The sequence below is a fragment of the Frigoribacterium sp. Leaf44 genome, assembly GCF_001421865.1.
Taxonomy (GTDB): Bacteria; Actinomycetota; Actinomycetes; order Actinomycetales; family Microbacteriaceae; genus Frigoribacterium.
On sequence record NZ_LMLG01000004.1, the window covers coordinates 34,405 to 91,355 of the forward strand.

A 56,951-nucleotide genomic window follows, 5' to 3' on the forward strand; every position below is an offset into this window, starting at 1 on the left:
GCCGGTCGGCCCCGTCGTGGCCCGGTTCTAGGATGGTCACCATGCGCATCCACGTGGCGACCGATCACGCCGGCCTCGACTTCAGCACGACCGTCATCCAGCACCTCACCGACGCGGGCCACGACGTGACCGACCACGGTCCGACGAGCTACGAGCCGCTCGACGACTACCCCTCGTTCTGCATCGCGGCGGCGCGGGCGACCGTGCGTGACCAGCGTGCCGGTCACGAGGCGCTCGGAGTCGTCTTCGGCGGCTCGGGCAACGGCGAGCAGATCGCCGCGAACAAGGTCGAGGGCGTCCGGGCGGCCCTGGTCTGGAACGACTCGACCGCGAAGCTCGCCCGCCAGCACAACGACGCCAACGTCATCGCGATCGGTGCACGTCAGCACACCGAGGCCGAGGCGCTCGCGTTCATCGACGCCTTCGTCGCCGAGCCGTTCAGCCACGACGAACGCCACGTGCGCCGCATCGCGCAGGTCGGCGAGTACGAGACCACGGGCGCGATCGCCGGTCACCCGGTCGACTGACGACGTAACGTCGAGAGCGGCGGGACCCCGACCGGGGCCTCGCCGCTCCGTCGTCTCCGCCGTCGAGCGCGAGACCGACACACCGACCACCAGAGAGGTGCCGCCGTGCCCGAGGGCCATTCCGTCCACCGCATCGCCAACCAGTTCGAGCAGAGTTTCGTCGGCCACCGCGTCGAGGTGAGCTCGCCCCAGGGCCGGTTCGCCGACGGTGCGACCCGGCTCGACGGCGCCACGATGGTCGACGCGAAGGCCGTCGGCAAGCAGATGTTCCTCGAGTTCGACAACGGGCTCTGGCTGCACGTGCACCTGGGGCTCTACGGCGCCTGGGACTTCGCCGGCGACATCGCCACGGGCCACTCGATGGCCGAGTCGCGGACGCGCCGGGCGGCGACCCGCAAGGCCGAGAACGCTCCCGACGACGACGGCGAGGACTCGATGGCCAGCATCGGTGCCCCTCGCAGGACGCGCGTGCGCATGGCCGAACAGGAGAAGACCGAGGACGACATCGAGTCGTTCCCGCCCGAGCCCGTCGGGCAGGTGCGCGTGCGTCTGCTGACCGACACCGCCGTCGGCGACCTCCGTGGCCCGACGAAGTGCGAGGTCCTCGACGCGGCCGGGGTCGACCTGGCGATCTCGAAGCTCGGCCCCGACCCCTTGGTCGACTCGCCCAAGAAGGGCAGCGACCGCTTCGTCACGACCGTCCGCAAGAAGCGCACCCCGATCGGCCTGCTGCTGATGGACCAGAGCGTGGTCAGCGGCATCGGCAACATCTACCGCGCCGAGTTGCTGTTCCGGGCCCGGCTCGACCCGCACACGCCCGGCAACCAGGTGCCCGAAGAGGTGCTGCGTGCCCTCTACAAGGACTGGACGAAGCTGCTCAAGAGCGGCGTCGAGCTCGGCCAGATGATGACCATGGACGGCCTCACCAAGGCCCAGCACGCCAAGGCACTGCGCAGTCGAGCCGACCGACACTGGGTCTACCACCGTGAGGGCCTGCCCTGCCGGGTCTGCGGCACGAACATCGTGATGGAGATGGCCGCGGGCCGCAAGCTCTACTGGTGCCCGACCGACCAGGTGTGACCGGGCCGCCGTGTCACGTCCCCGTCACGGCTTCCGGTCGCGGCTGAAACCTGTGCCAGGGTGACACCATGCGGCACACCCCCACGTTCGTCCTGTCCGACGTCGACGAGGTCAAGCGGTTGATCCGCGAGAACCCGTGGGCCACGATCGTGTCCCACACGGCCGCGGGACTCGTGGCGTCGCACTACCCGGTCGTGCTCGAGCAGGACGACGACGACCCCGACGCCATCGTGGTCGTCAGCCACGTCGGCCGCCCCGACGAGCGCTCGCACGAGCTCGGTGAGCACGAGGTCATGGTGATCGTCCAGGGCCCGCACGGCTACGTCTCGCCCGGCTGGTACCCGGCCGAGCAGATCATCCCCACCTGGAACCACGTGACGGCGCATCTCTGGGGCACGCCAGAGATCCTCTCCGACGACGAGAACTTCCGCGTGCTGGGCGAGCTCGTCGACCACTTCGAGCGCGTCATGCCCGAGCCGTCGACGCTCACCCTCGACGAGGCAGGCTCGCGACGGGTCGCGAAGGGCACCGTCGGCATCCGCCTGCGCGTGACCCGGTTCGACGCCCGCGCCAAACTCAGCCAGAACAAGGCGCCCGAGGTCGTCGACCGCATCGTCGACGAGCTCGAGCACGGCGACCACTACGCGCAGCCGGCGCTCGCCGCCGAGATGCGCCGGGTGCGCGACCGATGACGGTCGGCGGCGGCACCCCGGCCGAGGAGGCGCAGCGCACGCTGCTGAGGGACGTCCGTCTGGTCGGTGGCGGGCCCGCCCCCGTGGACGTCCTGCTCGACGGCGGCCGCGTCGTCGCGCTCGCGTCCGGTCTCGCCCCCGACGGTGCCGAGGTCGTCGACCTCGACGGCCGCTGGCTCGCCCCGGGCCTCTGGGACTCCCACGTCCACATGGACCAGTGGGCGCTGGTGCGCCGTCGCCTCGACCTGTCGCGGGCGAGGTCCGCCGCCGAGGCGGCCTCGATCGTGGGGGAGCGCCTGCGCGACGAGCCGGTCGAGGCGGGAGGCACCCTCGTCGGCTACGGCTTCCAGGACGCGCTCTGGCCCGACGCCCCGAGTCGGGCGCTGCTCGACTCGGTGGCGGGCGACGTGCCGGTCGTCCTGGTCAGCAACGACCTGCACTCCGTCTGGCTCGACTCGGCAGCCCTGGCCCGTCACGGTCACGCCGACCATCCGACCGGTCTGCTGCGTGAGCAGCCGGCCTTCGACGTCAGCGCCGCCGTGAGCGTCGTGCCGGACGAGCAGCTCGACCGGTGGGTGGCCGAGGCCGTCGACGCGGCCGCCGCGCGCGGGGTCGTCGGCGTCGTCGACCTCGAGATGACGCTGTCGCTCGACCGCTGGAGCCGCCGCGTGGCCGGCGGGACCCGCGGGCTGCGCATCCGTCCCGGGGTCTACCCGCGCGACCTCGACGCCGTCGTCGCCCGCGGGCTGCGCACCGGCGACGAGATCCCGGGCACCGACGGGCTCGTCACGATGGGGCCGTTCAAGATCATCACCGACGGCTCCCTCGGCACCCGAACCGCGTGGTGCCACGACCCGTACCCCGGGCTCGAGGACGACCCCGCGGCCCGGGGGCTGCGCATCTACGAGACCGACGAGCTCGTCGGGTGGCTGCGCCGCGCCTCCTCGGCGGGGTTCGTGCCGGCCGTGCACGCGATCGGCGACGCCGCGAACGCCCAGGCGCTCGACGCCCTCGAGGAGGTCGGCTGTGGCGGCAGCGTCGAGCACGCGCAGTTGCTCGACGCGCGCGACGTCGAGCGGTTCGCGCGCCTCGGCATCGTGGCCAGCGTCCAGCCGGAGCACGCCATGGACGACCGCGACGTGGCCGACCGCTTCTGGGCCGGTCGCACCGGTCGCGCCTTCGCCTTCGAGAGCCTCGTCGCCGCCGGCGTCCGCCTGCAGCTCGGCTCGGACGCCCCCGTGGCGCCGCTCGACCCCTGGGTCGCGATGGCCGCGGCGATCTCACGCTCGCGTGACGGACGCGAGCCGTGGCACCCAGAACAGCGACTGGTCGCCTCGGCGGCGCTCGCCGCGTCGACCGGCGGCCGGGCACGGGTCGAGGTGGGGTCGGTGGCCGACCTCGTCGTCACCGAGGTCGACCCGCTCACCGCGACGGACGACCAGCTGCGCCGGATGCCCGTCGTCGGCACGGTCCTGGCGGGTCGGTGGACGCACCGCACGCTCTGACGGGGCGGTGTCGACCCGACACGGCGAAGGCCGCCACCCCGGGCGGGGTGGCGGCCTTCGTCCGTCTGGCGAGGGGGTCAGCCGGCGACGTGCGCGGCGAGGAACCAGCGGTCCTTCTCGAGGCCCCGCGAGATCTCGATCGCGACGTCCTGGCTCGAGGCGTCGAGCTCACCGAGCTCGTCGATGGCCTCGCGGACGGCGACGAGCGAGGCGTCGATCTGGGCGACCAGCTCGGCGATGGTGACGTCGATCTGGTTGAAGCCGGGGGAGGTCGGGGGGATGACGGTCTTGGCGGCGACGGTCTCGATGCGTCCGTCGACCGGCAGGCCGAGGGCGACGACGCGCTCGGCGGCGAGGTCGGCCCATTCGCGGGCGTGGTCGACGACCACGTCGATGAGTTCGTGGACGGCGACGAACGCGATGCCGCGCACGTGCCAGTGGGCCTGCTTGCCGTTGACCGACAGGGCCGTCATGTCCGTGACGATCTGGCTGAGGAACTGGGCGACGCCGGCGGCGACGTCGGGGTCGACGGAACCCTGGGGGACGGTGCGGGTGATGTCGGTCATGACGTGGTCCTTTCCTAGACGATGGAGGCAACGCTAGACGTCTGGGAGAATTCCGCAAGCAAGCTGAGGCTCGGCTCACCTAGGCCAGCCTCACCTCACCCCGCTCGTGAGGGGGGATAACCCCACCGGCGTTCCGTGCGCTGGCACCATGGGGTGGACGCCCCGCGCAGACCAGGCTCGAAGGCATGATCCAGGAGACCACCATCACCGCCGCGAACCCTTACCTCTCGCCCCCGTCCCGCCCCGGCGGCTACCGACGACGCTGGCGCGAGTTGCCTCGCGAACTCGGCTACGTCGCGCTCTCGGCCGTCCTCGTCGTCATCGTGACGGTGGCCGCCTCGTTGTTCCTGCACACGGTCAGCGGGTCGAGCGACTCGTTGTTCACCCTCGTCTTCCTCGCGATCGTCGTCTTCGGCGCGCTGTGGATCGCCCGGTGGTTCGGCACCTTCGAGGTGCTCCGCCTGGGCTGGGCCAGCGACCGTCCGATCCGACCCGTCGACTGGACTCCCAACACCGCATGGGGTCGGTCCACGAACCGCTTCGTGCGGGCGGTCTCGGTCTTCGCCAACCCGCACTACTGGCTGTACCTGCTCTACGGCGTCGTGGTCTTCCCGATCGTCGCGGGCTTCACGACCTTCGTCCTCGTGAGCCTGCTGGCCGGCCCGGTGCTCGCGGTCCTCGGGGTCGTGCTCGTCTTCCAGGCGTTGCCGCCGTTCGACACCTTCAACTGGGCGTCCGCGATCGGCAACGGCGGAGGCGCGGTGCTCGTCGTCCTCGCGCTCGCCCTCTTCGCCGTGGTCGTCCTGGTCTACCCCTACGTCGTGCACGGGTTCGTCGTCATGCACCAGGCGATCGCCGGCGTGATGCTCGGCGGGTTCCGCAGCGAGCAGCTCGAGGTCGAGCTCGCCGACCGGGAGATCTCGCGCACGGCCGCCCTGTCCGCCGAGGGCACGGCCCTCCGCCGGCTCGAGCGCGACATCCACGACGGGCCCCAGCAGCGCCTCGTGCGCCTGCAGATGGACCTCGCGGCGGCCTCCCGCGCCGTCGACACCGATCCCGAGAAGAGCAAGTCCCTCATCGAGGAGGCGCGGGTGCAGTCCCGCGAGGCCCTCGAGGAGCTGCGCGCCCTGTCCCGCGGTTTCGCGCCTCCGTTGCTCCTGGACCGCGGCCTGGTCGCGGCACTCGAGTCGCTCGTCGACCGCTCGGTGGTTCCGACCACGATGCTCAACCGGGTGCCCGCGCACGTCGCGATCCCGAGCGACATCGAGCGCAACGCGTACTTCATCGCGTCCGAACTGGTGACGAACACGGGCAAGCACGCCGAGGCGGCCAGCGCCGACCTCGTGCTGCGCACGCGCCAGGCTCCCGACGGCATCGGCACGCTGCTCGAGCTCGTCGTGACCGACGACGGACGCGGCGGTGCCGGCCTGCGCGACGGCCACGGTCTCGCCGGGGTGCAGGAGCGCCTCGTGGGCCTCGGCGGCTTCCTCGACATCAGCAGCCCGCAGGGCGGGCCGACCATCGTCACGGTGAGCATCCCGATGACGATCGAGGTGCCGAGCAACCCGACGATGCCACTGCCGACCGAGCCGCTGCCGCCGTTCTCGTCGACGGCCGTGACCGAGCCGCTGCCCGACGCGGCGCTGCCCGACGGGCCGCTCGACCCGCCGGCCGGGCCGCCCGCGCGACCGTAGTCCGTGGGCCGCGCCCGTAGTCTGGACGCGTGAGTCTCGAGAGCCCCTCCCGTCAGCCCCTCCGCGTCGTCGTCGCCGACGACTCGGTGCTGCTGCGGGAGGGGCTCGTCCGACTCCTCGACGAGATCGGGGTCGAGGTCGTCGGGGCGTACGGCGACGCCGACTCCTTGCTGGCCGACCTGGACGAGGTCCGTCCCGACATCGCCGTGCTCGACGTCCGCATGCCGCCGACCCACACCGACGAGGGCGTCCGGGCCGCGATCGAGGCGCGACGCCGTCGGCCCGACCTCGGCATCCTGCTGCTGTCGCAGTACGTCGAGGTGGCCTACGCCCGCGACCTGCTCGAAGCGGGCTCGGGCGGGGTCGGCTACCTGCTCAAGGACCGCATCGCCTCGTTCGACGAGTTCCGTGACGCGCTCGGGCGGGTGTCCGACGGCGGCACGGTCCTCGACCCGCAGGTGGTCTCGCAGCTGCTGGGTCGTCGCAGCGACCCGCTCGCCGCGCTCACGCCGCGTGAGCGAGAGGTGCTGACGCTGATGGCCGAGGGGCGCACGAACGCCGCCATCGCGGCCGAGCTGGTCATCGGCACGGGTGCGGTGGAGAAGAACGTCACCTCGATCTTCCAGAAGCTCCTGCTCGAGGACAGCGGCACCGACCACCGTCGGGTGCTGGCGGTGCTCGCCTTCCTGCAGCGCTGAGTCGGCTCGTCCCCGGTTCGGTGGAGTTCCGGCGACCGGCTGACAGAGCGCCGGACGGGTGTCGTCAGCTGGTCGTGCCCGGCGCGTCGTCGGCCGGGTCGGCGGGGGAGTCCGCCTGAGGGGCGACGGCCCGCGGGCCCGCCACGTCGAGGACGGCGTCGCGCAGCGCGTGGCCGAGGGCCTCGTAACCGGCTGTCGTGGGGTGGATGCCGTCGACGGTCGTGCCGGCGGCGAAGACGTCGCCCGCCCGGGCGAACCCCCAGGGGTCGGTGAAGGTCCAGCCCTTGTCGGCGACGTAGCGCTCGAGTTGCCCCTCGTACCGCGCCGCGGCCCGCGGTGCACGGTCGTAGGGCGGGATCGCGGCCACGACGACGTGCTCCGGCCGGATCGTGTCGACGATGGCGTCGTAGGACGCGGCGGACTCGGCGAAGCTCAGCCCGAGGCGCACGTCGTTCGTGCCGGACATCAGCACGAGGACGTCGACGTCGGCGACCGGGCGCACCGCCGCGGCCTGCTCCTGCACCGTCGAGCCGCCCTTGGCGTAGCCACCCACGTAGTCGATGCCGTCGCCCTGGGCGTAGGTCATCCAGGTGTCGGCGGTGAGCCCGGCGCTCAGCAGACGACCGCCCCCGGCGGTCAACGAGTCGCCGACGATCGCGACCCGCACGCCCCCCGAGCTCGGAGCGACGGCCACGCCGGGCCCGGCCGCGGCCTGCGCGATCGCGCCGGACCCGGAGGCGCGGGTCGCCTCGGTCGGAGGGGCGGCGCATCCGGCCGCGAGGGTGGCCACGACCGCACCGACCAGCGCGACCCGTGCGAACGTCGCGCGTCTCATGTGGCCATCTTGGGTCACGTCGCGCCGAGAAAAATCATCCGCCAGCACGACTTCCCCCCGAGCCGCCCGAGAGACCCCTGAAGAGCGCCGACACCGACGTGCATGGCCCGGAGAACATTTCATTGAAGGCGCCCCCGGCGCCGGACGCCTGCGTGCAAGGCTCGAAGAAGATTTCAGTCAAGGCGCCTACCGGCGCCGACGCCTGCGTGCAACGTGCGGAGAAGAATTCATTCAAGGCGCCCCCCGGCGCCGACGCCTGCGTGCAACGTGCGGAGAAGATTTCATTCAAGGCGCCCCCCGGCGCCGACGCCGGAGGCGTCGAACAAACACAGAGGGGATGACGGGAATCGAACCCGCGTGATCAGTTTGGAAGACTGAGGCTCTACCATTGAGCTACATCCCCGTGAGCGGCCGAGCCGCACGGGTGAGACCAGCATAAGGCATCCGACGAGGTCGCTCAGTCACGGGCCCTCGGCGTCGGCTAGACTCGACGCGGCCTTCACGTACCCGACCTCAACGGGGCTCACGCGTGCCGGCCGGTTCCAGGCTGATACACGGGGCGTAGCGTAGTGGCTAGCGCGTCCGTTTTGGGGGCGGAAGATCGCAGGTTCGAGTCCTGTCGCCCCGACGATCGTCTACCTGCTGTCTCGGATGTGAGTTCAGCGCCACCAACACAGGAGAAGCCCCACATTGGTCCAGACCACGGTTGAGAAGCTCAGCCCCACGCGCGTCAAGCTCAACATCGTCGTCACCCCCGACGAACTCAAGCCCAGCGTCACGCACGCTTACGGTCACATCGCCGAGTCGGTCAACATCCCCGGGTTCCGCAAGGGCAAGGTGCCGCCGCCCATCATCGACCAGCGCGTCGGTCGTGAAGAGGTGCTCAACCACGCCGTCAGCGAGAGCCTCGACAAGTTCTATCGCGAGGCCGTGACCGAGACCGAGATCCGCGTCCTCGGCCGTCCCGAGGCCGACGTCGTCGAGTGGCCGAACGTCAAGGACTTCTCCGGCGACCTGAAGATCGCCGTCGAGGTCGACGTGCGCCCCGACTTCGACCTGCCCGAGTACGACGGCCTCGAGCTGACGGTCGACACGGTCGACATCACCGACGACGAGATCGCCGAAGAACTGACGAACCTGCGTACCCGTTTTGGCACGCTGGTCACCGTCGACCGTCCCGCCACCACGGGTGACTTCGCGCAGATCGACCTCACGGCGACCATCGGCGACGACGTCGTCGACACCGCCAAGGGGATTTCGTACGAGCTCGGCTCGGGCGAGCTGATCGAGGGCATCGACGAGGCCCTCGAGTCGCTCACCGCCGGTGAGAGCACCACCTTCGAGTCGAAGCTGCTCGGCGGCGATCGCGAAGGCGAGACCGCCCTCATCGCCGTCGACGTCACGGCCGTCAAAGAGCGCGAGCTGCCCGAGGCCGACGACGACTTCGCTCAGATCGCCAGCCAGTTCGACACGATCGACGAGCTCAAGGGTGACCTGAAAGAGCAGCTGGCCAAGTCGAAGACCTTCGGTCAGGGTGCCCAGGCACGCGACCAGGTCGTCGAGAAGTTGCTCGAGGCCGTCGAGATCCCCGTCCCCGAGAAGCTCGTCGAGGACGAGGTGCACCGTCACCTCGAGCAGGAGAACCGCCTCGAGGACGACGAGCACCGCGCCGAGGTGAAGGAGAGCAGCGAGAAGGCCTTCCGCAACCAGATCCTCCTCGACGCCATCGCCGAGAAAGAGGCCGTCAAGGTCGAGCAGGACGAACTGACGCAGTACCTCATCCAGGGTGCGGCCCAGTACGGCATGGAGCCCGGCGAGTTCATCAAGGTCCTCGACCAGAACGGCCAGATCCCCGCCATGGTCGGCGAGGTCGCTCGCAGCAAGGCCCTCGCGGTCGTGCTCAGCAAGGCCAAGGTCGTCGACGGCAAGGGCGACTCGGTCGACCTGTCCGCCTTCACCGCGACCGCGGGTGTCGGCGGCGACGACGACCACGCGGGTCACGACCACGCGTAAGCAACAGCGGCGGGTCGGCTGACCCGTCACGTCGAGAGGGCCGGGTGCGAGTGCACCCGGCCCTCCGTCGTTCCCGGCGCCGCGCCTCCCGGGCTCTCGGGCGTGCCCCGCGTGGCCGTGGAGGCGCGGTATCTGCCGTGGGCGAACAGCCCGGAACCCGTGCGTTGGCTCCGATAGATTCGACGACAAGCGACAACGAATGGGAGCTCCACCATGGCCGACGTGACACTGCCCAACAGTGTTTTTGACCGACTGCTCAAAGACCGGATCATCTGGCTCGGCTCTGAGGTCCGCGACGAGAACGCCAACGAGATCGCCGCGAAACTGCTGCTGCTCGCTGCGGAAGACAGCGAGAAAGACATCTACCTCTACATCAACTCGCCCGGCGGGTCGATCACGGCGGGCATGGCGATCTACGACGCCATGGAGTTCGTGCCGAACGACATCGTCACCGTCGGCATCGGCATGGCCGCGTCGATGGGCCAGCTGCTCTTGACGGCCGGCACCAAGGGCAAGCGCTACATCACACCGAACGCTCGCGTCCTGCTGCACCAGCCGCACGGTGGGTTCGGCGGCACCTCGTCCGACATCCAGACGCAGGCGCAGCTCATCCTCTCGATGAAGCGTCGACTGGCCGAGATCACGGCCGCGCAGACGGGCAAGACCGTCGAGCAGATCAACGAGGACGGCGACCGCGACCGCTGGTTCACCGCCGAGGAGGCCCTCGAGTACGGCTTCGTCGACCACATCCGCGGCTCGGCCACCGACGTCGTCGGCGGCGCCGGCACCGACCAGGCCTAGGCCCTTCGCCCCTTCGTCAGAACGAGAAAGAGAAGAACTCATGGAACTCCCGATGATGGGTGGCGCGGGTCGAGTGCAGACCCCCAGCTCCCGGTACATCCTGCCCAGCTTCGAAGAGCGCACGGCGTACGGCTACAAGCGCCAGGACCCCTACGCGAAGCTGTTCGAAGACCGCATCGTCTTCCTCGGCGTGCAGGTCGACGATGCCTCGGCGGACGACATCATGGCCCAGCTGCTCGTGCTCGAGAGCATGGACCCCGATCGCGACATCACGCTGTACATCAACTCGCCCGGTGGCTCGTTCACGGCCATGACGGCCATCTACGACACGATGCAGTACATCCGTCCCGAGATCCAGACGGTCTGCCTCGGCCAGGCCGCCTCGGCCGCGGCCGTCCTGCTCGCCGCGGGTCAGCCCGGCAAGCGCCTCGCCCTGCCCAACGCCCGCGTGCTGATCCACCAGCCCGCGACCGGTGGCAGCAGCGGCGGCCAGGCCTCCGACATCGAGATCCAGGCCGCCGAGGTGCTCCGCATGCGCACCTGGCTCGAAGAGACCCTGTCGAAGCACTCGAACAAGACGCCCGAGCAGGTGAACCGCGACATCGAGCGCGACAACATCCTGGGTGCCCAAGAGGCGCTCGAGTACGGACTCGTCGACCAGGTCCTGGGTTCGCGCAAGAACCAGCCGGCGGCGCTGACGCGCTGACCTCGGCATGACGACGAAGGCCCCGGGCTCCCGCCCGGGGCCTTCGTCGTGGTGATCGCCGGGTCGTCGGCACGGCGTCCTCCGGCCATCCCCGTCGGATGTGCTCGAACCACCCGGGTCGGTCCGTGAGTGTCGGCGGATCGGGTTAGGCTCGGTGCACACGACGACCGGTCCCGGTCGATGACCTCAGCCAATCAGGGAGGCCGAGCATGGCGCGCATAGGTGAGAGTGCCGATCTGCTCAAATGCTCGTTCTGCGGCAAGAGCCAGAAGCAGGTCCAGCAATTGATCGCCGGTCCCGGCGTGTACATCTGCGACGAGTGCGTCGAGCTCTGCAACGAGATCATCGAAGAGCGCCTCGCCGAGGCCGGTGACGAACCCGCGAGCGAGTTCGACCTGCCCAAGCCCCGCGAGATCTACTCGTCCCTCGAAGAGTACGTGATCGGGCAGGACGCGGCGAAGCGTGCCCTCTCGGTGGCCGTCTACAACCACTACAAGCGCATCCGCGCCGCCTCGACCCTCACCGCCGCCGAGTCGCTCGCCGACGAGGTCGAGATCTCGAAGTCGAACATCCTGCTGATCGGCCCGACCGGCTGCGGCAAGACCTACCTGGCGCAGACCCTGGCCAAGCGGCTGAACGTGCCGTTCGCCGTCGCCGACGCCACGGCCCTCACCGAGGCCGGCTACGTCGGCGAGGACGTCGAGAACATCCTCCTCAAGCTGATCCAGGCCGCCGACTACGACGTCAAGCGGGCCGAGACCGGCATCATCTACATCGACGAGATCGACAAGATCGCCCGCAAGGCCGAGAACCCGTCCATCACGCGCGACGTCTCGGGCGAGGGCGTGCAACAGGCGCTGCTCAAGATCCTCGAGGGCACCGTGGCCTCGGTGCCGCCGCAGGGTGGCCGCAAGCACCCCCACCAAGAGTTCATCCAGGTCGACACCACCAACGTGCTCTTCATCGTCGCCGGGGCGTTCGCCGGGCTCGAGGACATCATCTCGAACCGCGCCGGCAAGCGCGGCATCGGTTTCGGTGCCCCGCTGCACAGCAAAGAAGACGAAGCAGCCCTCTTCAGCGAGGTCCTGCCCGAAGACCTCCACAAGTTCGGTCTGATCCCCGAGTTCATCGGTCGTCTGCCCGTGGTGACCACGGTCACGCAGCTCGACCAGCCCGCGTTGATGCAGATCCTCACCGAGCCGAAGAACGCGCTCGTGCGGCAGTACCAGCGCATGTTCGAGATCGACGGGGTCGAGCTCGAGTTCGACCGCGGCGCCCTCGAAGCGATCGCCGACCTGGCCGTCCTGCGTCAGACCGGCGCCCGCGGGCTCCGCGCCATCCTCGAAGAGGTCCTCGGTCCGATCATGTTCGACGTCCCGTCGGACGACACCGTCGGGCGAGTCGTCATCACACGGGCCTCGGTGCTCGAGAACGCCGCGCCCACGATCGTGCCGCGCCTCGTCGAACAGCGCACCGAGAAGTCCGCCTAGCAGCGACGTCAGAACGCCCCGGCCGGTTCGGCCGGGGCGTTCTCGTGTCAGGCGAGGCCGCGGCGCGCGAGCAGGGGCTCGACCCGGGCGTCCCGACCACGGAAGTCGCGGTAGGCCTCGAGTGGGTCCTTCGAGCCGCCGACGCCCAGCAGGCGTGAGCGGAACCGGTCACCGTTCTCGCGGGTGAGCCCGCCGTTCTGCTCGAACCACTCGACCGTGTCGGCGTCGAGCACCTCGCTCCAGATGTACGAGTAGTAGCCGGTGTCGTATCCGCCCGAGAAGGTGTGGGCGAAGTACGTGCTCGAGTAGCGGGTGGGGACCGACGCGAGGTCGAGGCCCACCGCGGCCAGCGCCTCCTGCTCGAACGCCTCGACGTCCGTGATCGCCGCGGCCTCGGCCGACGACACGGCGTGCCACGCCTGGTCGAGCAGCGCCGCGGCGAGGTACTCGCTCGTCTCGAAGCCCTGGTCGAACCCCTGCGAGGCGATGAGCGCATCGACCAGCGGCTGGGGGAGGCGTTCGCCGGTCTCGTGGTGCACGGCGTAGTTCGCGAGCACCTCGGGCCAGAGCATCCACATCTCGTTCACCTGGCTGGGGAACTCGACGAAGTCGCGGAAGACGTTCGTGCCCGAGAAGCTCGGGTAGGTCACCCGGGCGACGAGACCGTGCAGGGCGTGACCGAACTCGTGGAAGAACGTCGTCACCTCGTCGAGCGTCAGCAGGGTCGGCCGGCCGGCCGGTGGCTTGGGCACGTTGAGGTTGTTGACGACCACCGTCGGCAGTCCGGTCAGGGCGGACTGCGAGACGAGCGGGTTCATCCAGGCACCGCCGCGTTTGCTGTCACGCGTGTACAGGTCGAGCACGTAGAGGCCGACCTCGCGGCCGTCGGCGTCGGTCACCTCGAAGACCCGCGCCTCGGGGTGGTAGGCGACCAGGTCGGGGCGCTCGGCGAACCGCAGGCCGTAGAGCTGCCCCGCGGCGAAGAAGACGCCGTCGTGCAGCACGCGCTCGGCCTCGAAGTACGGCCGCATCGCGGCCGCGTCGACGTCGTGCTTCTCGGTGCGGACCCGTTCGGTGAAGAAGGCCCAGTCCGACGCCCGTATCGTCCGGCCGGCGACGCGCTCGAGCTCGGCCTGCTCGGCGCGCGCGTTTCGGGCGGCAGGAGGCGCGAGCCGCCCGAGCAGGTCGGCCACCGCCTCGGGCGTGCCCGCCGTCTCGCCCGCCGTGACGTAGGCGGCGTGCGACCGGAACCCGAGCAGCTCGGCCCGCTCGGCGCGCAGCCGGGCGATCTCGAGCACGAGCTCGCGGTTGTCGTGGTCGCCTCCGCGGCGTCCGCGCGAGAGCGACGCCTGCATGATGCGCTCGCGCAGCGCCTGGTCGGTCAGGCTCGCGAGGTAGGGGTGGCCGCTGAACAACACGAGGGTGATGACGTAGCGACCCTCGAGTCCACGCTCTCGGGCTGTCTCGGCGGCGGCGGCGATCGCCCCGGCGTCGAGTCCGTCAAGTTCGGCGACGTCGTCGACCACGACGGCGAGGTCGTTCGTGTCGGCCAGCAGGTTCTTCTCGAACCGTGTGGTCAGGGTCGAGAGCCGGCCGTTGAGGTCGCGCAGGCGGTCTTTGTCGTCGTCGCCGAGGGCGGCCCCCGAGCGAGTGGCCTCGGCGACGAGTCGTTCGACGAGGTATCGCTGCTCGGCGGTCAGGTCGAGGGCGTCCCGGCGCTCGTGCACGCTGCGGAGACGGGCGAAGAGGCGCGGGTCGAGCCGGATGGCGTCGGCGTGTGCCGCGAGCCGCGGGGCCAGCTCGAGTTCGAGGGCGTCGGTGGCCTCGGTCGAGTCCGACGAGGTCTTGTTGAAGAAGGCGTGCTCGACGCGGGTGAGGATCGCGCCGCTGCGTTCGAGGGCGGCGACCGTGTTCTCGAAGGTCGGCTCGGCCGGGTCGGTCGCGATGACCTCGACCTCGGCCAGCTGTTCGGCGAACCCGGCGTCGAACGCGGGGCCGTAGTCGTCGTCGGTGATGCTCGCGAACGGCGGCAGCGAGTACGGCAGCGTGCTGGGGGAGAGGAACGGGTTCGTCATCAGCCCACACTAGGAGGCACGCTAGGGTCGCCGCATGAGCGAACGCCCCGAGACGCACGCCCGGTACACCCACGGCCACCACGAGAGCGTGCTGCGCAGCCACTCGTGGCGGACGGTCGAGAACTCGGCCGCGTACCTCGAGCCGCACCTCGTGCCCGGGGTCAGCGTCCTCGACGTCGGGTCGGGGCCGGGGACCATCACCGTCGACATCGCCGGCCGCGTCGCGCCCGGTCGCGTGATCGGCATCGACGCCGCCCCCGGCATCGTCGAACAGGCGTCGTCGCTCGCGGTCGGGGCCGGCCTGCACAACGTCCACTTCGAGACGGCCGACCTGTTCGCCCTGCCGTTCGACGACGACGCCTTCGACGTGGTGCACGCGCACCAGGTCCTGCAGCACGTGGGCGACCCGGTGGCCGCCCTGCGCGAGATGCGTCGGGTGGCCCGACCCGGGGGAATCGTGGCCGTCCGCGACGTCGACTACCACGGCTGCGTCTGGGCTCCCGAGAATCCCGGGCTCGACCGGTGGATGGACGTCTACCAGACCGTGCACCGCGGAAACGGCGGTGAACCCGACGCCGGGAGGCGCCTCAAGGGCTGGGCGCTCGAGGCGGGCTTCGTCGACGTGGCGAGCAGCGCCTCCGTGTGGTGCTTCGCCTCGGACGAGGACCGCACCTGGTGGGGCGACAGCTGGGCGACCCGCGCGACGGAGTCGGCGTTCTACGCCGACGCGATCGGCAAGGGTGCGGCCACGCACGACGAACTGCACGCGATCGCCGACGCCTGGCGCGCCTGGCGCGACGCCCCCGACGGCTGGCTCATCATGCCGCACGGCGAGCTGCTCGCCCGCGCCTGACCGTCAGCACCGGGTGGCGAGGGCTCGAGAAGACACGACATGCCGCTCACCCTCGACGGTGAGCGGCATGTCGTGGCATCTCGGCCGACGTGGCGTCAGTCGCCGTCGCCCTCGGCGTCGTCACCCTCGGTGTCGACGGGCTCGTGGATGCGGGCCTCGCCGGTGACGGCGTCGACCCGGACGACCGTGCCGTCGTCGAGCTCGACGACGGGACGGTGCTCGAGCCAGGTCAGCGTCCAGCGCCACGAGGTCGCGTCGACTCCTTGGTCGGAGAGCTCACGCTCTACCTGGGCGACCGCCCCGAGGACGGGAGCAGGCAACTCGGCCGGGGCCGCGCCTCCGACGCTCCACCGCGTGCCGAGCTGCATCAGGCACCCGCCGTCGGGGCAGGATCGGCAGCAGCGCCGGAGCGGGCCGCACCGGCGTCGGCCGGCACCTCGGCGAACACGATGTCGCCGACCGCCAGCTCGTCGCCCTCGGCGAAGGACAGCTCGGCGATCTTGCCGACCGCCGCGAGGTCACCCGCCGCGAGCTTCACGAGCTCGAGCTGGGCCGAAGGGCCCGTGATGACGGCCGAGGCCACCGGGGTCTTCTGCGAGGCCTTGGCGTCCGACTTCGCCCGCCGGACGAAGATCAGTGCCTGCCCGACGAGCCCCACGAGACCGGACGAGGTCTCGCCCTCGGTGAGGCCGAGCTCGTCGACGGTCGGCCACGCGGCCCGGTGCACCGAGTCGTCGTGCGTCCAGGACCAGACCTCTTCGGTGGCGAACGGCAGGTAGGGCGCGATCAGGCGCAGCAGGCCCTCGAGCACCGTGCGCAGTGCGAGCACGGCGGAGGCCTGCTCGGCCGGCGTGGTGGCGCCGTAGGCACGCTCCTTCACGAGCTCGAGGTAGTCGTCGCAGAACGTCCAGAAGAACTTCTCGGTCGTCTCGAGCGCCCGGGCGTGGTCGTAGCCCTCGAGCGCCTCGGTCGCGGTCTCGATGACGGCGGCGAACGACGCGAGGAGGTCACGGTCGAGCGGCTGGGTGATCTCGAACTCTCCTGAGGGCAGCTCGAACGAGTACACGAACTTGGCCGCGTTGAGCACCTTGATGGCCAGACGGCGGCCGATCTTGATCTGCTTGGGGTTCTGCGGGTCGAACGCCGCGTCGGTGCCCAGCCGGCTCGACGCCGCCCAGTAGCGCACCGAGTCCGAGCCGTGGTCGTCGAGCATGGCGGCCGGGGTCACCACGTTGCCCTTCGACTTCGACATCTTCTTGCGGTCGGGGTCGACGATGAAGCCCGAGATCGACGCGTTCTTCCACGGCACGGTGCCCGACTCGAGCTGCGACCGCAGCATCGTCGAGAACAGCCAGGTGCGGATGATGTCCTGCCCCTGGGGGCGCACGTCGTAGGGGAACACCAGGTCGAACAGCTCGGGGTCGCGCTCCCAGCCGCCGGCCAGCTGCGGGGTGAGCGACGACGTCGCCCAGGTGTCCATCACGTCGACCTCGCCGACGAAGCCGCCGGGCACGCCGCGCTGCGACTCGTCGTAGCCAGGAGCCGCCTGGGAGGCCGGGTCGATCGGCAGCTGCGCCTCGGTGGGCACGATCACCTGGTCGAAGACGGGGTTGCCGTCGCCGTCGAGCGGGTACCAGACCGGGATCGGCACGCCGAAGAACCGCTGGCGCGAGATGAGCCAGTCGCCGTTCAGGCCGTTGACCCAGTTGTCGTAGCGGACGCGCATGAAGTCGGGGTGGAACGCCACCTGGCCACCGCGCTCGAGCAGCGAACCCTTGAGCTGCTCGTCGCGGGCGCCGTTGACGACGTACCACTGACGGGTCGACACGATCTCGAGCGGCTTGTCGCCCTTCTCGAAGAACTTCACCGGGTGCGAGATCTTGCGGATCTCGCCCACGAGCTCGCCCGAGGCGGTCAACTGCTCGACCACGGACTGCTTGGCGCTGAACACCGTCTTGCCGGCCAGCTGGGCATAGGAGGCGCGCCCCGCCTCGGACGTGATCGCCTCGGGGGCCTCGCTGACGAAGCGGCCGTCGAAGCCGATCACGGCGCGGTTCGGCAGCTGCAGCTCGCGCCACCAGACCACGTCGTTGGTGTCGCCGAAGGTGCAGACCATGGCGATGCCGGAGCCCTTGTCGGGCTGGGCGAGGTGATGCGCCACCACGGGCACCTCGACGTCGAACAGCGGCGAGCGGACGGTCGTGCCGAACAACGCCTGGTAGCGCTCGTCGTCCGGGTGCGCGACGAGGGCCACGCAGGCCGGCAGCAGCTCGGGCCGCGTGGTGTCGATCAGCACGTCGCCCTGGCCGTCGGTGCGGTGGAAGGCGAGCTTGTGGTACGCCCCGGGCATCTCTTTGTCCTCGAGCTCGGCCTGCGCCACGGCCGTGCGGAACGTGACGTCCCAGAGCGTCGGCGCGTCGGCCTGGTAGGCCTCGCCGCGGGCCAGGTTGCGGAGGAACGCCTTCTGCGCGATGGCCTGCGAGTCGTCGTCGATGGTGCGGTAGCTCTGGGTCCAGTCGACCGAGAGGCCGAGCTTCCGCCAGACGTCCTCGAACTGCTTCTCGTCCTCGACCGTGAGGCGCTCGCACAGCTCGATGAAGTTGCGACGCGAGATCGGCACCTGGTCGGCGGCCTTCGACGACTTGTTGTCGCCACCCTCGAAGGGCGGGGTGAAGTCGGCGTCGTAGGGCAGCGACGGGTCGCAGCGCACACCGTAGAAGTTCTGCACGCGACGCTCGGTGGGCAGTCCGTTGTCGTCCCAGCCCATCGGGTAGAACACGCGCTTGCCGCGCATGCGCTCGAACCGGGCCTTGACGTCGGTGTGCGTGTAGCTGAAGACGTGGCCGATGTGCAGGCTGCCCGAGGCGGTCGGCGGCGGGGTGTCGACCGAGAACACGGAGGCGCGGGTCGCGTCGGTGCGGTCGAAGCGGTAGGTGCCGTCGGCCTCCCAGACCTGACCCCAACGGGCCTCGAGTCCTTCGAGGGCGGGCTTCTCGGGCATCGCTGACGTCATGGTCTTCTCCGGTTTCTGTGGACGGCACCGTGTCGGTGGGGAGGTGCCTGGTTGTGGGACTCCGACCAGTGTACGCACCCTCGCGAGGGCTCCTCGTGGACCGCCGCCGCACCTCCTGCGCGCTGCGCCCACTGCACCCCTGCGCACGCTGCACTGGTACTGACATGGCGGTTCTGTTAGGCTCGACGGGTTTTTTGCCGACGCTGGGGTCGACTGCCACCGCCCGACGACCTGGAGGCCTCACCCGATGTCAGCCAAGAAGAACGACAGCAAGAAGCCCGCCCGCCGCAGCCTGACCACCGACGACGTCACCGTCGTCGAAGAGGGTCTGCTCAAGCGCGCGGTCAGTGCCGCAGCCCTCGGCAACGCCATGGAGTGGTTCGACTTCGGCGTCTACGCCTACATCACGACGACGATCGCCCAGGTGTTCTTCCCGCCGGGCAACGACGCGCTCAACATCCTGTTCACCTTCGGCACGTTCACCGCCGCGTTCATCGTGCGCCCGATCGGCGGCGCCTTCTTCGGCCCGCTCGGCGACCGCATCGGACGCCAGAAGGTGCTCGCGCTCACGATGATCCTGATGGCGGCGGGGACGCTCGCCATCGGCCTCATCCCGTCGTACGCGACCATCGGCCTCTGGGCGCCCGTCCTGCTGCTGTTGGCGCGCCTCCTGCAGGGCTTCTCGACCGGCGGTGAGTACGGAGGCGCGGCCACGTTCATCGCCGAGTACTCGCCCGACAAGCGCCGCGGCTTCATGGGCTCGTGGCTCGAGTTCGGCACGCTCGCCGGCTACGTGCTCGGTGCCTCGCTGGTCACCGGCCTGCAGCTCGGCATGAGCGAGGAGGCGCTGCTCGCCTGGGGCTGGCGCATCCCGTTCCTGATCGCCGGGCCGCTCGGCCTGATCGGGCTCTACCTGCGCCTCAAGCTCGAGGAGACCCCGGCGTTCCAGAAGCAGCAGGAAGAAGCGGCCGGGCGCGAACACGTCAAGGTGCCGTTCGTGAAGCTCTTCGCCGAGAACTGGCGTGCGCTGATCGTTTGCATCGGCCTGGTGCTGGTGTTCAACGTGACCGACTACATGCTGCTGTCGTACATGCCGACCTACCTCACCAACACGCTCGGACGCAGTGCAACCTCGGGGCTGCTGCTCGTGATCGTCGTGATGGTCCTGATGATGATCGTCATCACGTTCAGCGGGCGCCTGAGCGACCGGTTCGGACGACGTCCCGTGCTGTTCGCCGGCTGCATCGGGTTCCTGGTGCTGTCTTGGCCGGCCCTCAAGCTCGTGCAGTCCGAGAGCACCCCGCTCGTCTTCGTCGGCCTGCTGGTGCTCGGCCTGGTGCTCGTCACGTTCACGTCGACCATGCCGTCGACGCTGCCCGCGCTCTTCCCGACGATCATCCGCTACGGCGCCCTGGCCATCGCGTTCAACGTGTCGGTCTCGCTGTTCGGCGGCACCACGCCCCTGGCCACCGAGGCGCTGGTCGTCTGGGCCGAGGGGAAGGGCTTCTCGTGGGCCCACGACATCCCCGCTTTCTACCTGATGGCCGCGGCCGTGATCGGCCTCGTCGCCGTGTGGTTCACGAAAGAGACGGCCAACGAGCCGCTGCTCGGTTCGGGCCCGTCGGTCGCGACCGACGACGAGGCGCGCGAGCTGGTCGAGGCCTACGCCGACGAGTCGAGCGAGGTCGCGAAGTCGGACTGGGCGCTCGAGTGGGCGCAGTCCGGCCTCATCGACGTGGTCGACCCGAAGGCCGCCGAGGCCGACGCCGCCCACCGCGCCCGTCCGTAGTCCACCCGCCGCGGTCGGGACATCACGACGTGCCGCTCACCTCGGAGGTCAGCGGCACGTCGTGTCATCGGGCCGGGCCGGGCCGGGCCGGTCGGGCGGGGCCGGTCGGGCGGGGCTAGGGGCGAGCGGCGAGCAGGGCGCGGGTGTGGGCGTGCTGCGGGGCGGAGAACACGTCCGCCGTGCGGCCCTGTTCGACGATCCGGCCCTCGTGCATCACGGCGACCCGGTCGGTCATGTGCTCGACGACGTCCAGGTCGTGCGAGATGAAGACGTAGGCGAGCCCGTCCTGCCGCTGCAACTCGTCGAGCAGGTCGAGCACCTGGGCCTGCACCGAGACGTCGAGCGCCGAGACCGGCTCGTCGCAGACGATCACGCGGGGTCGCGGGGCCAGGGCGCGGGCGATCGCCACCCGTTGCCGCTGCCCGCCGGACAACGTGTCGGGCCGTCGCGCCACGGTGCCGGCGTCGAGCCCGACCCGTGCCAGCAGGGCGACGACCTCGCGCTCGACGGGGCCGAGGCGCGTGCTGCGGCCGGCCGTCAGCGCGTCCGCCAGCAGCCGACCGACGGTGAAGCGCGGGTCGAACGAGCTCGAGGGGTCCTGGTAGACGGCCCCGAGGTCGCCCCGGCGGGGACGGCGATCGCGCTCGCGCGCCGGGGCCCAGGTCGTGCCGAGCAGGTCGACCGTCCCGGCGTCGGGGTCGTCGAGGCCGAGCAGCAGACGAGCCGTCGTGGTCTTGCCCGAGCCGGACGCTCCGACGAGGCCGAGCGTCTCGCCGGCCCGCAGCGAGAGCGAGACGTCGTCCACGGCGACCCGGTCGGGCCCCCGACGGCTCGCGAAGACCCGGCGCAGGCCCGTCGCCACGAGGACCGGGCCGACCGGGGGAGTCGTCGACGTGTCGGGCGTCGACGGGCCGGGCGCGCCTCCTGTCCGGGGTGTGCCGGGGGTGTCCGGCGTCGTCGACGCAGGCGCGCCTCCCGCGTCCGGGCCGTCGGGCGTCACGGCGGCCGACAGGCGCCGACCCCGCGGGGCCCCACCCGGCAGGGCGGCCAGGAGCATGCGCGTGTAGTCGGCCTGCGGTGAGTCGAGCACGGTCGCCGTGGCCCCCTGCTCGACCACGCGTCCGTCGCGCATCACGACGACGCGGTCGGCCAGGCGGCGCACGACCCCCAGGTCGTGACTGATCGCGAGGACGGCCGTCCCTGCGTCGCGGAGGGCCGCGAGCCGGTCGACGACCAGGCGCTGCACCTCGGCGTCGAGGGCGGTGGTCGGTTCGTCCGCGACGATCAGGCCGGGCCGCAGGGCGAGGGCCGCGGCGATGAGTGCCCGCTGCCGCAGCCCTCCCGAGAGCTCGCCCGACCGCAGGCCGCGGCGCGCCTCGGGGTCGGGCATGCCGACCTCGGTGAGGACCTCGAGCACCCGGGCCCGACGGGCGGTCGGCGAGAGGCGCGTGTGCAGTCGCAGGGCGTCGTCGATCTCGCGACCGACCGGGCGCAGGGGGTCGAGCGAGACCAGGGCGTCCTGCAGCACGAGCCCGATGCGCGGGCCGCGCAGCCGACGCCAGCGTCGTTCGGTCAGCGTGAGAAGGTCGTCGCCACCGAGTCGCAGGGCGTCGGCCGTCACCGTGCCACCGGTCAGCCCGAGCAGGGCCCGGGCGGTCACGCTCTTGCCCGAGCCGGACTCGCCGACCAGGGCCACGCATTCACCGGGACGCATCGAGAACGACACGGCGTCGACGGCGGTCACCCCGTCGAACGCGACGTGCAGGCGGTCGACGACGAGGTCGTCCGAGGAGGCGCGGTGCCGGTCACCGAGGGCGGCGCCGGCCGCCGGCGGGTCCGTGGTCATCGTCGGCCTCCTCGCCCGCGTCGCGCGAGACCGCGCCCCAGGACCGTGGCCGACGCGGCCGTCACGACGACGGCGAGCCCCGGGAAGACGGTCATCCACCAGGCGACCGCGAGGTACGTGCGCCCGGCCGAGAGCATCGCACCCCACTCGGGTGCCGGGGGCGGCGACCCCAGTCCGAGGTAGCTCAGCGACGACGCCCAGACGACGGCCTGACCGAGGCCCAGCGTGGCGAGCACGACGACGGGGGCGAGGGCGTTCGGCAGCACGTGGCGCAGCAGGACGACCCCCGGGCGGCGACCGAGCACGGTCGCCGCCTCGACCATCGGCGACCGGCGGACGGCCGCCACCTGGCTGCGGACGATGCGGGCGTACCCGGGGGCGGTCGCGAGGCCGACGGCGATCGTCGCGGGCACGGCCCCGGGCCCGGTGAACGCGATGACGACGAGAGCCAGAAGCAGGCCGGGCAGGGCGAAGAGGACCTCGAGCACGCGACTCACGCCGACGTCGGTCGCCCGACCGACCAGGCCGCGACCGCCGAGGCCCGCCAGGACGCCGAGGGCCACACCCAGGCCCGTGCCGATCAGCGTGGCGACGAGTCCGATCGTCAGCGAGGCGCCGGCTCCGTGGACGACGCGGGTCCAGACGCCCCGCCCCGACTCGTCGGTGCCGAACGGGTGCGCGGCCGACGGGCCGGCGAACGCGTCGGTCGGCGACACGGCGAGCGGGTCGGCGGGGGCCAGCAGGGCCGGCGCGACGGCCATCACGACCACGAGCGACAGCAGGGCGGCCGCGACGAGTTCCGCGGGGCCGAGCGGCGAGCGCCGCCGGGCGGCGCGCATCGAGGAGGCGCGGGTCGGGTCGGCACCCCGGGGCAGGTCGGGCAGCGCGGTCATGCCGCGCGTCCTCTCGGGTCGACCGCGCGCTCGGCCAGGTCGCCGAGGGCGACCACGACGACGTAGGCGAGGGCCGAGACGAGGGCGACACCGGTCACGAGAGGGATGTCACGCAGCGTGACCGCACCGAGGAGGGTGCGGCCGAGTCCCGGGCGCGCGAACACCGACTCGACCACGACGGCGCCGCTGAGCAGCGAGCCGAAGGCCCAGCCCGACAGGGCGAGCCCGGGCAGGGCCGCGTGCCGGAGCAGGTGACGGACGAAGAGCCCCGACGGACTCTCGCCCCGGGCTCGGGCCGAGAGGGCGAACGGGGTGGCCGCGGCGTCGAGGAGCGAGTCGCGGGTGACCTGGCCGAGGAACCCCGCGACGGGGATCGCGAGCGTGACGACCGGCAGGACGAGCCCCGCGGGGGTGCCCGTGCTCACCGGGGGGAGCAGCCCGAGCTCGGTGCTGAAGACCAGGATGAGCAGGCTGGCCAACCAGAAGTGCGGGACGGCCGAGGCGACGACCTCGAGCCCCGACGACACCGCCGAGGCGATCCGACCGCTGAGGGTCGCCCACCAGGCCGTCGCGATCGCCAGCAGCCAGGCCACGACCAGGGCCAGCAGGGCCAGGCCGATCGTGCCCGGCAACTGGTCGAGCAGCAACCGGCCGACGTCGGTGCGCAGCGAGTACGAGGTGCCGAGGTCGCCCGTCGCGAGTCGACCGAGCTGCGCGAGGTACTGGACGAGCAGCGGCTGGTCGAGGCCGTACTGCCGGCGGACCGTGTCGAGGGCCTCGGCCGACGCCTGCGACCCCGGACCGCCGAGGATCGCCTCGGCCGGGTCGCCCGGCACGAGCCGGATGGCGAAGAAGATGAGCGTCGCGACGGCCCAGAGCACGAAGACCGCACCGAGCAGGCGGCCGACGAGCCACCGACCCGCCCGTCGCCACCGCCCGGGACGCACCCGGTCAGCTCGCCTCGTAGGCGTCGTACATCGTCGGCGCCTGGACCGTCGGCAGGGCACGGACCCCATGGACGGCCGAGCGCACCAGGTAGTGGTTCTGCTGGTCGTACAGCGGCAGGACGTGCCACCCCTCGAGGATGATCTGCTGCGCCTGCTGGTAGAGGTCGGCGCGCTCGTCGGCGTCGCTCGTCTCGGAGGCGCGGGTCAACAGGTCGTCGAGGGCCGGGTCGCTCGTCTGCGACAGGTTGGCGAAGTAGCCGCTCGGGGCCGGGGTGATGCCGTCGCTGTCGTAGAGGATGCGCAGCACGTCGGGGCCGACCTTCGTGTACGGCGCGCTCACCAGGTCGTACTCGTTCGCGGCGAGGGCGCCGTACCAGCTCGAGAGGTCGAGGGGCTCGAGGGTGACGTCGAAGCCGAGGTCCTTCGCACCGGCCTGGACCTGCTCGAAGAGCGACTGCTCGGCCGGGATCGACTGGTTCGTGCTGACCGGGAACGTCGCGGCGAGGCGCACACCGTCCTTCGTGCGGTAACCGTCCGCGTCGCGGGTGGTCCACCCGGCCCGGTCGAGCAGGTCGTTCGCCGCGTCGGTGTCGACGTCGAAGAGCGACTCGTCGGAGAATGCCAGCGGCTCGACGCTCGACAGCGGGCTGTACGACCGCTTCGCCGTCCCGAAGAAGAGCGAGTCGATGCCCGAGTCGACGTCGACGCCACGGATGAACGCCTCGCGGACGGCCGGGTCGTCGAAGGGCGCCTTGCCGGCGTTGAGCTCGATGCGGTTCGAGGCCCCGGGGCGAGGGGCGTCGATCTCGTCGAGCGAGTCGTCCTTGGCCGCGGCGACCAGGGTGTCGGGCTGGGCGTTGTCGATCACGTCGACCTGGCCGGCCTGCAGCGCGGCGTAGCGCGACGCCGAGTCGGGGATGAACCGCCAGACGATCTCGTCGAGGTAGGCGGGCCCCTGGTGCCCGGCGTCGGCCGGCGGCGAGCTGTAGTCGTCGTTGCGGGTGAGGACGACCTGCTGCTGCTTGGTCCACGACTCGACCGCGAACGGGCCGGTGCCGACCGGTGACTCGCAGTTGACCTCCTGGCTGCGGGTCAGGGCGTCGGGGGACTCCATCGCGAGCCAGGGCTGTGAGAGGGACTCGAGGAGGGCGCTGTCGGGCTCGCGCAGGTCGAAGCGTGCCGTGCGGGCGTCGACCGCCTCGACGCCGGTGACCTTGCCGAGGGCGAGGTACCCGGTCGACGACAGCGTCGTGGGGTCCTGGAGGTGGGCGACGTTGGCGGCCACGGCGGCGGCGTCGAACGGGGTGCCGTCGGTGAAGGTCACGCCGTCCTTCAGCGTGAAGGTCCAGCTGAGGCCGTCGGATGCCTCTTCCCAGGAGTCGGCCAGCCACGGGACGACGTCACCGTTCGCGTCCTTCGAGACGAGCGACTCGAGGTACTGCGTCGACACGAGCGCTTGCGGGTAGTTGCCGCCGACGTGGGGGTCGAGGCAGGTCGGCTCGGCGTCGCCCGAGGCGTAGGTGAGCGTGCCCCCCGAGACCGGGGTGGAGGCGGCGTCGGGGTCGCCCCCGCTCGTGCAACCGGCGAGCACGAGGCTCGCGACGGCGGTGGCGGCGATCAGGACGGGCAGGCGGCTGCGCATGGGGCTCCGGGCGTGGGGACTGACGGGACGTCGGGTGTGATCCACTGCCTCCGAGACGAGGGCTGCATTCGTGGACCGGGTGCAACAAGTGCGCCGTCGAGTCTAGCGGCATGATGGTGGCCATGTCAGATGGACCAGGCCCGACCCGCCCGCGGCGGCCGGTCGGCCGACCTCGCCGCTCGTCCGCCGAGATGCTGGCCGACGCGGCCGCCGAGCTGTTCCTCGAGAACGGCTACGCCGGGACGACCGTCGACGACATCGCCCGCCGGGCCGGCGTCAGCCGCGGCACGTTCTTCAACTACTTCGAGGCCAAGTCCGACCTCTTCTGGCTCGACCTCGACCAGAGCCTCGCGGATCTCGGGGACCTGCTGCGCGCCTCCTCGGGGCTCTCGCCGGTCCGGGCGGTCGAGGCGGCGCTCGTCGCGCTCGCCGAGGCCCACGATCCCGAGCGCGTGCCGTGGGCGCTGACCCAGTCCGAGGCGATGGCCCTCGGTGACGACCTGGTCGCGTCGGCGGCCGTCCGGTTCGTGCGCCAGCAAGGGGCGGTCGCATCGTACGTCGCCGAGCGCTCGGGTCGCGATCGGTCGGACCTGTCGGCCCAGGTGGTCGGCTCGGCCTTGATCGCCGCCGCGGCGGCCGCGATCTCGACCTGGGCCCGAGCCGGTGTCTCGCGCGGGCCCCTCGGACCGGTCGTCGCGGCGGCCGTGGGGCCGGTCGCGGACGGACTCGACGCCCGGGAGGCGCGCTCGGCCTAGACGGTCGGTGTCGGCGACGTCGAGGGGGACGTGGGCGAGAGGACGTCGACCAGCTCGGCGCGCTTCGGGAAGACCCACTTGTTCATGGCCCAGTAGCGGAAGACCATGGCGAGCATGGTGCCGACGATCGGGCCGCTGACGAAGTCGGCGATCTCTTGCGTGGTTCGCGAGACGTTCGGCACCTCGAGGCCGAAGCCGTAACGCGAGAGGTAGAGCGGCGCCGAGTTGAGGCCGACCCCGATGATGCTGACGATGACGAAGAGCAACATCTCGTGCGCGGTGTGACGCTCGCCGCGGTCGTCGAACGACCACTTCTTGTTCATCCAGTACGAGAAGACCGTCGCGACGATGATGCCCAGCGCGAGGGCGGTGACGGGGTGCTGGGGGATGACGAACAGCTTGAGCCCGTAGTTGATCACCATGGTGATCACGAAGCCGATGCCCCCGACGACGAGGAACCTCGCCGCGGAGGGGTGCTCTCTGATGAGCTTGATGACTGCTTGCACTGCATCACGGTAGCCGAGAGCGCCATGAAGTGGCTGGAAGCGACCACGGGATGCGTCACGAATCACCGCCAGAACGAGAGGGTGAACCCGCGCGGCGCCGGAGGGTTGAGGGCAGCTCGACCTTGCGGATGACTTCTCGTCACGGCCTGATCACGGCGTGAGGATCTGTCGCCCTCGGTGGCTAACGTCGTGCTCGTCGGACCGGATCACCGGGACGGCGACCGGTCGCCCCGGGGTGGGTCAGGGCGACCGGTCCACCCTGACTCACTGAAGAGGACATCACTCATGAAGAAGACCGTGTCGACCGCCACCGCGCTGTCGACGGCCATCGTCATCGCCCTGGGGGGCATCGCACTGAGCGGACAGGCGGCCTCTGCGCAGCCGGTTCCGATCGAGCAGGAGGCGGCGGCCGCTCCGGCCGACGTCGAACCCGTGGTCGAAGCGACGGTAGAGCCCGAGATCGTCGACGACGCTCCGGAGCCGGCCGTGCCCGCGGACGAGTCCACAGCCGAGCCGACGGACGGTTCCGGGCCGGCTGAGGATGAGGCGCCCGCCGGCACCGAGCCGGGCGTGGCGGTGCCCGAGACAGCGGTCGAGGGTTCGGACGAGGCACTCGCGGCGCGGGCGGGCGCCTTCACGCTCGAGAGTCCCGTGCAGGGCGGGGCCTACGACACCCTGGGTTACGACGTCGTCGTCCTCACGGACGAGGTCGACGTGCAGATCGAGGTGCTCGACGGCGCGGGCGTGGTCGTCTGGGGCGCGGTGCACCAGTCCGGTCCGCGGATCGAGACGACCATCGGTCTCGGGGACGACGCCGCAGTGGACCAGACCGTCACGGTGGTCGTCGAGGATGCCCAGGGACTCGTGCTGGGGCAGGAATCCCGCACGTTCCGGATCGACGTCCCGACGTCCCCGGCCGTGACCGTGAGCACGCCACGGACCGGGGCGGTCGTGACGGCAGATTCCGAGTACCCGGGTCTGGGTGTGTTCGAGATCGCCGGAACGGGCGTCCCCGGATCGGCCATCGCCTTCACGGTCGAAGCCTTGAGTGGTCAAGAGGGGTGGGGCCACGACTACGACGCCCCCCGCGTCGCCGCCGACGGTACCTACCGCTTCACGGAGATCCTGCCTCACGGGTCGTGGCGGCTGCTCGTGAGTCAGTACGTGCCTCGCGGTGACGGCCAGCTCGGCCTCGAGGGTCCGCCGCGCAGCCGTCAATCCGTCCCGGTCGTGGTGGAATTCGCACTGGCCGCTCCGGCTGCGGCAGCGCCGGTGGTGTCTCCGGTCACGCCTGCGATCGTCCCGACCGTCTCGAAGCCCGTCATCCCGGTCGGTGTGAGGGTCGTCCCCGTGTCGCACCGCTCGGACCTCGCCTACACGGGCTCGTCCGAGACGACGCCGTGGGCGGGTCTCGCCGGGATGGTGCTCGTGGGTCTCGGGGCGGCGACCGTCCTCGTCACCCGGCGCCGCGCCTCCCGGGGCTGACGCCTGACCGGTCCGCGGTCAGCGACGAGCCGGGTCGGACGCCCTCCGGGGCGTCAGGCTCGGCTCGTCCGGCGTGGAGAGGGTGAGCACGGCTTCTTCGACGGCGTCGTGGTCCTCGAGTTCTCGCTCGACCCGGCGGAGTGCCACCGCGACGTGCTCTTCACGGTCGTTGCCGGTCATGTCGACCGCTGCGACCAGGTAGAGCCGGCCGGGGCCCACGAACTCGGTGTGCAGATACGTCACGCGAGCGATCTCGGGGCGGGCCAGGAGGCGCTCGAGGACGGTCGACTCGAGTTCGTCCGACGGGCTCTCACCGACGAGGAACCGCCGGTTGCGGTCGACCAGCACGAGAGCCACCACGCCGAGCAGCACGCCGACGGCGATCGACCCGATCGCGTCGAACACCGCCGACCCGGTGATCTGGTGCAGGAAGATCCCGAGGAACGCGATGAGGAGCCCGACCAGAGCCGCCGCGTCCTCGGCGAAGACGGCCCGCAGGGTCGAGTTCGAGCTGCGCAGGACGAAGCGCAGGGTCGGCGCGCCCCGCTCGCGGGCCGAACCCCTGGCCTGACGGAAGGCCTGCAGGAACGACGTGCCCTCGAGCACGAAGGCGATCGCGAGGACGACGTAGTTGATCAGGTAGTTCTCCGCCTCCTCCTCGGCGGTCAACTGCGAGATGCCGTGCTGGATCGACACGACGGCACCGACGGTGAAGAGGCCGAAGGCGGCGAACATCGACCAGACGTAGGTCTCCTTCCCGTAGCCGAGGGGGTGGGCGTCGTCCCGGCGCTTGACGCCGCGCTTGTCGGCGACGAAGAGGAAGACCTCGTTGCCCGTGTCCGCCCACGAGTGCGCCGACTCGGCGACCATCGAGGCCGACCCCGTCAGGAAGGCGGCGACCGTCTTCGCGACGGCGATGAGCAGGTTGGCGAGGAACGCCACGATGACGGTGACCGTGCTCTCGGGCTTGGCCGGCGACGCGGACGGGGTGGAGGACATGGCCTCGATCCTGCTCCTCGGAACGACCTCGCGCCTCCTCGGCTCTGACGGTAGGATCGACCACGCATCGATCCGGCCATCACCGGGGAGCACCCGGAAGAAAGCGACCGGCGGGCCACGGCCCGGTGGTCGTCGGTAGAACCGGGCGGGGCAGGCCCGTCACAGCCGCAGCAGAGCGGTCGCGGTCACCGTCCGAGAGGGCGACGACGGCGGCAAGCGGGGTGGTACCGCGCCACCCGGGTCAGGCACCCGGTCGGCGTCCTCGTGGTCAGAAGGTCCCTCGGCCAGAGCAGCGGGGGCGACCCACCGCACGACCTGGAGAACCGATGACCTACCCCAAGGGTTCCGACGCCACGGGCGTCCCCGCCTCACCGCGCTTCCCCGAGATCGAGACCGGCGTCCTCGCCTTCTGGAAGCGCGACGACACCTTCGCCGAGTCGATCCGGGCCCGCGAGGGCTGCGACGAGTGGGTCTTCTACGACGGCCCGCCGTTCGCCAACGGCCTGCCGCACTACGGACACCTCCTGACGGGCTACGCCAAGGACGTGTTCCCGCGGTACCAGACCATGCGCGGCAAGCAGGTGCACCGGCGTTTCGGCTGGGACACCCACGGGCTGCCCGCCGAGCTCGAGGCGATGCGCCAGCTCGGGCTGACCGAGAAGCACGAGATCGACGACATGGGCATCGACGTCTTCAACGCCGCCGCCCGCAAGTCGGTGCTGCAGTACACCGACGAGTGGCAGCAGTACGTCACCCGTCAGGCGCGCTGGGTCGACTTCGACGACGACTACAAGACCCTCGACGTCGACTACATGGAGAGCGTCGTCTGGGCCTTCAAGCAGCTGCACGACAAGGGGCTCGCCTACGAGGGCTTCCGCGTGCTGCCCTACTGCTGGCACGACCAGACTCCCCTGTCGAACCACGAGCTGCGCATGGACGACGACGTCTACAAGAGCCGCCAGGACCAGACGGTCACGGTCGCCTTCCCGCTCGTCGGCGCCAAGGCCGAGGCGCTCGGCCTGACCGGCGTCGAGGCCCTCGCCTGGACGACCACCCCGTGGACCCTGCCGACCAACATGGCGCTCGCCGTGGGGCCGGCCATCGACTACGTCGCCGTGCCGCACGCCCTGCTGCCGGGCGAGCGCACCGGCGACCAAGAGTTGCTGACCGGCAGCGTGTTCCTGCTCGCGGCCGACACGCTCGCCGCCTACGCCCGCGACCTGGGCTACGAATCCGCCGAGGCCGCCCAGTCCGCCGTCACCGCGACCTTCACCGGTGCCGAGCTCGAGGGCGTCGAGTACGACCGCATCTGGGACCTCTACGCCGACACCGAGGCCTGGGGCACCGAGAACGCCTGGCGCATCCTGGTCGCGGACTACGTCGCCACCGGCGAGGGCACCGGCATCGTCCACCAGGCCCCGGCCTACGGCGAGGACGACCAGCTGGTCTGCGCCGCCGCCGGCATCCCCGTCATCGTCTCGGTCGACGACGGTGGGCGCTTCCTGCCGATGTTCGACGAGCTGGGCGTCGCCGGCCTGCAGGTCTTCGACGCCAACAAGCCGCTCGTGCAGCGCCTCCGTGCCGACGGTCGCCTGGTGCGCCTCGCCAGCTACGAGCACAGCTACCCGCACTGCTGGCGCTGCCGCAATCCCCTGATCTACAAGGCCGTGTCGAGCTGGTTCGTCCGCGTCACCGAGTTCCGCGACCGCATGGGCGAGCTGAACCAGCAGATCACCTGGGTGCCCGACAACGTCAAGGACGGCCAGTTCGGCAAGTGGGTCGGCAACGCCCGCGACTGGTCGATCTCGCGCAACCGCTACTGGGGTTCACCGATCCCGGTGTGGAAGAGCGACGACCCCGCGTACCCGCGCGTCGACGTCTACGGCTCGCTGGCCGAGATGGAGGCCGACTTCGGTCGACTCCCGACGAACGCCGACGGCGAGCCCGACCTGCACCGCCCCTTCATCGACGAGCTCACCCGCCCGAACCCCGACGACCCGACGGGGCAGAGCACCATGCGCCGCATCGAGGACGTCCTCGACGTCTGGTTCGACAGCGGCTCGATGCCGTTCGCCCAGGTGCACTACCCGTTCGAGAACCAGCAGTGGTTCGACGAGCACAGCCCTGCCGACTTCATCGTCGAGTACATCGGTCAGACCCGCGGCTGGTTCTACACGCTGCACACGCTGTCCACCGCGCTGTTCGACCGCCCGGCCTTCTCGAACGTCATCAGCCACGGCATCGTGCTCGGCTCCGACGGTCAGAAGATGTCGAAGAGCCTGCGCAACTACCCGGACGTCAGCGAGGTGTTCGACCGCGACGGGGCCGACGCCATGCGCTGGTTCCTCATGTCGAGCTCGGTGATCCGCGGCGGCAACCTCGTCGTCACCGAAGAGGGCATCCGCGAGGGCGTCCGACAGTTCCTGCTGCCGCTGTGGAGCACCTGGTACTTCTTCTCGCTCTACGCCAACGCCGCGTCCGGAGGCGCGGGTCGGCATGCCGCCCCCGGTTACGACGCGCAGTGGCGAACCGACTCGAGCGACGTCCTCGACCGCTACCTGCTCGCGAAGACGCGCCTCCTGGTGTCCGACGTCGAGGCCGCGCTCGACGCCCTCGACACGCCGCGGGCCACCGCGACGCTGCGTGACTTCGCCGACGTGCTGACCAACTGGTACGTCCGACGCTCGCGCGACCGGTTCTGGTCGGGCGACGACGTCGACGCGTTCGACACCCTCTTCACGGTGCTCGAGACGCTCACACGGGTCGCGGCCCCGCTCGCCCCGCTCGTCGCTGACGAGGTCTACAAGGGCCTCACCGGGGCGCGCTCGGTGCACCTGACCGACTGGCCCGACGCCTCGGCGTTCCCGGCCGACGACGCTCTCGTGACCGCGATGGACGCCGTCCGCGCCGTCGCGTCGAGCGGTCTGGCGCTGCGCAAGTCCCAGGGGCTGCGCGTCCGTCTGCCGCTGGCCCGTCTGACGGTCGTCACGCCCGACCCGGCAGGCCTCGAGGCGTTCGCCGACATCGTGCGTGACGAACTCAACGTCAAGCGGGTCGTCGTGACCCGCCTGACCGAGGAGAGCCTCGGCGAGTACGGAGTCACCCGCAAGCTCACCGTCAACGCCCGGGCCGCGGGCCCCCGCATCGGCAAGCAGGTGCAGCAGGTCATCCCCGCGGCGAAGAAGGGCGACTGGCAGCCCGCGGGCGAGAACGTCGTCGTCGGCGGCGTCGAGCTGCTGCCGGGGGAGTTCACCCTCGAGCTGGCGGTCGCGGACGCGTCGAGCGCCCTCGCCTTCGTCGGTGACGGCGGCTTCGTGCTGCTCGACACCGCGACGACGCCCGAGCTCGAGGCCGAGGGCCTGGCTCGCGACGTCGTCCGCGCCGTCCAGCAGGCCCGCAAGGTCGCCGACCTCGACGTGTCCGACCGCATCACGACGACGCTCACGTCGGACGCCGCCGCGGCCGCCGCCGTCGAGGCACACCGCGAGCTGATCTCTCGCGAGACCCTGACCACCGAGCTGATCGTCGACGTCCACGAGGGCGTCGGCGACAGGCCCGAGAAGACCGTCGTCGGATCGGGCCCCGGCTCGGCCGTCGTCGTGGAGGTACGACGCGCATGACCCCGAAGAAGAACGACCGTCAGGGCGACCCCGCCGACGAGCAGGGAGGCGAGTTCGCGGCCGGCGCCCGGCGCGTCCACGACGAGCTGCTGGCACGCATCGGCGAACAGGCCCCGCAGCCCCGGCTCGAGCCGACCCGGCGCGCCGTCGAACTGCTGGGTGACCCGCAGCGGGCCTACCCGGTCATCCACCTCACCGGCACGAACGGCAAGACGTCGACCAGCCGGATGATCGAGAGCATCCTGCGGGCGCACGGTCTGCGCACCGGGCTCATGACGAGCCCGCATCTCGTGCACCTCAACGAGCGCATCGTCGTCGACGGCGAGCCGATCAGCGACGAGCGCCTGGTCGCCAACTGGGACGACATCCAGCCCTACCTGACCATGGTCGACACCGACCTCGAGGCCTCGGGCGAGCCCGCCCTGACCTTCTTCGAGGCCTTGACGGTGCTCGCCTTCGCCTGCTTCGCCGACGCTCCGGCCGACGTGGTCGTGCTCGAGGTCGGCATGGGGGGCGAATGGGACAGCACGAACGTGGCCGACGGCCAGGTCGCCGTCTTCACCCCCATCGCCCTCGACCACCAGAACCGTCTCGGCTCGACCGTGGCCGAGATCGCCCGCACGAAGGCCGGGATCGTCAAGCCCACGGCCGCCGTGGTCTCGGCGTCGCAGACCCCCGAAGCCCTGGTCGAACTCGAACGTGCCGTCGAGTTGAGCGAGGGGTCGCTCGCGGTCGAGGGCACCGCCTTCGGCGTCGAGTCGACCACCGTCGCGGTCGGCGGCCAGGTCGTCACGATCCGCGGGCTCGCGGGCCGCTACGACGATCTGCTGCTGCCGCAGTTCGGAGACCACCAGGCCCAGAACGCGGCCGTCGCGGTCGCGGCCGTCGAGTCCTTCCTCGGCGGCGGGTCGCAGCCGCTCGACCACGAGGTGCTCGCCGAGGGACTCGCGAGTGCGACGTCGCCCGGCCGTCTGCAGATCGTCGCCAACGAGCCGACGATCCTGGTCGACGCGGCGCACAACCCGCACGGCGCCCGCGCCCTCGCCAAGGCGCTCGACGACTACTTCCAGTTCGGCGGCGTCGTCGCGGTGCTCAGCGTGCTGGCCGACAAGGACGCCGCGGGCATCGTCCGCGCCCTGGCGCCCAGGGTCACCCAGTTCGTCGTGACGAGCTCGCAGTCCGACCGGGCGATCGACGCCGACGAGCTCGCCGCCATCGCGGTGGGCGTCGTGGGTGCCGACCGCGTCGTCGTCGAGACCGACCTCGTGGCGGCCCTGCGCACGGCGCGCGACCTGGCCGACGAGGTCGAGGGCGACGAGCCCGGCGGCGTCGTCGTGACGGGTTCGATCACGCTGGTCGGCGACGTCATCGCCCTCTCGCAGCAGCCCGAGGGGCTCTCGTGACGACGGCACCGCCTCCCGCCGGAGCCGGAGCCGGAGCCGGCGGACGCGCGCCGCGCCCCCATCGACGCCGCGGGGCGGCCGAGAGCCTGCTCTCGATCGTCCTCGTGCTCGAGGCGATGACGCTGTTCTTCGTCACCCTCGTGGTCTTCGGGCGGCAGTTGCTGCCGGCCGGCGTCGCCTGGGGCGGAGGCCTCGCCGCGATCGTCCTGACGCTGCTGATCTCGCAGACCCTGCGCTGGCGGTGGGGCGTCGCCCTCGGCTGGCTCGTCCAGCTGGGTCTCGTGGCCTGTGGGTTCCTCGATCCGGTCATGTTCGTCGTGGCCGCCCTGTTCGTCGCCATCTGGACCTACTGCCTGGTCAAGGGCACGCAGCTCGACCGCATGAACGCCGCCCGGCTGCGCGACGCCCCCGGCGACGTGGCCTGAGCCGAGACCCCCCGACCCGTCCTCCGGGCGACCGCCCGCGAGCCATCCGCCACCCACCGAAAGAGGAGCAATGTCCGATCTCGAAGAAACACTCGTCCTCGTCAAGCCCGACGGCGTCGCCCGCGGCCTGACCGGCGAGATCCTGCGCCGCATCGAGGCCAAGGGGTACTCGCTCGTCGACGTCCGCCTCGTGCAGGCCGACCGCGACCTGCTCGCGAAGCACTACGAAGAGCACGTGGGCAAGCCGTTCTACGAGCCCCTCGTCGAGTTCATGCAGAGCGGCCCGACCGTCGCGCTGCGCATCGCGGGCGACGCCGTCATCGCGGGCTTCCGCTCGCTGGCCGGCACGACCGACCCGACGACCGCGGCCCCCGGCACGATCCGTGGCGACCTCGGCCGCGACTGGGGCTTGAAGGTCCAGCAGAACCTGGTGCACGGCAGCGACAGCCCCGAGAGCGCAGCGCGCGAGCTGGCCCTCTGGTTCTGAGCCACCCGCCGGCGTGACGCCGGAGACCACCGAGCCCGCGCCTCCTGAGTCCATCAGGAGGCGCGGGCTCGGTCGTGTCGACGGGTCGCGTCGTCAGGGGGTCGGCGTCGCCGTCGAGCCACCGGTCTCGCCCGTGCTGGTGTCGCCGGTCGGGGCGCCGTTCTGCACCTCGGCGACGAACTGCGCGAAGGTGCTCGCATCGGTCAGCGAGCCCTGGTACTGCTGGCCGTTCACCAGGACGAGCGGGGTGCTCGCGAGCTTGTCGAGCGACGAGTTCGGGATCGGGTCGTTCAACGCCCGCTGGGTGGCCGAAGCGACCCAGTCCTCGAAGTCGCCCCCCTTGATGCACGACGGGATCTGCTCGTCGGTCGCCCCGGCACCCTGAACCAGGGTGACGAGCTCGTCGTTCGTCAGACCCCGGGTGTTCTCCTCGGGCTGTTGCGCGAACAGGGCCGTGTTGACGTCGAGCGCCTTGTCGGGCTCGTGGTTCGCGACGCAGGCGAAGGCGTTGGCGGCGCGCGTCGAGTACCGGCTGCCCTGCGAGGCGTTGTCGAGGAACCCGATGGGGTGGATCGCCAGGGTGGCGGCGCCGCTCGAGACGGCCTCGTCGAGCTGCTGGGCGTTCGTCGTGTCGAACTGGCCGCAGAACGGGCACATGTAGTCGAGGTAGACCACGATCGACGGCACGTCGCCGGTCGCACTCGGGGCCGGGGTCGGCGTCGCGTCGGCCGCGAGGGCCCCGCTCGGCACGGCGGTGACGGCACCGTTCGACCCCTCGAGCACGAGACCGTCGCTCGCCATGTTCGCGGGGCCGGGACCGGCCGGCTTGATCGATTGCGTGATGACGAGCGCGACGATCGCGAGGACCGCCACCACGCCGACCACCAGGCCGCCCTGCAGGAGCCACTTGTTGCGTCGGCGCCGACGGGCCTCGGCCTCACGGGTGATGCGGGCCTTCTCGCGGGCCGCCTCTCGGCGTTCCTTCTTGCTGGCGGGGGAGTCGGTGGGTGGCGTCATCAGTCCTCGTCGTGGCTCGGTGGTCGTCCGACCAGACTGGCGAGGTCGTCCTCGAATCTGCTGGGAGCAGCCTGAGCGCGACGGACGTCGCGGGGGCCGGCCGCCCCGGGACGAGAGGAGGGGCGGGTCAGCCGAACAGCGTCGGCAGCAGCAGCGGGAACACGACGACGATGGTCGTGGCGACGACGATGTAGTTGAGCACCGGCAGGACCCACGAGTACGGGAGGAACCGTGCCGCCGCCCGCTGGAGCGGCCCCTCGGGGACGGTGACGCCGCGAGCCGCGCCCCACACCGTGAAGACCCAGAACAGCGGGATGGTGAAGAGCCAGACGAGCATGCACCACGGGCAGAGCGCCCCGATGACGAACACCGTCTGCGTGAAGAGCCAGGTGACGAAGACCCAGGCGAGCAGCAGCCCGAGGTTGAACGCCAGCCAGAACCACCGGGCGAAGCGGGCACCGGCGAGGAGGCCGAGACCCACCGCCACGGGGGCGGCGAAGCCGATCAGGCCGAGGATCGGGTTGGGGAAGCCGAAGAGCGAGGCCTGCCAGCTGTTGATGACCGGCGAGCAGCCCACGAACGGGTTGACGTCGCAGCCGAGCGCCGCGCCCGGGTTCTCGAGCAGCCGGAACTTGTCGAGGGTGAGGGCGAAGGCCCCCACCAGGCCGCCGAGGCCGGCGACGATCAGCAGCACGGCGGCCACGAACGGGGTGCGGCCGGTGGGCAGGGTCACGGCCCGAGGCGTCTCGACGGTCACGGTGAGCAGTATCGCACGGGCCGTCGGGGCGTCCGCTTTGACCCCGCACCGGCTTGGGCGTGCGATAATCGAGCCAGTCGTGGGGCCCAGGCCCCGAGATCCAGGCTTACCGGGCACTGCCGGCCGTCGTCGTCACGCGAGAGATCGCGTTCTCGACGAGGTCGAGCCGAAACCGGGCCAGAGCGCAGGCGCTCATCGTCGGATGGCCAGTTCCGAACCAGCAAGGCGACACGAAGAACAGCACGTCGACGAACGACATCGAGGGCGACGACCGCAGGTCGGTCGACACCCCGGATGACCGAACGTGACGTGTCCGACAAGGCGCGCCGTGAGAGGGCGCGGTGGTCAGGGGCAGGTGCGACGTCACCGCCCGACCACGACACGAGAATTCCTGCCGACGGCATGGCCTCGGCGGGGCGAGGAGCGCACCGCAAGTGGTGAACGACAACACAGACAACGACGGACGTCCGAAGAAGAGAAGGGGATTGTTCGCAGGCCTCAGGGCTCGCCAGGCGGCGGTCGACGCCGCCCCGGCGGCGACCCCCGACGCGCAGCGAGCAGCACTCCCTTCACCCGTCCGGACGACAGACGACGCCCAGGAGGCATCACCCGTGACCCACGAGACCGAGACCACCGACGAGCAGGTCGCGGCCCAGGCCCCGACCTCCGAGCAGAACGCGACCGACGCCGTCGCCGAGGCGTTCGTCGCCGCGGCGACCCAGCCGGCCCAGGCCGACGACGCGTCGACCGACGAGTCGTCCGGGTCGCCGATCCCGGCGAACCTGACGACCACGTCGCTGATCTTCCACGCGCCCGAGATCACCGTCCTGCCGGCACGCCCCGGTCGACGACAGCGGGACGACCGTGACGACCGCTACGACCGCGACGACTCGTGGGACGACGACGGCGACGACGAGCGCGACGAGCGCGACGACCGCGACGAGCGCGACGACCGCGAGCAGCAGCCCGCCTCGCGCCGTCGTCAGCGCGGCCGCTCGCAGGACCGCGAGGAGCGCGACTCCGAGACCCGCGGTCGCGACCGCGACCGTGCCCCGCGACAGGCGGAGCTCATCACCGAGCCGCAGCGCATCAAGGGTTCGACGCGTCTCGAGGCGAAGAAGCAGCGCCGCCGCGACGGCCGCGACGCCGGACGCCGCCGCACCGTCATCACCGAGGCCGAGTTCCTCGCCCGTCGCGAGAGCGTCGATCGCAAGATGATCGTCCGCTCGTCGGGCGACCGCATCGAGATCGGCGTCATGGAGGACGGCACGCTGGCCGAGCACTACGTCGCCAAGGCACAGAACGTGTCGCTCATCGGCAACGTCTACCTCGGTCGCGTGCAGAACGTGCTGCCCAGCATGGAGGCCGCGTTCGTCGACATCGGACGTGGCCGCAACGCCGTCCTCTACTCGGGCGAGGTCGACTGGGACTCCCTGTCGACCGGCAACCAGCCCCGTCGCATCGAGCTGGCCCTCAAGCCCGGCGACCGCGTGCTCGTCCAGGTCACGAAGGACCCCGTCGGCCACAAGGGTGCTCGTCTCACGAGCCAGATCTCGCTGCCGGGACGCTACCTCGTCTACGTGCCCAACGGCTCGATGAACGGCATCAGCCGCAAGCTGCCCGACACCGAGCGTGCGCGCCTCAAGAAGATCCTCAAAGAGGCGCTGCCCGAGAACACCGGCGTCATCGTGCGCACGGCGGCCGAGGGCGCGACCGAAGAGCAGTTGACCCTCGACGTCAAGCGCCTCACGAACCAATGGGCCGACATCGAGAAGAAGGTCGCGGCGGGCAACGCCCCGAACCAGCTGCACTCCGAGCCCGACCTGCTGATCAAGATCGTGCGCGACGTCTTCAACGAGGACTTCCACGAGATGGTCATCGACGGCGACGAGGCCTTCGAGACGCTGCAGTCCTACCTGTCGGCCGTGGCGCCCGACCTCATGGACCGCGTCAAGCGCTACGACGGCGACAAGGACGCGTTCGACGAATACCGCCTCAACGAGCAGATCGAGAAGGCGCTCGACCGCAAGGTCTGGCTGCCCTCGGGCGGTTCGCTCGTCATCGACCGCACCGAGGCGATGACCGTCGTCGACGTCAACACCGGCAAGTTCGTCGGCTCGGGCGGCAACCTCGAAGAGACGGTCACGAAGAACAACCTCGAGGCCGCCGAAGAGATCGTCCGTCAGCTGCGTCTGCGCGACATCGGCGGCATCATCGTCGTCGACTTCATCGACATGGTGCTCGAGTCCAACCGTGACCTCGTGCTGCGTCGCCTGGTCGAGTGCCTCAGCCGCGACCGCACCAAGCACCAGGTGGCCGAGGTCACGTCGCTCGGGCTCGTCCAGATGACGCGCAAGAAGCTGGGACTCGGCCTGGCCGAGTCGTTCTCCGAGGCCGGCAGTGCCGCGCGCGTCCAAGAACAACAGCCCCGCAAGGGCGGCCAGCAGGGCGACCGTCGACGTGGCGGCCAGGCCGGTGGGCCCGGCAAGTCGGGCGGCAACGGCCACAACACGGGCTCCGGTGCCGGCACCGGGCCGCAGTCCGGTCGCGGCGGCCCCTCGGCGCCGACCGGTGGGGCACACCCCACGACGGGCACCCACGCCATCACCGACGACGTGAAGAACGCCCTCTCGCGCATCGCGGCGAGCACCATCGCCCACGCCGAAGAGGGCGGCGGCAAGGACGACGACGCGGCCAGCCAGGCCGCGGCGGCCGTCGAGGCCGCCATCGACGCCGCCGCCGCGAGCGCCACGAAGGCCGAGCCGGTCGCCGAGGCAGCCGGTGACCAGGCGGACGAAGGCCGTCGCGGGCGTTCGGGCCGCAAGGGTCGCCGTGGTTCGTCACGTGCCGCGCGCGAGACCGGCGAGGACGCCGGCGAGTCGACGCCCTCCGAGTCGGCTCCCGCCGACTCGCGCGCCGGTGTGATCGAGGTCCCCGCGGCCGCCCCGGCCGAGCGGTCGGTTCCGGCGGCTGCCGTGGCCGCACCCGTCGACGAACCCACGGAGGCGCCGGTCGCCAAGGCCACGGAGCGTCGCCGCTCGTCGGCCACGGTCTCGACCCCGGACGCCACAGTCGCGATCCTCGACATCCCTGTCGCCACCACGCGTCGCGAGCCGCGTCGCATCAGCAGCCAGGACGCCGAGCAGCTGCTCGACTCGGTGTTGGGTGCGTTGCCCGAGCCGAAGCAGCCCGGACAGGGGCGTTCGCGCTCGCGCCGCGCCTCCAGCCAGGGCACGACCGCGGCGGCTCCGGCCGAGCCGACGACGTCCGGCGAGTCCGGTCCGTTCATCCTCGGCGTGGGGGTCAGCTCCGACGATCTGTGAGTCGTCTAGGGTGACCTCGTGCCTCTGACCCAGCCCGGAACCCCGACCGTCAGGTCGAGGTTCCCGGCTGCGTCCGTCGCGGCCTCGGGGCCCGAGGGGCGCGAGCGCCTGCTCATGGCGGGCACGGCCCTCGCCGTCGTCCTGGTGGCCCGTTTCGCCCTCGGGCTCGTCGCACTCGTCGGGTCGGCGGTCGGCTTCTCGGTGACGGCGTTCCCCAGCGGGTTCGTCGCGACGCCGGTCGGACAGTTCCTCGGCAGCTTCGTGCTCTACCCGTTCCCGTTCTACGTCGCCTCGTTCGCCGTGCTCGCCGCGACGAAGCCGCTGACGCCCCGGTCCGACCTTCGGACGGTGGTCCGCCACGCGGTCGTCGCGGGCGGCGTCGGGACGATCGCGCTGGCGGTCGTCGGCATCGTCCCGGGCATCGTCCTCTCGATCGACGGCGGCACCTGGGTGAACCTCGCCCTCTACCTGACGACCATCCCGCTGTCGGCCGGCATCGTCGACACGGCCCTGCTCGTCGCCGGTGCCGTGCTCGCCCGACTCTGGCTGGGCGGCGGCGACGGTGACGAGGTCTGGGCGGTCGAGCCCGGGCCCCGGGACGCCGAGGCCGAGGCGGAGGCCGACGCGGCCGACGTGGACGACCGCACCGCGCCTCCTGCCGTCTCGGACGACCGGTTCACCCGCGTCCCGACGGTCGCCGCCGCGGGGCCCTCAGCCCCCGTCGCCCCGCCCGAGCGTCCCGTCGTACCGGCGCACCCGACCCCCGCGCCGGACGACTGGTCGCGCTTCGCGCCCCCCGCCGAGCCGAGCGGGGACGACCGGTGAGCGCTCCCGTCCGGGAGCGCACCGAGCACGCCGGGCACGGCGTCGGACGTCGTGCGCGCCGGGCGCCGTCCCGCGTCCCGCTGCTCGTGGCCGGTGGGCTCGTGCTCGCCGTGCTCGTGGCGGTCCGCCTCGCCTCGCCCCTCCTCGGCCCGGGCCTGCTGCCGAACGCGCTGCAGGACTTCGTCACGCTGACCATCAGCGTCATCGTCGAGTCGATGCCGTTCGTCCTGCTCGGCATCGTCCTGTCGATCATCGTGCAGGAGTGGCTGCCGCAGGCGTTCTTCTCGTCGTGGCTGCCGAAGCGAGGGCTGCCCCGTCGCGCGGTCATCTCGTTCCTCGGCATGTTCCTGCCCGTCTGCGAGTGCGGCAACGTGCCCCTGGCGCGGGGGCTCGTGCTCAAGGGCTTCACGGTGTCCGAGTCGATGACCTTCCTGCTCGCGGCACCGATCCTCAACCCGATCACCATCATCACCACGCACCAGGCGTTCGGGTGGGACAACGGCATCCTCGTGGCCCGGTTGATCGGCGGGTTCGTCATCGCGAACCTGATCGGCTGGCTGTTCAGCAAGCACCCGAACCAGCAGAGCCTGCTGACCTCCTCGTTCGCGGCCGAGTGCCGGGTCGACGACGGCCATGCGCACGGGCGGGGTCGCACGGCGAAGAGCGTCGACCTGTTCCGCCGCGAGATGTCGACCATGATGCCCGCGCTCTTCATCGGCGCGGCCATCGCGGGCGCGATCCAGACGATCGTTCCGCGGTCGGTGCTCGTCACGCTCGGCAGCAACCCGGTCTGGTCGGTGCTGGCGATGATGGTGCTGGCCTTCGTCATCTCGATCTGTTCGAACGTCGACGCGTTCTTCGTGCTGCCGTTCGCCTCGACGTTCATGCCCGGCGGCATCGCCGCCTTCCTCGTCTTCGGCCCCATCATCGACGTCAAGATGCTGGCCCTGCTGCGGACGACCTACACACCCAAGGTGCTCGGGCAGGTCACCCTCGTGGTGGCCCTGACCAGTGCCGCGATCGGACTGGTGGTCAACTATGTCGCCTAGCCCTGCTCCTCGCCCCTGGCGCCGACTGCTCGACCGCTGGCAGGGGGTGCTGCTGACGCTCGTCGTCGGCGTCGCCACCCTCTGGCTCGCCGCGACCGGTCAGCTCGTGCTGTACATCCACCCCCGGTACGACGTCTTCACGGTGGTGATGATCGTCATCGGCATGACGTTGTCGCTGGCCACTCTGGCGTTCTCGCCCGTCCGGGGTGACGACGCCCACGACGGCCACGACCACGACGCCGGCCATGACCACGACCAGGACCACGACGGACGTCTCGACGCGGCCGAGGTGCCCGCGGTCGAGGACGGGCTCCGTCCGCGCCGCCGCCGACCGGTCGCCACGGGAGCCCGCCGCCTCGCCTTCTCGGTGGGCGTGGCCGTCACCGCCGCCGTCGCGATCGCCGTCGTCGCCCTGCCCCCGGCCACCCTGACCAGCGCCACGGCCGGCCAGCGCGACGTGAACTCGTCGACCGCGGCGCTCGACCGTACGACCGTGGCCGACGCGACCGGCGCCTCCTCGGATGCCTACCGGTCGTTCAGCGTCCTCGACTGGGCCGGCCTGTTGAGGCAGACGACCGACCTCGCCTTCTACGAGGGCAAGACCGCGGACGTGGTCGGCTTCGTCACGCCGTCCGACACCGATCCCGACGACGTGTTCTACGTCTCGCGTTTCGTCATCACGTGCTGCGCGGTCGACGCCCAGCCCGTCGGCGTCCCGGTCTACCTGCCGGGGTGGCAGGACCAGGTCGCCGCAGACGACTGGGTCGAGGTCACGGGTGGCTTCGACACCAACCGCAGCAGCTCGAGCCAGGACCCCGTCGCCCTCGTGCCCGACGACGTCACGACCGTGGGACAGCCCAGTGACCCGTACCTCTACTGAGGGCGGGCGGGGCCGGGGCACGACAGGAGGGGCCACGCCCGACCCGTTCGCCTCCGACCCCGTGTTCCTCACCGAGGAGGACGCCCGTGAGGCCGGCGCCCGGTGGCGCACGCGATGGATCGCCGTCGTCACCGTCCTCGCGGTGCTCTGCGCCGCCTTCGTCGGGCTGACCTACTTCCAGGGCCCGAAGGCGGGCGAGACGCAGGTCGACACGACGGCCGTGGTCGAGCGCCCCGGCCAACAACTGCGGGTGTTCGCCAACCAGGCGCTCGCCCACGTCGACGCGTCGCAGGTGGTCGTGACGCCCGCGGCCGCGTTCACGGTGCAGACCTCGGGCGACGTGGTCGCGGTGACCTTCACCGGCCGGCTCGCCTACGACACCGACTACCACGTCCGCATCGGCGGCGTCTCGAGCGTCTACCAACGACAGACCTCGACCCTGGAGGCGCGGTTCAGCACGCCCCCGGCGACGCTGTACCGGCTCGTGCGAGGCACGGGCGGGGCCGACGACCGCATCGAACGAGCCGGGCTGCGGGGCTCGGACCGCACGACCGTCTGGTCGGCGCCGCGCATCCAGGCCTACGAGGTGTTCGACTCGGCGATCGCGGTCGTCACGGACGACGGGGCGCAGAGCAGCCTCAGCCTCGTGTCGCTCGACGGGGCCGCCGTCGAGACCCTGCCCGTGCCCGACCGGCCGGGCCTGATCACGCGCTTCGCCGCCGATCGAGCCACCACGACGCTGGCGTTCTCGTTCCGTCCCACGGACTCGGACGTCGAGACGCTCTACACGCTGCCGTTGCAGGGGCAGCGGGCGGTGTCCCCGGTCCTCGGCCTGTCCGGGCAGCCCGTCGAACCGACCGACTGGGCCTTCGTGCCGGGTGAGGACGTCGTCGTCGTCCAGGCCGTCGACGACTCGGTGAGCGTGATCGACCTGTCGGGAGTCGACCCGGTCCGGCCGGTCGGCACGTACTCGCTGTTGCAGGGCGTCTCGCTCGACGGCACGACCCTGATCGCCGCGTCGGCGATCGCGTCCATGGTCGTCGACCTCGCCACGGGGGACGAGCGCCCCCGGGCGCCCGCCCCGGTCGACGGGGTCCTCCCGTTCGCCGGGCCCCTCGTGGCCCTCGACTCCGACCACGTCGTGCAGCAGGTGTCGGTGCCCTCCGACGACGGACTGACGTACCGCACGCTCGTCGTCGCCGACGACGGCACCACGTCGCGGACGCTCTGGCAGCCCCCGAGCGCATCCGGAGTGGTCGAGGGCTTCGACGTCTCCCCGAACGGGCAGTACCTCGCGGTCCAGTCGGTCGGGGACGCGACGACGCCGACGGATTACTCGTACACGATCGACCCCGTGGCCGACGGGGTCACCACCACGATCGTCGACATCGCCTCGGGCGCCGTCGTGGCCAGCTACGAGGGCTTCGACACGACCTGGTGACCGCGCCGGGGCGGAAGCGCCCGGGTGGACGGGTGGCTCAGGCCGTCAGGCCGCGTTTGATCCGCTGGGACACCCGGAGTCCGCTGCGCTCGAGACGTCGGGCCAGGTCGAGGCCCGTCACGGCGACGGCGCCCCCGGCGATCAATTCGGCCCGTCGTGACTCGGGCACGTCGTAGTGGTCGTGGTCGAACCCTCGGCGGGGGATGCCGTGACGGGCGGCGAAGGCGTGCAACTCGTCGTAGGAGTCGTCGCTCACCAGGTGTGCCCACAGGGTGTCGTGGGCCGGCCACACGGCCTCGTCGATCAGGATCACGCCCTGGATGGTAGTCGTCGGCCCGCCCCCGGGCGCACGAGCCCCCGAACGGAGGAGGCGCAGGGCCGGCCGGCGGACGCGTTGACGGCCCCCGCGGCCCCCTGTACGATGGGCGGTTGGTGCGCGCAGGCTCGAGGTCGCGTCGTGCCTGACACCCCACAAATCTTAAGGAACAGACATGGTCTACGCAGTCGTGCGCGCCGGTGGTCGGCAGGAGAAGGTCGAGGTCGGCACGATCGTCACCCTCGACCGTCTCAAGGCCGCCGAAGGCGACGCCATCACCCTTCCCGCCGTGCTGCACGTCGACGGTGACACGGTCATCTCGGCCGCCGACGAGCTGGCGAAGATCACCGTCACCGCCGAGGTGCTGAACGACCTGCGCGGCCCGAAGATCGTCATCCAGAACTACAAGAACAAGACCGGTTACAAGCGTCGCATGGGCTTCCGTGCCGACCTGACCCGCGTCAAGATCACCTCGATCAACTGAACCAGGGGCTGAGAACACATGGCACACAAAAAGGGCGCATCGTCCACCCGCAACGGTCGTGACTCGAACGCACAGCGCCTCGGCGTGAAGCGCTTCGGCGGCCAGGTCGTGCTCGCCGGCGAGATCATCGTCCGCCAGCGCGGCACCCACTTCCACCCCGGCGTCAACGTCGGCCGTGGCGGCGACGACACCCTCTTCGCCCTCGCCCCCGGTTCGGTCGAGTTCGGCGCCAAGGGCGGCCGCAAGGTCGTCAACATCGTCGCCTCCGCGACGACGACGGTCTAGCACGACCACGCGGCGTCGGCACACGACCCGCATCGGCGGCCCTCGCGGGTCGCACCGTCTGGGGCGAGCATCCTGCTCGCCCCAGACGTGTTTGACCCGGGCAGCTCGCACCGGCACGCACAGACAAAGAGATCAAGCACCTCATGGCCACATTCGTCGACCAAGTGACCCTCCACCTCCGCGCCGGCAACGGCGGCAACGGCTGCGTGTCCGTCAAGCGCGAGAAGTTCAAGCCGCTGGCCGGCCCCGACGGCGGCAACGGCGGTCACGGCGGTGACGTCGTGATCGTCAGCGACACCGGCGTCACGACGCTGCTCGGGTTCCACCGTGCTCCGCACCGGTCCAGCGACAACGGCGGCTTCGGCATGGGAGACCACCGTGCCGGCACCAACGGCGAGACCCTCGAACTCGTCGTCCCCGTGGGCACGGTCGTCAAGTCCGCCGACGGCACCGAGTTGATCGACATGGTCGAGCCCGGAATGCGCTACGTCGCCGCCGAGGGCGGCATCGGCGGCCTGGGCAACGCGGCCCTCTCGTCCACCAAGCGCAAGGCCCCCGGCTTCGCCCTGCTCGGCACCCCCGGCTGGGCCGGGGACGTGCTGCTCGAACTCAAGGTCGTCGCCGACATCGCCCTGGTGGGCTACCCGTCGGCCGGCAAGTCGAGCCTCGTCGCGGCCCTCTCGGCCGCGAAGCCGAAGATCGCCGACTACCCCTTCACGACGCTGCACCCCAACCTCGGCGTCGTCGAGTCGGGCGACACGCGCTACACGGTCGCCGACGTCCCCGGGTTGATCGAGGGTGCCAGCGAGGGCAAGGGACTCGGGCTCGAGTTCCTGCGCCACGTCGAGCGCTGCTCGGCGCTGCTGCACGTCCTCGACTGCGCGACCCTCGACCCCGGCCGCGACCCGCTGACCGACCTCGACGTCATCCTGCGCGAACTCGAGGCCTACCCCGTCCCCGACGGCCAGAAGCCGCTGCTCGACCGCCCGCAACTGATCGCGCTGAACAAGGTCGACGTGCCCGACGGTCGCGAGCTGGCCGACTTCGTCACGCCCGAGCTCGAGGCCCGCGGCTACCGCGTCTTCGAGATCTCCGCCGTGAGCCACGAGGGCCTGCGCAACCTGTCCTTCGCCCTGGCCGACGTCGTCGAGGCCAGCCGAGCCGAGATCGCGGCCCGCCCCGCGCCTCCTCGCATCGTCATGCGCCCCCGCGCCGTCAACGAGAAGCCCTTCGTCATCAGGGTCGAGGGCGGAACCTACGGCAACGTGTACCGCATCCTGGGCCAGAAGCCCGAGCGCTGGGTCGTGCAGACCGACTTCAACAACGAAGAGGCCGTGGGCTACCTCGCCGACCGGCTCAACGCCATCGGCGTCGAGGACGCCCTGTTCAAGGCCGGTGCGCAGGCCGGTTCGACGGTCGTCATCGGCCCCGAGGGCGGCATCGTCTTCGACTGGGAGCCCACCCTCACCTCGACGGCCGAGCTGATGACGAGCGCCCGTGGCACCGACCCGCGCCTGATCCAGAACGACCGTCCGACCCGCAACCAGCGTCGCGAAGAGTACTTCGAGCGCATGGACGCCAAGGCCGAGGCCCGCGCCGAGCTGCAGCGCGAACGCGCCGCCGGCCTGTGGACCGACGACGAGGGGTTCCTGGTCAAAGAGGGCGACGACGTCGAAGGCGACGAGCGGGCGTGACCGGGGGCGTCGTCGACCGCGCCGGCCTCGGCACGGCCCGCCGCATCGTGGTCAAGGTCGGCTCGTCGTCGATCAGCGGTGACAACGCGGGCCAGATCGAGCCGCTGGTCGACGCCCTCGCCGCGACGTACGGTCGGGGCGCCCAGGTCGTGCTCGTCTCGTCCGGGGCCATCGCCACGGGCCTGCCGCACCTGCGGGTCGACTCCCGTCCGACCGACCTCGCCACCCAGCAGGCGGCCGCCGCGGTCGGGCAGAACGTCCTCATCTACCGGTACCAGCAGAGTCTGCGCCGCTACGGCATCGTGGCCGGTCAGGTGCTGCTGACCGCCGGCGACATGCAGAACCCTACCCACCGCAGCAACGCCCAGCGCGCCATGGAGCGCCTGCTCGAGCTGCGCATCCTGCCGATCGTCAACGAGAACGACACCGTCGCGACGCACGAGATCCGCTTCGGCGACAACGACCGGCTCGCGGCGCTGGTGTCGCAGTTGATCGGTGCCGACGCGCTCGTCCTGCTCAGCGACGTCGACGCCCTGTACACCCGACCGCCGCACGAACCCGGTGCCGTCGCGATCGTCGACGTGCCCTTCGGGGACGAGCTCGCCGGGGTCACCTTCGGCGAGGCCGGCGCGGCCGGCGTCGGGACGGGAGGCGCGGGCACGAAGGTCGCGGCCGCCCGGTTCGCGGCCGAGGCCGGCACGCCCGTCCTCGTGACGAGCACCGGCAACGTCGCCCGGGCACTCGCGGGCGAACAGGTCGGCACCTTCTTCGAGGCGGCGGGAGGCGCGGGGTCGGGACCTGCGACGGGGGACGCCGGTTCCGCGGGCGGGCGACCGGCCTGACCCGCGCCTCCCGGGGTGTCGTCCGGGCGACCGGAGGCGACCGTCGACGGCCTCGCGGGACGGGGGAGCGGCGCATAGGCTTCGTGCATGTCGCTCATCGATGCCCCGGCCCCGTCGCTCACCGACAAGCTGACCGCTGCAAAGGCCGCCGCGCGCGTGCTCGCCACCGCGACGGCCGACCGCAAGGACGCGGGGCTGCGGGCCGTCGCCGCCGCGCTGGTCGCGAACGTCGACCGCATCGTCGCGGCCAACGAGCTCGACCTGGCGAACGCGCGTGAGAACGGCGTCGGTGCGTCACTCCAGGACCGCCTGCGGCTGGACTCCGGTCGGCTGGCCGGGCTCGCGTCGGCCACCGAGCTCGTGGCCTCGCTCGTCGACCCGGTCGGCGAGTCGGTGCGGGGCAAGGTGCTGCCGAACGGGCTGCGGCTCGACCAGGTCCGCGTGCCGTTCGGTGTGGTGGGCGCGATCTACGAGGCCCGGCCCAACGTGACGGTCGACATCGCGGCACTCGCCCTGAAGAGCGGCAACGCGGCCGTCCTGCGCGGCGGCAGCGCGGCGCAGCAGTCCAACCGTGTGCTGGTCGAGGTCATGCGCGAGGCGCTGGCCGAGGTGGGGCTGCCCGCCGACGCCGTCGTCACCATCGACGAGTTCGGCCGCGACGGGGCCGGTGAGCTGATGCGGGCCCGGGGGCTGGTCGACGTGCTGATCCCTCGGGGCAGCGCCGAGCTGATCGACACCGTCGTCCGTGAGTCGACGGTGCCGGTCATCGAGACCGGTGCCGGGGTCGTGCACGTCTTCCTCGACGCCAGCGCCGACGAGGGCTGGGCCGTCGACATCGTGCAGAACGCCAAGGTCCAGCGCCCGAGCGTGTGCAACGCGCTCGAGACGCTGCTCGTCCACCGCGAGGCGGCGGATCGCCTGCTGCCCCCGGTGCTGGGTGCCCTGCGCGCCTCCGGGGTGACGATCCACGGCGACGAGCGGACGCTCGAGGTCTTCCCCGACGGGGTTCCGGCGACCGACGACGACTGGGCGACCGAGTACATGGGGCTCGACCTCGCGGTCCGGGTCGTCGCCGACGTCGACGAGGCCATGGCCCACATCGCCCGGTGGTCGACCCACCACACCGAGTCGATCGTGACCAACGACCTGGCGACCGCCGAGCGGTTCCTCGCCGAGGTCGACAGCGCCGTCGTCATGGTCAACGCCTCGACCCGCTTCACCGACGGCGGCGAGTTCGGCTTCGGGGCCGAGGTCGGCATCTCGACCCAGAAGCTCCACGCCCGCGGACCGATGGGCCTCGCCGAACTCACGAGCACCAAATGGGTCGTGCGGGGCCAGGGCCAGGTGCGCGGGTAGACTGACCGACGATCGTCACCGCCTGAACGGGAGAACCCATGCTCGACGCCTCGCTGCTGCTCGCCGAAGCCCACGAAGAACTCGCACCGCTGATCGCCCCGGCCCCGGTCATCGCCGGCGTCTTCGCCATCGCGTTCCTCGTCCTCGGCTACGTGGTCTTCAGCTACCGCGACGTCGCCAACCGGTCGCTGCGCAAGGCGAACAAGCTCGACCACCACGACGGTCCGATCGACGAGTTCGGTCACCCCGAGAAGCACTGACCGCCGAGGCCGGCGAGATGGTCGTGGCGGGCGCCACCGTGCCCGACGGCGAGGGCGTCAGGCGACCCCGCGTCGGCATCATGGGCGGCACGTTCGACCCGATCCACCACGGGCACCTGGTCGCGGCCAGCGAGGTCGCGCAGTCGTTCCACCTCGACGAGGTCGTCTTCGTGCCGACCGGTCAACCGTGGATGAAGCCCGAGGTCAGCGAGGCGGAGCACCGCTACCTCATGACGGTCATCGCCACGGCGTCGAACCCGACCTTCACGGTCAGCCGCGTCGACGTCGACCGCGAGGGGCCGACCTACACGATCGACACCCTGCGCGACATCCGTCGCCTGCGTCCGACGGCCGAGCTCTTCTTCATCACCGGCGCCGACGCCGTCGCCCAGATCCTCGACTGGAAAGACGTCCAAGAGCTCTGGGACCTCGCCCACTTCGTCGCCGTGTCCCGGCCGGGGCACGACCTCAGCGTTAGCGGTTTGCCCGAGAGCGACGTAAGCTTGCTCGAAGTCCCCGCACTGGCCATCTCGTCGACCGATTGCCGCGCCCGGGTGGGTCGAGACTTTCCGGTGTGGTACTTGGTCCCCGACGGCGTCGTCCAGTACATCTCCAAGCACCATCTGTATCGGAGCGTTTCATGAGCACGTCCGACGGTCAGCCGCCCCTCACCCGGCGACAGATCCGCGACCTCGAGCGAGCCCGCGAGGCCGGTCAGGCCATCACCGGCGCCGTGCCCGTGGTGCCCGCCTCGATCTCGACGCCCGCCCCGCGCCCTGCGGCGGGCTCGACGGGTGACGTGCCGATGCCGGTGCCGTCGTCGGCCGCGCTGCGCGACGTCCCGCCCCCCGCACCGGGCTCCGTCGTCGACCCCGGCACCGGTCTGACCCGCCGACAGATGCGCGCGCTGCGTGACGCGAGCCAGAGCCGCGACGCGTCTCCCGTGCCCCTGCAGGCCCCCGCCCCCGAACCCCGTCGTCCGTTGGCCGACGCGCTCAACACCGTCGACGAGATCGCCCCCGCCGCCGACGACCGTCCGGCCTCCGCGCCCGGCGGGTCCGGTCCGGCTCCGGTAGCCGTCCGCCCCGCCTCGGCCCCCGTGCCGTCCGCCGCACCGGACGACGACGACGCGTCGGACGACGACGACGCGTCGGACGACGCCCCGGGGCCCCGTCGCACGGGTGCGGCCTCCTCGGTCCCTCCGGTGTCCTCGACCCCCACGCCGACGTCGACGCCCACGGTTTTCCCGTTCGCGTTGTCCGACGAGCAGGGCCGCGGCGGGCAGGGCTCGCCGATCGCGCCTCCTGCCCCGTCCCGTTCCGCGGCGTCGACGGCGTCGCGCCCGTCGGGTTCCGGTTCATCGCCCGAGCAGCGTGACGAGCCGTCCGACGCGTCGCCCGTCGTGCCGTCCGGTCACTGGTCGACCCAGTCCGACGAGCCCGACGCGCAGTCCGTCCCGGGCCGTCAGCTCGGCACCAGCACGGGTCAGCAGAACGCGCTGATCCTCACCGACGCCCAGGTCGCCGACGTGACCGGTGCGCTCAACGCGACCGGCGAGATCATCATCACGGGCTCGATCGACCTGCCCCGCAGCTTGGCGTCGACCGGCTCTCAGGCTCGGATCGACAACTCCGACATGGACCGCATCCTCGAGCAGGGCGACGCCGAGCAGGCGTCAAGCGACGCCGAGCCCGTCCGTGCCAGCCGAGCCATCAGCACGCACACGTCCACCCGCGCCGTCGTGCTGGCCGCGTCGCAGCCCAAGGGCAACCACCTGCCGCTGATCCTCGGGATCTCGGGCGGCGTCGTGGGCCTCGGTATCATCGGCTTGATCATCGGTGGCTTCGCCACCGGGGTGCTGGGCTGAGGCCCGACCCACCCGAACCGACCCCGGTCGGCCCGCATCACCACCTACCCCCTAAGGAACACGTGACAGCCACCCCTCGTGCCATCGAGCTGCTGCAGATCGCCGCACGCGCGGCCGACGACAAGCAGGCCGACGACCTCGTCGCCCTCGACGTGTCCGGCCCCCTGCCCCTGACCGACGTGTTCCTCCTGGCCACCGGCCGCAGCGAACGCAACGTGGTCGCCATCGCCGGCGAGATCGAGGACAAGATGCTCGAGGCCGGCGTCAAGACCCTCCGCCGTGAGGGCCGTGCCGAGGGCCGTTGGGTCCTGCTCGACTTCGGTGACGTCGTCGCGCACGTCTTCCACGACGAGGACCGTCAGTACTACGCGCTCGAGCGCCTGTGGAGCGACTGCCCGACGATCCCGCTCGACGTGCTGGCCGAGTCGGCCACCTCACCCGCCGAGGCCACGGCCGACGCGCCGGCCGAGGCCTGACCGCCCCGCGCCTCCTCTGTTTCGCCGCATCGGCGGGACGTCACGACATGCCGCTCACCCCCGAGGTGAGCGGCATGTCGCGTCTTCTCGGGGGCCCACGACGAGGGCCCGAGTCGGGGTGAACTTGCGCCCCCGAAAAGTGTAGTAATGTAGACGAGTTGCTTCCGACGGGGTGAAAACCTCCGAGGGGCAGCAGTTCTGGGTCTGTGGCGCAGCTGGTAGCGCACCTGCATGGCATGCAGGGGGTCAGGGGTTCGAGTCCCCTCAGATCCACCAGAACGGGTTCGCGAGAACCACACGAAAGCCCCTCCTCGAGAGGGGCCTTCGTCGTTTGCGGGGCAGCTGTTCGAGGGCGTCGGCCGCTACGCCGCCACGACGTAAACACTCCGCCACGAGATGTCGTGGCGGAGTGTTTACTTCGTGGCGGGTAATGCGGGCAGGGTGGATCGGGCGGCCACGGGACCCACGCCGATGGGCGCAGGAGGCGCGGGTCGCGTCAGACGCGGGCGCGCAGGTCCGCCGACGCCCGGGCCGCGCCCTCGGCGAGCAGACCCTGGTCCGCGTGGACGAGCTCGCCCTCCGCCACGACCGCGTCGCCCCCGACCCAGAGGCGGGCCAGCGGAGGCATCGAGGCCAGCCCGAGGGCGGCCACCGGGTCGGCGATGCCCGCGAACTCGACCCCGTCGACGCGCCAGAGGGCGAGGTCGGCGAGCTTGCCGACCTCGATCGAGCCGAGGTCGGCGTCCCGCCCGAGCACGCGGGCGCCGCCGATCGTCGCCAGGCGCAGTCCCTGCCGGACCGAGAACGCGTCCGCGCCCGAGCGCAGGCGCCCGAAGAGCACCGCCTGCCGGATCTCGGTGCCGAGCTGGCCGGACTCGTTCGACGCGGCACCGTCGACCCCGAGCCCCACGGGTGCCCCCGCGCGCAGCAACGACGCGATCGGGGCGATGCCCGCGGCGAGTCGACCGTTCGACGACGGGCAGTGCGCCACGCCGGTCCCCGTCGCGGCGAACCGTCCGATCGCGTGGTCGTCGAGGTGGACGCAGTGGGCCATCCAGACGTCGTCGCCGAGCCAGCCGAGGTCCTCCAGGTACTGGGTCGGCGTCCGGCCGAAGCGCTCGAGGCAGAAGGCGTCCTCCTCGACGGTCTCGGAGCCGTGGGTGTGCAGCCGGACTCCGAGCTGCCGTCCGAGGACGGCGGCCTCGCGCAGCAGGTCGGGCGTCACCGAGAACGGCGAGCAGGGCGCGATCGCGATCTGGACCCGCGCGTCGCCGGACGGATCGTGGAACCGGGCCACCGCCTCCTGACCGGCGCGCAGCGCGGCGTCCGTCGTCTCGACGGCGAAGTCCGGGGGCAGGCCGCCCTGCGACCGACCGAGGTCCATCGAGCCGCGCGTGGCGTGCAGGCGGACGCCGACCGTTCCGGCGGCCCGGACGATGCCGCCCAGGAGGTCGCCGGCACCGGCCGGGAAGACGTAGTGGTGGTCGCCGACGGTCGTGCAGCCCGACCGGGCCAGCACGGCGATCGCGGCGGCGGCCCCGGCCTCGACGAGCGGCTCGTCGATGCGCGCCCAGGTCGGGTAGAGCGCGACGAGCCAGTCGAACAGGATCGAGTCCTGCGCGATGCCGCGGGTCAGCCACTGGTAGAGGTGGTGGTGCGTGTTCACCAGGCCGGGGGTCAGCAGGTGGCCCCGGCCGTCGACCTGCTCGACCGGGATCGGCGCTGCACCCGGCGCTGCCTGACCGGGGACCGACCCGGGTGCGGCCAGCCCGGCGGTGCACCACGCGGGGGCGGGCCCGGGCCCGACGGCGACGATGCGCGATCCGTCGACGACGACGTGCCCGCCGGCGTGCTCGGTGTCGTGGGCGTCGACCGTCGTGACGTGTGCGCCCTCGACGACCAGCCGCCGGGCCGGCGCCACCGAGGCGGAGGCGGGTGCGGTCACGCCGCCAGCCACGCCGCGATCTCGGCGACGGCCCGGGCCTTCAGTTCCGGCGACGCGCCCGAGCACTCGATCGAGCTCAGCGCGCACGCGGCGAGCTGCTCGTCGGACAGACCGAGGGTCGTGCGGGCCAGCTCGTACTCGGCGAGCACACCCGGCCCGAACAGGATGGGGTCGTCGGCGTTGATCGAGCACCGCACGCCGGCCTCGACGAGGCGCTTCAGCGGGTGGTCCTCGATGGTGGGGATCACCGAGAGCAACACGTTCGAGGTGAGGCACACGTCGAGGCAGACGCCCTCGGCGGCCAGTCGGGCCATCAGCGGTTCGCTCCGCACGGCCGTCACGCCGTGCAGCACGCGGTCGGCGCCGAGGACGTCCAGCGCCTCCTCGATCTGGTCCGGCCCGGCGAGCTCGCCGGCGTGCGGCGTCGAGAGCAGGCCCGCGTGCTTGGCGATGCGGAACGCCTCCTCGTAGCGGGCCGCCGGGTTGCCGCGCTCCTCGTTGGCGAGGCCGAGCGAGACGACGCCGCGGTCGGCGTACGCGGCGGCCAGGTGGGCCAGCTCGTTCGCGGCCTCGACGCTCTCGGTGCGGTCGACCGTGATCATCAGGCCGACCTCGACGCCCCATCGCTCGCCGCTCTCGGCGCAGGCCGCGAGCATCGCCCGCAGCGAGGCGTCGAGCGATCCGAAGGTGGCGACGTAGAACTGCGGGCTCGCCCCGAACTCGACGTAGGCGACGCCCTCGTCGGCGCAGTCCTCGATCGCCTCGTCGATCAGGCGGAAGAGGTTCGCGCTCTCGGCGAGGACCACGAGCATGCCCTGGTACGTCGCGCTGAACTCGCTGAAGTCCCCGAAGCTGGTCGGCATCGGCACGACGACGCCCGACGCCGCCGCCATGTCGGCCAGCGAGTCCGGTCGGATCGCCGCCTCCATGTGCAGGTGCAGGTGGCCCTTGGGCAGGGCGCGCAGGTCGCGCGCCACGGCGTCGGCGGGCGAGGGGGAGGTCACCGAGGAGGCGCGGGTGGCGTCGGCGGGGGAGGTGGTGGTCACGAGCGGGCTCCGTGGATCAGGGCGTCGACGAACGACGGGAGGAAGAGGTCGGTGTGGACGGCGGTGACCGCCGTCGTGGGGGTCGACGGGTCGCCGGTCGGCACGGGGCCGTCCGGGTGCCAGTCGACCTCGGCGCCGTCGGCCGTGCGCAGCACCCGGCCGCGGGTCGCGAAGCCGTCGTTCGTGATGCCGACGGGGCCGGTGACGCTGTCGGCGATCCACTCGGGGTGGACCATCAGCGCGGCGGCGAGTCCGTCGTGCACGGGGCTGACCCGGCGGCCCCAGGCGTTCCGGTAGAAGTCGAGGTAGGTCGCCAGGACGTCGGCGGCGAAGGTGCCGGTCGGCGTGCCCGAGTCGCGGAGCGCCGCGACGTGCGACTCGTCGGTGATCACCTGCGACGTCGCGTTCACGCCCACCATGAGGCGCGAGGTCGCCGGGGCGGCGAAGACCGCGCGGGCGGCCACGCCGTCGTTCTGCACGTTCGCGTCGACCATGTCCGTGCGGCCGAGGGCCGGGAAGGGTCCGCTGCCGCCCATGATCGTCACCGACCGGAACAGGGTCAGGAGGCGCGGCTCGGCCCTCAGCGCCAGGGCCACGTTGGTGAGCGGCCCCAGGGTGAGCAGGTCGATCTCGCCCGGGGACGCCCGGGCGACCTCGACGAGCCGCTCCGCCGCCGGGGTGTCGAGCAGCACGCGCGGGAGCGGCCGCTCGGCGACGACGTCACCGAGACCGTCGTGACCGTGCACGTAGTGGGCGATGTGCGCCTCCGCGTCCACGGGTCCCTCGGCACCGCGGGCGACGGGCACGTCGTCGAGACCGACGAGCCCGAGCACGTGCCCGACGTTGCGCAGGGCGTCGTCGACGACGCAGTTGCCGTAGACGGCCGTGATGCCCACGATCTCGACGTCGGGCTGCGCGGCGAGCCAGAGCAGGGCGAGGGCGTCGTCGATGCCCGTGTCGGTGTCGACCAGCACGCGGCGGGTCACACCGGGGCCGGTCACGCCGTGGCCGGTCACGACGCGGTCGCCTTGCCGGCGTTGGGGCCCCACTTCGCGAGCACCGCCGTCTCGACGAACGTCGTGATCGTGTAGAGCACGATCGAGACGAGCGTGATCAGCACGACGATCGCCCAGATCTCGCCGTACTGCGACTGCGACTTGGCGGCCGTGATGGCGGCGCCGAGGCCCTCGTAGGTGAAGAGCCACTCGTAGAGCATCGCGCCGGTGATGGCTCCCGGCACGGCGATGCGCATCGAGGCGAAGAAGTACGGCAGGGCCGTGGGGAACGCGACCTTGCGCATGATCGTCCAGCGGCTCCCGCCGTAGACCCGGATGAGGTCGACCGACTGGGCGCTGACCGACCGGAAGCCGAGGGTCAGGTTGACGAGCAGGGGGAAGAACACGACCACGCCGCCGATGAAGCCGGCGGTGACGATGCCGTTGCCCAGCACGAGGTAGATGACGGGGGCCATCGCCAGCAGGGGCACGGTGCGCAGCAGCATGGCGATCGGCATGAACATGAACTCGACGGGTCGGATCAGCGTGAAGACGATCGCCACGACCAGCGAACCGCCGACGCCGAAGACGAAGCCGATCGCGGCGTGCCAGAGGGTCACCCCGAGCAGGCCGGCGATGTGCACGCGGTTCTCGGCCGCCGTGGTCCGGCTGAGCTCGGAGTCGACGAAGAACCAGCGGAACACGTCGGCCGGGGTCTTCGCGATGAACGCGTTGGCCTGCAGCACGA

The 56,951-nt window shown here is 71.4% G+C and carries 51 protein-coding genes and 3 tRNA genes (1 of these 54 running past the window's edge); 34 read left to right on the plus strand and 20 right to left on the minus strand.

Annotated features, from left to right (window positions below; genetic code table 11):
- Positions 1-41: 41 nt before the first annotated feature.
- The 4 genes from ASE87_RS06415 (at position 42) to ASE87_RS06430 (ending at position 3,804) form a co-directional block, all read left to right on the plus strand.
- Positions 42-527, plus strand: coding sequence for a ribose-5-phosphate isomerase (locus ASE87_RS06415; RefSeq protein ID WP_043597130.1), 486 nt, complete (start codon positions 42-44; stop codon positions 525-527).
- A gap of 105 nt (positions 528-632) precedes the next feature.
- On the plus strand, positions 633-1,607 hold the full coding sequence (locus ASE87_RS06420) for an Fpg/Nei family DNA glycosylase (protein WP_043597021.1): 975 nt from the start codon (positions 633-635) through the stop codon (positions 1,605-1,607).
- A gap of 68 nt (positions 1,608-1,675) precedes the next feature.
- Complete coding sequence (locus ASE87_RS06425; protein WP_043597022.1) at positions 1,676-2,299, plus strand: FMN-binding negative transcriptional regulator; 624 nt, start codon at positions 1,676-1,678, stop codon at positions 2,297-2,299.
- Positions 2,296-3,804: an amidohydrolase gene (locus ASE87_RS06430; RefSeq protein ID WP_043597024.1), complete on the plus strand. Its 1,509-nt coding sequence runs from the start codon at positions 2,296-2,298 to the stop codon at positions 3,802-3,804. The genes ASE87_RS06425 and ASE87_RS06430 overlap by 4 nt, the downstream gene beginning before the upstream one ends.
- Before the next feature lie 77 nt (positions 3,805-3,881).
- On the opposite strand, the gene ASE87_RS06435 is transcribed toward ASE87_RS06430, so the two are convergent.
- The gene (locus tag ASE87_RS06435; RefSeq protein WP_043597026.1) at positions 3,882-4,370 is read right to left on the minus strand and encodes a Dps family protein; all 489 of its coding nucleotides are present in this window, start codon (positions 4,368-4,370) and stop codon (positions 3,882-3,884) included.
- A gap of 185 nt (positions 4,371-4,555) precedes the next feature.
- Between ASE87_RS06435 and ASE87_RS06440 the strand changes: the two genes are divergently transcribed.
- Together ASE87_RS06440 and ASE87_RS06445 are read left to right on the plus strand one after the other, a co-directional pair.
- Positions 4,556-6,064 carry a histidine kinase gene (locus ASE87_RS06440; RefSeq protein ID WP_056226972.1) on the plus strand — a complete coding sequence of 503 codons (1,509 nt, stop codon included), beginning with the start codon at positions 4,556-4,558 and terminating at the stop codon, positions 6,062-6,064.
- Positions 6,065-6,093: 29 nt separating this feature from the next.
- Positions 6,094-6,762 (plus strand): response regulator transcription factor, encoded by a 669-nt coding sequence (locus ASE87_RS06445; protein ID WP_043597028.1) that lies wholly within the window; start codon positions 6,094-6,096, stop codon positions 6,760-6,762.
- 64 nt (positions 6,763-6,826) lie between these two features.
- Here ASE87_RS06445 and ASE87_RS06450 read toward each other — a convergent pair whose 3' ends face one another.
- On the minus strand, positions 6,827-7,597 hold the full coding sequence (locus tag ASE87_RS06450; RefSeq protein WP_056226974.1) for an SGNH/GDSL hydrolase family protein: 771 nt from the start codon (positions 7,595-7,597) through the stop codon (positions 6,827-6,829).
- A gap of 332 nt (positions 7,598-7,929) precedes the next feature.
- Positions 7,930-8,000: transfer RNA gene (locus tag ASE87_RS06455), tRNA-Gly, on the minus strand.
- Between the two features lie 152 nt (positions 8,001-8,152).
- On the opposite strand from ASE87_RS06455, the gene ASE87_RS06460 reads away from it, so the two are divergent.
- The 5 genes from ASE87_RS06460 (at position 8,153) to clpX (ending at position 12,607) form a co-directional block, all read left to right on the plus strand.
- Positions 8,153-8,225: transfer RNA gene (locus tag ASE87_RS06460), tRNA-Pro, on the plus strand.
- A gap of 62 nt (positions 8,226-8,287) precedes the next feature.
- Positions 8,288-9,610, plus strand: coding sequence for a trigger factor (gene tig / locus ASE87_RS06465; RefSeq protein ID WP_043597032.1), 1,323 nt, complete (start codon positions 8,288-8,290; stop codon positions 9,608-9,610).
- A gap of 213 nt (positions 9,611-9,823) precedes the next feature.
- A complete protein-coding gene (locus ASE87_RS06470) occupies positions 9,824-10,411 on the plus strand; it encodes an ATP-dependent Clp protease proteolytic subunit (RefSeq protein ID WP_043597035.1) in 588 nt (195 codons plus the stop codon).
- A 40-nt stretch (positions 10,412-10,451) separates the two neighbouring features.
- Positions 10,452-11,117: an ATP-dependent Clp protease proteolytic subunit gene (locus tag ASE87_RS06475; protein ID WP_043597037.1), complete on the plus strand. Its 666-nt coding sequence runs from the start codon at positions 10,452-10,454 to the stop codon at positions 11,115-11,117.
- A gap of 209 nt (positions 11,118-11,326) precedes the next feature.
- Positions 11,327-12,607: an ATP-dependent Clp protease ATP-binding subunit ClpX gene (clpX, locus tag ASE87_RS06480; protein ID WP_056226976.1), complete on the plus strand. Its 1,281-nt coding sequence runs from the start codon at positions 11,327-11,329 to the stop codon at positions 12,605-12,607.
- A gap of 47 nt (positions 12,608-12,654) precedes the next feature.
- Here the strand turns inward: clpX and ASE87_RS06485 are convergent, their stop codons facing one another.
- Positions 12,655-14,682 carry a M3 family metallopeptidase gene (locus ASE87_RS06485; protein WP_056226978.1) on the minus strand — a complete coding sequence of 676 codons (2,028 nt, stop codon included), beginning with the start codon at positions 14,680-14,682 and terminating at the stop codon, positions 12,655-12,657.
- 34 nt (positions 14,683-14,716) lie between these two features.
- Here ASE87_RS06485 and ASE87_RS06490 point away from each other — a divergent pair, with 34 nt between their 5' ends.
- The gene (locus ASE87_RS06490) at positions 14,717-15,535 is read left to right on the plus strand and encodes a methyltransferase domain-containing protein (RefSeq protein WP_056226980.1); all 819 of its coding nucleotides are present in this window, start codon (positions 14,717-14,719) and stop codon (positions 15,533-15,535) included.
- Between the two features lie 95 nt (positions 15,536-15,630).
- Here ASE87_RS06490 and ASE87_RS06495 read toward each other — a convergent pair whose 3' ends face one another.
- Positions 15,631-15,903 carry a hypothetical protein gene (locus ASE87_RS06495; RefSeq protein ID WP_056226982.1) on the minus strand — a complete coding sequence of 91 codons (273 nt, stop codon included), beginning with the start codon at positions 15,901-15,903 and terminating at the stop codon, positions 15,631-15,633.
- The gene (gene valS / locus ASE87_RS06500) at positions 15,903-18,548 is read right to left on the minus strand and encodes a valine--tRNA ligase (protein WP_056226984.1); all 2,646 of its coding nucleotides are present in this window, start codon (positions 18,546-18,548) and stop codon (positions 15,903-15,905) included. Before valS ends, ASE87_RS06495 begins: the two co-directional genes overlap by 1 nt.
- Positions 18,549-18,795: 247 nt before the next feature.
- On the opposite strand from valS, the gene proP reads away from it, so the two are divergent.
- A complete protein-coding gene (gene proP / locus ASE87_RS06505; RefSeq protein ID WP_056226986.1) occupies positions 18,796-20,337 on the plus strand; it encodes a glycine betaine/L-proline transporter ProP in 1,542 nt (513 codons plus the stop codon).
- Between the two features lie 115 nt (positions 20,338-20,452).
- Here proP and ASE87_RS06510 read toward each other — a convergent pair whose 3' ends face one another.
- From ASE87_RS06510 to ASE87_RS06525, 4 genes are read right to left on the minus strand one after another with little or no spacing between them, the layout of a single operon-like run.
- Complete coding sequence (locus ASE87_RS06510; RefSeq protein ID WP_082452432.1) at positions 20,453-22,183, minus strand: ABC transporter ATP-binding protein; 1,731 nt, start codon at positions 22,181-22,183, stop codon at positions 20,453-20,455.
- Positions 22,180-23,076, minus strand: coding sequence for an ABC transporter permease (locus tag ASE87_RS06515; protein WP_082060190.1), 897 nt, complete (start codon positions 23,074-23,076; stop codon positions 22,180-22,182). The genes ASE87_RS06510 and ASE87_RS06515 overlap by 4 nt, the downstream gene beginning before the upstream one ends.
- Complete coding sequence (locus tag ASE87_RS06520) at positions 23,073-24,023, minus strand: ABC transporter permease (RefSeq protein WP_043597048.1); 951 nt, start codon at positions 24,021-24,023, stop codon at positions 23,073-23,075. The genes ASE87_RS06515 and ASE87_RS06520 overlap by 4 nt, the downstream gene beginning before the upstream one ends.
- 4 nt (positions 24,024-24,027) lie before the next feature.
- Complete coding sequence (locus tag ASE87_RS06525) at positions 24,028-25,665, minus strand: ABC transporter substrate-binding protein (protein WP_056226988.1); 1,638 nt, start codon at positions 25,663-25,665, stop codon at positions 24,028-24,030.
- A 122-nt stretch (positions 25,666-25,787) separates the two neighbouring features.
- Here ASE87_RS06525 and ASE87_RS06530 point away from each other — a divergent pair, with 122 nt between their 5' ends.
- Positions 25,788-26,420 (plus strand): TetR/AcrR family transcriptional regulator, encoded by a 633-nt coding sequence (locus ASE87_RS06530; RefSeq protein ID WP_162235866.1) that lies wholly within the window; start codon positions 25,788-25,790, stop codon positions 26,418-26,420.
- Here ASE87_RS06530 and ASE87_RS06535 read toward each other — a convergent pair.
- Complete coding sequence (locus ASE87_RS06535) at positions 26,417-26,926, minus strand: GtrA family protein (RefSeq protein WP_056226990.1); 510 nt, start codon at positions 26,924-26,926, stop codon at positions 26,417-26,419. The genes ASE87_RS06530 and ASE87_RS06535 overlap by 4 nt on opposite strands.
- 285 nt (positions 26,927-27,211) lie before the next feature.
- Here ASE87_RS06535 and ASE87_RS06540 point away from each other — a divergent pair, with 285 nt between their 5' ends.
- Complete coding sequence (locus ASE87_RS06540; protein ID WP_056226992.1) at positions 27,212-28,411, plus strand: LAETG motif-containing sortase-dependent surface protein; 1,200 nt, start codon at positions 27,212-27,214, stop codon at positions 28,409-28,411.
- Between the two features lie 18 nt (positions 28,412-28,429).
- On the opposite strand, the gene ASE87_RS06545 is transcribed toward ASE87_RS06540, so the two are convergent.
- Complete coding sequence (locus ASE87_RS06545) at positions 28,430-29,410, minus strand: cation diffusion facilitator family transporter (protein WP_056226994.1); 981 nt, start codon at positions 29,408-29,410, stop codon at positions 28,430-28,432.
- A 326-nt stretch (positions 29,411-29,736) separates the two neighbouring features.
- Between ASE87_RS06545 and ileS the strand changes: the two genes are divergently transcribed.
- The 4 genes from ileS (at position 29,737) to ndk (ending at position 35,345) form a co-directional block, all read left to right on the plus strand.
- The gene (ileS, locus tag ASE87_RS06550; protein WP_056226995.1) at positions 29,737-33,030 is read left to right on the plus strand and encodes an isoleucine--tRNA ligase; all 3,294 of its coding nucleotides are present in this window, start codon (positions 29,737-29,739) and stop codon (positions 33,028-33,030) included.
- Positions 33,027-34,433 (plus strand): folylpolyglutamate synthase/dihydrofolate synthase family protein, encoded by a 1,407-nt coding sequence (locus ASE87_RS06555; RefSeq protein ID WP_082452438.1) that lies wholly within the window; start codon positions 33,027-33,029, stop codon positions 34,431-34,433. Before ileS ends, ASE87_RS06555 begins: the two co-directional genes overlap by 4 nt.
- Entirely contained in the window at positions 34,430-34,858 is a 429-nt protein-coding gene (locus ASE87_RS06560; protein ID WP_056226997.1) for a DUF4233 domain-containing protein, read from the plus strand. Before ASE87_RS06555 ends, ASE87_RS06560 begins: the two co-directional genes overlap by 4 nt.
- 70 nt (positions 34,859-34,928) lie before the next feature.
- Positions 34,929-35,345, plus strand: a complete 417-nt coding sequence (ndk, locus tag ASE87_RS06565; protein WP_043597064.1) for a nucleoside-diphosphate kinase — start codon at positions 34,929-34,931, stop codon at positions 35,343-35,345.
- Positions 35,346-35,438: 93 nt separating this feature from the next.
- Here the strand turns inward: ndk and ASE87_RS06570 are convergent, their stop codons facing one another.
- The 3 genes from ASE87_RS06570 to ASE87_RS06580 form a co-directional block, all read right to left on the minus strand.
- Entirely contained in the window at positions 35,439-36,362 is a 924-nt protein-coding gene (locus ASE87_RS06570; RefSeq protein ID WP_043597066.1) for a thioredoxin domain-containing protein, read from the minus strand.
- 127 nt (positions 36,363-36,489) lie between these two features.
- Positions 36,490-37,119 carry a vitamin K epoxide reductase family protein gene (locus ASE87_RS06575; protein WP_231567181.1) on the minus strand — a complete coding sequence of 210 codons (630 nt, stop codon included), beginning with the start codon at positions 37,117-37,119 and terminating at the stop codon, positions 36,490-36,492.
- Between the two features lie 106 nt (positions 37,120-37,225).
- Positions 37,226-37,408, minus strand: coding sequence for a hypothetical protein (locus tag ASE87_RS06580; protein WP_043597068.1), 183 nt, complete (start codon positions 37,406-37,408; stop codon positions 37,226-37,228).
- A gap of 196 nt (positions 37,409-37,604) precedes the next feature.
- Between ASE87_RS06580 and ASE87_RS06585 the strand changes: the two genes are divergently transcribed.
- The 5 genes from ASE87_RS06585 (at position 37,605) to ASE87_RS06605 (ending at position 44,637) form a co-directional block, all read left to right on the plus strand.
- A complete protein-coding gene (locus ASE87_RS06585) occupies positions 37,605-40,442 on the plus strand; it encodes an Rne/Rng family ribonuclease (protein ID WP_369813998.1) in 2,838 nt (945 codons plus the stop codon).
- Positions 40,443-40,460: 18 nt separating this feature from the next.
- Entirely contained in the window at positions 40,461-41,267 is an 807-nt protein-coding gene (locus ASE87_RS06590; protein ID WP_056227001.1) for a hypothetical protein, read from the plus strand.
- Positions 41,264-42,316, plus strand: a complete 1,053-nt coding sequence (locus tag ASE87_RS06595; protein WP_056227003.1) for a permease — start codon at positions 41,264-41,266, stop codon at positions 42,314-42,316. The genes ASE87_RS06590 and ASE87_RS06595 overlap by 4 nt, the downstream gene beginning before the upstream one ends.
- Positions 42,306-43,196 (plus strand): TIGR03943 family protein, encoded by an 891-nt coding sequence (locus ASE87_RS06600; protein WP_082452440.1) that lies wholly within the window; start codon positions 42,306-42,308, stop codon positions 43,194-43,196. The genes ASE87_RS06595 and ASE87_RS06600 overlap by 11 nt, the downstream gene beginning before the upstream one ends.
- Positions 43,197-43,257: 61 nt before the next feature.
- Positions 43,258-44,637, plus strand: a complete 1,380-nt coding sequence (locus ASE87_RS06605) for a hypothetical protein (protein WP_056227007.1) — start codon at positions 43,258-43,260, stop codon at positions 44,635-44,637.
- A gap of 37 nt (positions 44,638-44,674) precedes the next feature.
- Here ASE87_RS06605 and ASE87_RS06610 read toward each other — a convergent pair whose 3' ends face one another.
- The gene (locus tag ASE87_RS06610) at positions 44,675-44,950 is read right to left on the minus strand and encodes a DUF4031 domain-containing protein (protein ID WP_369700714.1); all 276 of its coding nucleotides are present in this window, start codon (positions 44,948-44,950) and stop codon (positions 44,675-44,677) included.
- Positions 44,951-45,128: 178 nt separating this feature from the next.
- Here ASE87_RS06610 and rplU point away from each other — a divergent pair, with 178 nt between their 5' ends.
- From rplU to ASE87_RS06660, 10 genes are all read left to right on the plus strand, one after another.
- Positions 45,129-45,437 (plus strand): 50S ribosomal protein L21, encoded by a 309-nt coding sequence (gene rplU, locus ASE87_RS06615; RefSeq protein WP_043597080.1) that lies wholly within the window; start codon positions 45,129-45,131, stop codon positions 45,435-45,437.
- 18 nt (positions 45,438-45,455) lie between these two features.
- The gene (rpmA, locus tag ASE87_RS06620; protein ID WP_043597083.1) at positions 45,456-45,722 is read left to right on the plus strand and encodes a 50S ribosomal protein L27; all 267 of its coding nucleotides are present in this window, start codon (positions 45,456-45,458) and stop codon (positions 45,720-45,722) included.
- A 143-nt stretch (positions 45,723-45,865) separates the two neighbouring features.
- Complete coding sequence (obgE, locus tag ASE87_RS06625) at positions 45,866-47,416, plus strand: GTPase ObgE (RefSeq protein WP_043597086.1); 1,551 nt, start codon at positions 45,866-45,868, stop codon at positions 47,414-47,416.
- Complete coding sequence (proB, locus tag ASE87_RS06630) at positions 47,413-48,258, plus strand: glutamate 5-kinase (RefSeq protein WP_082060194.1); 846 nt, start codon at positions 47,413-47,415, stop codon at positions 48,256-48,258. The genes obgE and proB overlap by 4 nt, the downstream gene beginning before the upstream one ends.
- A gap of 87 nt (positions 48,259-48,345) precedes the next feature.
- Positions 48,346-49,614, plus strand: coding sequence for a glutamate-5-semialdehyde dehydrogenase (locus ASE87_RS06635; RefSeq protein ID WP_056227009.1), 1,269 nt, complete (start codon positions 48,346-48,348; stop codon positions 49,612-49,614).
- Positions 49,615-49,652: 38 nt separating this feature from the next.
- Complete coding sequence (locus ASE87_RS06640) at positions 49,653-49,874, plus strand: hypothetical protein (RefSeq protein ID WP_043597092.1); 222 nt, start codon at positions 49,653-49,655, stop codon at positions 49,872-49,874.
- A 17-nt stretch (positions 49,875-49,891) separates the two neighbouring features.
- Positions 49,892-50,518 carry a nicotinate-nucleotide adenylyltransferase gene (gene nadD, locus ASE87_RS06645; RefSeq protein WP_082060195.1) on the plus strand — a complete coding sequence of 209 codons (627 nt, stop codon included), beginning with the start codon at positions 49,892-49,894 and terminating at the stop codon, positions 50,516-50,518.
- Positions 50,515-51,741: a hypothetical protein gene (locus ASE87_RS06650; RefSeq protein WP_056227010.1), complete on the plus strand. Its 1,227-nt coding sequence runs from the start codon at positions 50,515-50,517 to the stop codon at positions 51,739-51,741. The genes nadD and ASE87_RS06650 overlap by 4 nt, the downstream gene beginning before the upstream one ends.
- Positions 51,742-51,803: 62 nt before the next feature.
- Complete coding sequence (gene rsfS, locus ASE87_RS06655) at positions 51,804-52,217, plus strand: ribosome silencing factor (RefSeq protein ID WP_043597095.1); 414 nt, start codon at positions 51,804-51,806, stop codon at positions 52,215-52,217.
- A 200-nt stretch (positions 52,218-52,417) separates the two neighbouring features.
- Positions 52,418-52,493: transfer RNA gene (locus ASE87_RS06660), tRNA-Ala, on the plus strand.
- A 220-nt stretch (positions 52,494-52,713) separates the two neighbouring features.
- Here the strand turns inward: ASE87_RS06660 and ASE87_RS06665 are convergent.
- The 4 genes in view from ASE87_RS06665 to ASE87_RS06680 are tightly spaced (each overlapping or abutting the next) and all read right to left on the minus strand, a layout consistent with a single transcriptional unit that may run on beyond the window.
- On the minus strand, positions 52,714-54,162 hold the full coding sequence (locus ASE87_RS06665; RefSeq protein WP_235472227.1) for an 8-oxoguanine deaminase: 1,449 nt from the start codon (positions 54,160-54,162) through the stop codon (positions 52,714-52,716).
- The gene (add, locus tag ASE87_RS06670; RefSeq protein WP_200925450.1) at positions 54,159-55,208 is read right to left on the minus strand and encodes an adenosine deaminase; all 1,050 of its coding nucleotides are present in this window, start codon (positions 55,206-55,208) and stop codon (positions 54,159-54,161) included. Before add ends, ASE87_RS06665 begins: the two co-directional genes overlap by 4 nt.
- A complete protein-coding gene (locus tag ASE87_RS06675; protein ID WP_162235867.1) occupies positions 55,205-56,224 on the minus strand; it encodes a nucleoside hydrolase in 1,020 nt (339 codons plus the stop codon). Before ASE87_RS06675 ends, add begins: the two co-directional genes overlap by 4 nt.
- Positions 56,221-56,951 carry the 3' portion of an ABC transporter permease gene (locus tag ASE87_RS06680; RefSeq protein ID WP_056227014.1) on the minus strand. Its footprint extends 166 nt past the window's final position, so only the last 731 of its 897 coding nucleotides appear in the window; its start codon lies beyond the right edge, outside the window; its stop codon occupies positions 56,221-56,223. Before ASE87_RS06680 ends, ASE87_RS06675 begins: the two co-directional genes overlap by 4 nt.

Bases quoted from the DNA above. Each gene is read 5' to 3' on its own strand.
- ASE87_RS06540 (WP_056226992.1), top strand. From the start codon at position 27,212: ATGAAGAAGACCGTGTCGACCGCCACCGCGCTGTCGACGGCCATCGTC.
- ASE87_RS06430 (WP_043597024.1), top strand. From the start codon at position 2,296: ATGACGGTCGGCGGCGGCACCCCGGCCGAGGAGGCGCAGCGCACGCTG.
- ASE87_RS06525 (WP_056226988.1), bottom strand. From the start codon at position 25,665: ATGCGCAGCCGCCTGCCCGTCCTGATCGCCGCCACCGCCGTCGCGAGC.
- ASE87_RS06515 (WP_082060190.1), bottom strand. From the start codon at position 23,076: ATGACCGCGCTGCCCGACCTGCCCCGGGGTGCCGACCCGACCCGCGCC.
- proP (WP_056226986.1), top strand. From the start codon at position 18,796: ATGTCAGCCAAGAAGAACGACAGCAAGAAGCCCGCCCGCCGCAGCCTG.
- ASE87_RS06555 (WP_082452438.1), top strand. From the start codon at position 33,027: ATGACCCCGAAGAAGAACGACCGTCAGGGCGACCCCGCCGACGAGCAG.
- rpmA (WP_043597083.1), top strand. From the start codon at position 45,456: ATGGCACACAAAAAGGGCGCATCGTCCACCCGCAACGGTCGTGACTCG.
- ASE87_RS06485 (WP_056226978.1), bottom strand. From the start codon at position 14,682: ATGACGAACCCGTTCCTCTCCCCCAGCACGCTGCCGTACTCGCTGCCG.
- ileS (WP_056226995.1), top strand. From the start codon at position 29,737: ATGACCTACCCCAAGGGTTCCGACGCCACGGGCGTCCCCGCCTCACCG.
- ASE87_RS06435 (WP_043597026.1), bottom strand. From the start codon at position 4,370: ATGACCGACATCACCCGCACCGTCCCCCAGGGTTCCGTCGACCCCGAC.
- nadD (WP_082060195.1), top strand. From the start codon at position 49,892: ATGGTCGTGGCGGGCGCCACCGTGCCCGACGGCGAGGGCGTCAGGCGA.
- ASE87_RS06490 (WP_056226980.1), top strand. From the start codon at position 14,717: ATGAGCGAACGCCCCGAGACGCACGCCCGGTACACCCACGGCCACCAC.
- ASE87_RS06415 (WP_043597130.1), top strand. From the start codon at position 42: ATGCGCATCCACGTGGCGACCGATCACGCCGGCCTCGACTTCAGCACG.
- ASE87_RS06470 (WP_043597035.1), top strand. From the start codon at position 9,824: ATGGCCGACGTGACACTGCCCAACAGTGTTTTTGACCGACTGCTCAAA.
- ASE87_RS06425 (WP_043597022.1), top strand. From the start codon at position 1,676: ATGCGGCACACCCCCACGTTCGTCCTGTCCGACGTCGACGAGGTCAAG.
- ndk (WP_043597064.1), top strand. From the start codon at position 34,929: ATGTCCGATCTCGAAGAAACACTCGTCCTCGTCAAGCCCGACGGCGTC.
- ASE87_RS06450 (WP_056226974.1), bottom strand. From the start codon at position 7,597: ATGAGACGCGCGACGTTCGCACGGGTCGCGCTGGTCGGTGCGGTCGTG.
- clpX (WP_056226976.1), top strand. From the start codon at position 11,327: ATGGCGCGCATAGGTGAGAGTGCCGATCTGCTCAAATGCTCGTTCTGC.
- ASE87_RS06495 (WP_056226982.1), bottom strand. From the start codon at position 15,903: ATGCAGCTCGGCACGCGGTGGAGCGTCGGAGGCGCGGCCCCGGCCGAG.
- rplU (WP_043597080.1), top strand. From the start codon at position 45,129: ATGGTCTACGCAGTCGTGCGCGCCGGTGGTCGGCAGGAGAAGGTCGAG.
- ASE87_RS06640 (WP_043597092.1), top strand. From the start codon at position 49,653: ATGCTCGACGCCTCGCTGCTGCTCGCCGAAGCCCACGAAGAACTCGCA.
- obgE (WP_043597086.1), top strand. From the start codon at position 45,866: ATGGCCACATTCGTCGACCAAGTGACCCTCCACCTCCGCGCCGGCAAC.
- ASE87_RS06635 (WP_056227009.1), top strand. From the start codon at position 48,346: ATGTCGCTCATCGATGCCCCGGCCCCGTCGCTCACCGACAAGCTGACC.
- ASE87_RS06570 (WP_043597066.1), bottom strand. From the start codon at position 36,362: ATGACGCCACCCACCGACTCCCCCGCCAGCAAGAAGGAACGCCGAGAG.
- ASE87_RS06440 (WP_056226972.1), top strand. From the start codon at position 4,556: ATGATCCAGGAGACCACCATCACCGCCGCGAACCCTTACCTCTCGCCC.
- ASE87_RS06650 (WP_056227010.1), top strand. From the start codon at position 50,515: ATGAGCACGTCCGACGGTCAGCCGCCCCTCACCCGGCGACAGATCCGC.
- ASE87_RS06530 (WP_162235866.1), top strand. From the start codon at position 25,788: ATGTCAGATGGACCAGGCCCGACCCGCCCGCGGCGGCCGGTCGGCCGA.
- ASE87_RS06475 (WP_043597037.1), top strand. From the start codon at position 10,452: ATGGAACTCCCGATGATGGGTGGCGCGGGTCGAGTGCAGACCCCCAGC.
- ASE87_RS06545 (WP_056226994.1), bottom strand. From the start codon at position 29,410: ATGTCCTCCACCCCGTCCGCGTCGCCGGCCAAGCCCGAGAGCACGGTC.
- ASE87_RS06600 (WP_082452440.1), top strand. From the start codon at position 42,306: ATGTCGCCTAGCCCTGCTCCTCGCCCCTGGCGCCGACTGCTCGACCGC.
- ASE87_RS06510 (WP_082452432.1), bottom strand. From the start codon at position 22,183: ATGACCACGGACCCGCCGGCGGCCGGCGCCGCCCTCGGTGACCGGCAC.
- valS (WP_056226984.1), bottom strand. From the start codon at position 18,548: ATGACGTCAGCGATGCCCGAGAAGCCCGCCCTCGAAGGACTCGAGGCC.